The following is a 57,671-nucleotide window of genomic DNA, read 5'->3' as shown; positions in this document are numbered from 1 at the left end:
CAGGAAAAAAATCTTTTCCGGGCACCGGATATATGGAATTTCCCGTCACCTCCTCTTTAGCGGAAGAAGGAAGCCAGCTACTCCCTGCAGCGTTTGTTTATTTACCACAGGCATGTCATCGGCCATCAGCTTCCTGTTCCCTTGAATACGGTTTTCCATTCATTTCCACGGCACAGAATGAGGGCCAATAAGGGGGATTTTAAATGTACATTCCAGGGAAGGCTTCTTCAGAGGATGTGTGACGCCAATTGTCCTTGTTCCAAACACGGACGAACGTTAGATTTTCCGCGCCGTATGACCAGAGCATCCAGAATAGAACGCCTTGATTATCTGAAAGACCAGTTGCGCAACAGGGTCGTCATCCTGGATGGCGCCATGGGCACCAATATCCAGAAGTTCAGGCTGGAGGAGGAGGATTACCGTGGAGAACGTTTTGCGGATGCGGCCCGCTACCCCAACGACCTGAAGAATAATAACGATCTGCTGGTGCTGACCAGGCCGGAAATCATTCTGGATATTCACCGCCGCTTTCTGGATACGGGTCGCGCGGATATTCTGGAAACCTGCACTTTCGGCGCTACCAGCATCGGCCAGCATGATTACTTCTGGCACCGTCCGGAAGAAGGGCGCCGCAAGGACCAGGAGTATTTCCAGGAGGTGGTGGATTCCCCTGAATTGAAGGCCCTGGTCCGGGATTTGAACATGGCAGCTTCCGCACTGGCCCGCCAGGCATGTGACGAAGCGGAAGCGTCAGACGGCAGGCCGCGCTTTGTGGCCGGCTCCATCGGTCCCATGCCCGTTACCTGCTCCCTGTCCCCGGACGTGAACGATCCCGGCTTCCGGGCCGTGAATTTCCGCCAGCTGAGGCAAGCCTACCGCGACCAGGTTCTGGCCCTGCTGGAAGGAGGAGTGGACATGCTGCTGGTGGAGACGATTTTCGACACGCTGAACGCCAAGGCGGCCCTGTTCGCCATTGAAGAGATTTTTGAGGAACAGCCGGAGGCCGCCGTTCCGGTCATGGTGTCCGTAACGCTGACGGACAAGGCCGGACGCACGCTGTCCGGCCAGACGATTGAAGCGTTCTGGAATTCCATTCGTCACGTCCGCCCTTTTTCCGTGGGCATCAATTGCGCCCTGGGGCCGGACCTGATGCGCTCCTTTGCGGAGGAGCTTTCCGGCCTGGCGGATTGCTACGTGTCCATTTACGCGAATGCCGGGCTTCCCAATCCTCTCAGCCCCACCGGCTACGACCTTCTTCCGGAGGACATGGCCCGGTTCATGAAGGAGTATGCCTCCCTGGGCCTGCTGAATATCGTAGGCGGCTGCTGCGGGACCACTCCGGAGCATATCGGCGCCATTGCTGCAGCCATGGAAGGGGAGCCTCCGCGCATTCCGGCTTCCCAGGAGCCCGCGCTGCGCCTGTCCGGATATGAAGCGTACAATCATACGCGGGAGAAGAATACCCTTTTTGTGGGGGAACGCTGCAATGTGGCGGGTTCCCCCAAATTTGCGCGCCTGATTCGTGAAGGGAATTATGAGGAAGCAGTATCCATTGCCCGCCAGCAGGTGGAGAATGGAGCCGTGGTGCTGGATTTCTGTTTTGACGACGGCCTGATCGACGGCCCCGAGGCCATGGTCCGCTTTCTTAATCTCGTTTCCGCGGAGCCGGATATTGCCCGTGTTCCCTTCATGGTGGATTCCTCCAAATGGGAAGTATTGGAGGCCGGCCTGCAATGCATGCAGGGCAAGGGAATCGTGAATTCCATTTCACTGAAGGAGGGGGAAGAGGAGTTCCTGAAGAAAGCGGCTCTGATTAAAAAGTACGGCGCTGCTGCCGTGGTGATGGCTTTTGACGAACAGGGGCAGGCTTCCAATTACGACGACCGCGTCCGCATCGCCAAACGTGCCTATGACCTGCTGGTGGAGCGGGTGCAGTTCCCGCCGGAGGATATCATTTTTGACCCGAACGTGCTGACCGTCGGCACCGGCATTGCGGAACACGCCAATTACGCGCTGGATTTCTTCAAGGCAGCAGGCTGGATTTCCCGGAACCTTCCCCACACCCACATTTCCGGCGGCATTTCCAATGTCTCCTTTGCCTTCCGCGGCAATAATCCGGTGCGGGAGGCCATGCATTCCGCCTTCCTGTACCACGCCACGCGGCAGGGGCTGGACATGTGCATCGTGAATGCCGGGATGCTGGAGGTGTACGATAATATTCCCAAGGACAGGCTGGAGCTGATTGAAGACGTTCTGCTGAACCGGAATCCGGACGCTACGGAACGCCTGACGGATTACGCTGAAAAACTGGCCGCGGAGAAGACGGAAGACGGAAAGGAAAAGAAGCCCGTGCTGGCCTGGCGGGAGCAGGACGTCGCCAAACGCCTGGAGTATTCCCTCATCAAGGGCATTACCGAGTTCGTGGATGCGGATACGGCGGAGGCGTTCCGGGAGCTGGGCTCTCCGCTGAACGTGATCGAAGGCCCGTTGATGGACGGCATGAAAGTCGTCGGGCAATTGTTCGGGGACGGCAAGATGTTCCTGCCCCAGGTGGTGAAGAGCGCCCGCGTGATGAAGCAGGCCGTGGCATGGCTCACCCCGTACATTGAAGCGGACAGCAAGGGTTCCTCCAAGACGGGAAAAGCCGTGATCGCCACCGTGAAGGGGGACGTGCATGACATCGGCAAGAATATCGTGGGCGTGGTGCTGGGCTGCAACGGCTTTGAGATGATTGACCTGGGCGTGATGGTTCATTGCGATACCATTCTGGACCGGGCGGAAGCGGAACAGGCGGACCTGGTGATGCTTTCCGGCCTGATTACCCCTTCCCTGGAGGAGATGTCCCACGTGGCCGCGGAGATGGAGCGCCGGGGGATGACCATTCCCCTGATGGTGGGGGGAGCCACCACGTCCGCCCTGCACACGGCCCTGAAAATCGCCCCCCATTACAAGGGCGTCGTGGTTCATACGGTGGACGCCTCACAGGTGGTGCCCGCTGCCGCCTCCCTGGTGAGCGAGAAGAAAGATTCCTACATTGCCGCCGTGAAGGCACGGCAGGAGGAGTTGCGCAACAGGCATGAAAACAAGCCCGTCCGCGACCTCCTACCCCTGAAGGAAGCCAGGGAATTGCGCTGGAAGGGAGCGGAGGGCGGTTATCTTCCCCCCGTGCCCGCACGCCTGGGACCGGTTTCCATCGGCAGCCTGCACAGCTCCGTCAGCTGCGGCTGCTGCAGTGACGACCCGCGCTATTACGTGACCGTTCAGGAGCTGATTGAGCATATTGACTGGACGCCCTTTTTCCACGCCTGGGAATTGCACGGTTCCTGGAACCGCGCCAGCCAGGAGTTCCGGACGAAGGACCCTTCCAAGGCGGAGGCGGCCGCGGCCCTGTACCAGGACGCACGCGACCTGCTGGACCAGGCCGTGAAGGAGAACCGCTACCAGGCCCGCGGCGTCATCGGCATTTTCCCGGCCAATTCCACGGCCAGCCATGACGACATCACCGTCTGGACGGATGAGTCCAGAAACGTTCCGCAGGCCATCCTGCTGACCCAGCGCCAGCAGTTGAACAAGCAGGGAAAGACCCGGCTGGCGCTGGCGGATTTCATCGCTCCCGAGGGGGTGAAGGATTATGTGGGGGCCATGGCCGTCAGCATCCACGGGTCCAGGCGCTGGGCGAAGGAATGGGAAGCCAGGAATGATTCCTACCGCGCCCTGCTGGTCAGCTCCCTGGCGGACCGCCTGGTGGAGGCTTTCGCTTCCATCGCCCATGGCAAGCTGCGCCTTTTGTGGAATATTCCGGAAGAGTCAGGGGTGCGCCCCGCCTGCGGCTACCCCAGCCAGCCGGACCACCAGGAGAAGGAAACCGTGTTCGGCCTGCTCCATGCCCGGGAGGAAGCGGGCATGAACCTGACGGAGACCTGGATGATGCAGCCCGTTTCCTCCGTCTGCGCCCTCGTGTTCTCCCACCCGGAAAGCACCTATTTTTCCGTGGGCGTCACCGGGGAGGACCAGCAGAAGGATTACGCCGCCAGAAGACAGGCCGCCCATTCCTGACTTTCCCGTTTTTATTCCGCCTTTCCCCTTTATGCAGCATACCGACCAAATACAGGCCCTTTCAGAGTTCCTGCTGGAGTACGCCACCACGCTTATGGGCGCAGGGGTGCACACCAACCGCGCCGTGCGCAATATTTCCCGCATTGCCGCCGCGTACGGGTATAGCGCGGATATGACCATTTTCCAGCGCAATATCACCATGAGCCTGATCTGCAAGGATGACGAGACGCTGCGCCGCACCTCCGTCCGGAAGCTGAAGCCCCTGGCGTTCAACTTGAACCTGATCCAGCAACTCAGCGAATTGAGCTGGCTCCCGGTGGACAACAACGTCAGCATTGCGGAGATGGAGCAGGCGTTCCGCTCCATCGTGCGCACCAAGAGGTTTTCCCGCTGGACGGACCTGCTTCTGGTCAGCGTGGGCAACGCCGCCTTCTGCCGCCTGTTCAACGGGGACCTGTGGGCCATGCTGACCGTGTTCGCCGCCACCCTGCTGGGCTTCCTGGTAAAACAGCAGCTTTCCCGGTTGAAGTACAATCCGCTGGGCGTCATTATCCTTTCCGCCTTCGCCGCTTCCATGGCGGCCGCGTGCGCCGTCATCTTCCAGCTCGGCTCCACGCCTCAGATCGCCCTGGCCACCAGCGTCCTGTTCCTGGTTCCCGGCGTTCAGATGATCAATTCCATCATGGACCTGATGCACGGCCACATCCTGATGGGCATCTCACGCGGCGTCCATTCCATCATGATGATTTCCTGCATCACCATCGGCCTTTCCGCAACCATGCTCATCGTGGGGGTAAACAGCTTATGAGTCCGGATTTTCTTTCCTCCATCCTCCTGGACGGCCTGATGGCCGCCATCGCCGCCACGGGGTTTGCCGTCATCTCCAATCCACCCAAGCGCGCCATTGCCGTTTCCGCCCTGCTGGCGGCCATCGGCCACGCCTTCCGGTTTTACATGCTGCATTCCTGGTCCATTGACATTTCCAGCGCTACCTTTATCGCCGCCTTCACCATAGGCATGCTGGGCGTCATGACGGCCAAGCTGGTGAAGTGCCCGGCGGAGATTTTCGCCTTCCCCTCCCTGCTGCCGATGATTCCGGGCGTGTACGCCTACAAGACCATCCTGGCCCTGATGCAGTTCATGCAGGAGAACCAGGACACGGCCACCATGAACCGGCTGATTGTAGAGATTTGCAAGAACGGCATCACGGCGTTCTTCATCATCTTCTCCCTAGTGATCGGAGTAGCCATTCCCATGCTGATGTTCAAACGGTTGAGCTATACCCGCATCATCAAGCCGGAACATTGACCGCCAAACGCCGAACCGGGGCATTTTTCTCTTGCCAGACTACGCCCCGTATGGTTTACTACGCCCCGCAACGGCAGGAATGCCAGTGCAAGACAGCCCCATAGTGTAATTGGTAACACACCTGATTTTGGTTCAGTATTTCTAGGTTCGAGTCCTGGTGGGGCTGCCAATCCAACCCTCTCTTCAAGGAGGGTTTTTTGCTGCCTTTTTCCGGCGCCGTTTCCCTGCCCGATTTCGCCAGCAGTGAGATTTCCCCCGGCCCCAGTGAATTGCCGGCCTGCGGCACGGCGGTTGTCCTGGCGGAACCTTCGTGAACCTGCAGCGCACCAGGGATGCCACCGCAGGCGTAAGGAAGCCGTCCTTCCCGCATGTTCATTCACGGCCGTGCGCCGGGAATAAGGGTTCCGGCCCCTTTAGACTCCGGACGGCACAAAGAAAGAGAGAAATTCCCCGCCGCTGTACTGCGGAAAATGTTTTAAATACGCTAGCCAGGAAACCAGACAAGCCTGGCGGACAGAAAGGATAGCTTGAAGCGCTCAGGAGGAATTAATCAAGCTTCCATTCCCAGGCAACGGCAGAATGAACATGGCGGGATATGATATTCCCCCCACTCCGTTTATTTCTGCAGAATACAGAAGGATTTCCCCCTTACAAAATTTGGAACAGAAAACGGAACGGGCACTTCCGGAGATTATCCGGAGGAGCCAGGGGAACGGAGTAACGGCCACCCTTTCCACTTTCCCCCGTTTCCACGCCTTCCGGACGAGGGCCACGTGGCATTTCCAGACGGTAAAAGCTCTTGCGTTACAGGGATTTTTTTGCATAATCCCCCGGCAGGAATGACGGAAAAACCTATACAACTTGGGCTTGCCGGGCTGGGAACGGTTGGTTCCGGCGTTTATGAAACGCTGTGCCGCAACCACTCCCTTCTGGAAGCCCGGAGCAAGATTCCTTTCAGAATCAAGCGCATCGCCGTGCGCAATCTGGAAAAACCCAGGGAAACCGCCGTTCCCCAGGAGTTGCTGACGGACGACTGGCAGGACTTGGTGAATGACCCGGAAATAGACATCGTCATCGAACTGATCGGCGGCACGCGCCAGGCTTACGAGCTGGTGACGCTGGCCCTCCGCGCCGGGAAACCCGTCGTCACGGGAAACAAGGCTCTTCTGGCGGAGTACGGCGCGGAGATTTTCAAGCTTTCCGCGGAAATGGGCACGCCCATTTATTTTGAAGCTTCCGCCGGAGGCGGCATCCCCATCATCCAGAGCCTGCAGAATTCCCTGATCTGCAACCATATCAATTCCATTGTCGGCATCATCAACGGAACGTCCAATTACATCCTCTCCGCCATGGGAGAACACGGGGCCGATTACGCGGACGCCCTGGTCCAGGCCCAGAAGCTGGGCTTTGCGGAAGAAGATCCCTCCCTGGACGTCAACGGCTGGGACGCCGCCCACAAGGCCCTCATCCTGGCGATGCTGGCGTACGGAACCACTATTTCCCCTGACAAGATTTACGTCAGCGGCATTGAGAACATCACCAGCCGGGATTTCGAGTTCGCCAGGAAGCTGGGGTATACCATCAAGCTCCTCGTCGTCATCCGCTACCATGAAGGGCAGGAAGACGCCCTGGAACTGCGCGTCCAGCCCTGCTTTGTCCATGACTGGCATATCCTGGCCTCCGTGAACGGCGTATTCAACGCCATTTCCGTCAACGGAGACATTGTAGGGGAAACGCTGTTTTACGGCCGCGGAGCGGGCAAAAATCCCACAGCCTCCGCCGTCATCAGCGACGTGATCACCGCCATGCGTGAAAGCCGCTATCCTGAATACCATACGGGGTTCAATCCGTATGCCAAGTCCTGCGGAATCATGCACATCAATGATACGGTCACCCCGTATTACGTCCGCTTCCAGGTGGCGGACCAGCCCGGCGTCATTGCGGAGATAGCCCGCATTCTGGCCACCTTCGGCATCGGCATATCCGCCACCTCCTCCGCTCCCAGCCATATCGCTGAAGACGGAGCCCAGTGGAACGACCTCGTTTTCATCCTCCATTCCTGCCCGTGGGGCCAGCTTCAGAAGGCCCTGGAGGAAATTGCCCGCATTTCCTGCGTGGCGGCGGAACCCCGCGTACTCCGCATCGAACACCTTCTTCCTCAATCCTAACCTACATCATCATCCTGTTACATGGCTCTTATCGTTCAAAAATTCGGGGGCAGCTCCGTCGGCACCATTGACCGCATCCGCAATGTGGCGCGCCGCATCCATGACACCGCCAAAGACGGCAACCAGGTGGTCGCCGTCGTTTCCGCCATGAGCGGGGTGACGGACAAGCTGATCGGCCTGGCCAAAGAGTTGTCCGAATCCCCTTGCGAACGCGAACTTGACGTGCTGATGGCCACCGGAGAGCAGCAGTCCATCGCCCTGCTCTGCATGGCCCTGCACGAGCTGGGGGAAAAAGCCATGTCCTTCACGGGAGCGCAGGCGGGCATCACGACCTTCGGCAGCCATACGCGTGGCCGCATCCACAGCATCAACCCCACGCTGATGAACAAGTACCTGCTGGAAGGCAACATCCTCATCTGCGCCGGCTTCCAGGGAGCCACGGAAGAAGGAATGGTCCAGACGCTGGGCCGCGGGGGGTCCGACCTTTCCGCCATCGCCATCGCGGCCGCGCTGAAAGCGGACGTGTGCCAGATTTTTACAGATGTGGACGGCGTGTACACCTGTGATCCCCGCGTGGTGAAAGACGCCAAGAAGATACAAACCCTTTCATATGACGAGATGCTGGAGATGGCCTCCAACGGTTCCAAGGTGATGCAGTCGCGCTCCGTGGAATTCGCCAAAAAATTCGGCGTCGTCTTTGAAGTTCGCAACTCCATGAACACCAACCCCGGTACAATCGTGCAAGAAGAAACTCCCTCCATGGAAGCCGTCGTCATCCGCGGCATTTCCATTGACCGCAACCAGGCCCGCGTTACCATTACCGGCATTCCGGACCAGATTGGCTACACGGCCCAGATACTGGGCGCCCTGGCAGAAGCGGAAATTAACCTGGACATGATTCTGGCCAATACCGCTCATGACGGCTACGTCCGCCAGTCTTTCACCATGCCCTCCAACGAACTGGGCCGCGCCCAGGCTGCCCTCAAGCCGGTCATGGCCGCCCTGGGTTCCACCGTGAAGGTGGAAACGGAAGCGGGTCTTGCCAAGCTTTCCCTGGTAGGCATCGGCATGCGCTCCCACTCCGGCGTGGGAGCTACCGCGTTCAAGGCCCTGGCGGACGCCAACATCAAGACCGGCATGATTTCCACCTCGGAGATCAAGATTGCCGTGATGGTGGACGAGTCAGACATTGAGGAAGCGGCCCGGGTGGTGCACAGGGCGTTCAACCTGGGCGTCTAACACTTCCCCCTTTTTTCAGGCCCGGTTCACGGAAACGTGAACCGGTTTTTTCATGTATTTCCCCCCCTGTCCGGGACAGGGAGGGGAATGCTGAAATACAAAAAAAGGCCTGCTTCCTGAAAGGAACCGGACGGGGAGATGAAACATGCCCGGGCAACAAGGAAGGGCCTGCCGGAAAGAGGGAAAGAAAAAAGAGTAAGGCGTTACTTGCCGGAAGAGGGCCGGAAGCGGGCGGCCTCCGATTCTGCAGTGATCCTGGCGGGTTCGATATGAAGGAGTTTCCTTATAGCTTGGCCCCGATCGCTCTCCGTCATCGGGAAGTAAATGACGTCGTCTCCCAGATCATAGGAATCCAGGCCCGGGATACTGTCCGCCGGAGCAAAAGATTCCGGCGTGTCCGGCAGTTTTTTTACCTCCTTGGAGGAGGCAAGGGTATAATACATATAATTACCGGAATACAGTTCCGTTTTAGGGGAGCTGCCCGGTTCCGGTTTGGAGAAGCTGACCGCAGAGTGTTTATGGGCAGCCCAGCTCCACTGGATCAAAGCCTCCACAGGAATGTCCCCCCGGAGGGATTGGACGACGCGGGCGTAGTACGTTATCTCCTGGTCCGTTTCTACCGTCTTATAAATAATAACCGCCAGGAGAATGTCGCTTCTCCGCAGGTACATGGCCGGGCTGTAAAGAGAAGCATCCGCGGCCACTTCAGCCTGCGTGGGAAAGGGGGGGGGAGATGGCGCCGCGCTGGCCGATACGGGTATCAGTCCGGAAAACAAACAACAAAAGAGTGGTGTTTTATCCATAGAAATGGGTAGATTACTTTCTTTTCCATTATGTTCAAAAACGGAGCGAATGCTTTTAAAGCATTCGCTCCGTAAAAAAGAAGTTGATGAATTATTCAGCGTCTTTCAATGTCGCCCGGTTGATTAACCAAATGGGGCCAGTCAGGAAACTGCCAATGGAGATGTTGTCTCCCGGACACATTCCTGCGTGACCCTTTCCGGCAAACACAATAATGTCGCCTGGCTGCGGGCTGCAATAGCCTGTATCCTGGCCGTCGGCATAGTCCGGGTCGCCCAGGAGCTTTTGCACATAAGCGGCCATGTCCCTTGCACGGATGATCACGTGGGTTTTACCTCCCAGCGCATCGGCGTTCGCCTCGGCTCCGATGGGCATAGCCCCGGCTTCGTTCTTCAAGTCCTTTCCGAAGGAACTCAGCGCGATACTCATGCGCAGGGCGCAGCTGTTATAATAGCTGCGCAATTGCTCAGGTACATTATCCTCAATTTCCTTCAGGTGAGCCTGATAGAGCCACCCCCCGATGTAGGACCAAACCTGTCCGGGATTGGGCATGGTGACATAATCCACCACATTGTAGCATTTCAGCAGTTTTTGGGCATCCTCCGTCTTCCAAAGATTGACGGGGGCATCAATTTCCCAAAGTTCCAGGTCAGCCCCATCCATTTGAGGAACGAATTCTTCCGCATTGGGATAGGGGGCAATGGCATCCGGAACCTTCAGGTTCTCATGATGGAGCTTGACGTAATGGTAACCTTGCTTGAGTTCCTTCTTGCCCTCTGCCTTCTTGGATGAGTTGCCGTCCTTGAGTTCCACCACTTTCTGGTTGTCTATTTCCAGGTAGCCGTTGTCGTCCATCTGAATGGTAAAGGCATATTCCTTGTCAAAGGGGATACGGATGTATCCTTCCCAGTCATGGACGCCGATTTCTTCCGTCTTGTGCCAGACGATTTTGGGAGCGTCTTTTTTCTTCACCTTGTAACGAGGATTATTTTCAGCGTCGAGCGGGTGAAATGGTATAGTTGATATAGCCATAGTGTTTATGTTTTCAATTCATTTATTGTTGAATGAACTGGTCATTCAGTCCATGGTCACCTTGAAAGATTTCCCTCTCCCCATCAACACGTTCAACGCGTATTCGGCAGACAGGAAAAGGGCCGAAACGACGCAGGAATCAGGTGAAAATAAAGGGCATCAAAAATACAAGCATTGATGGCCAATAATTAAACATTCCAATCTCTCCGTCCCGGGAGGAAATAAATGCGCCTTCCGCCTGCACATTCCGGAATTTTGCCAAACCGTCTCCAATACGAAATATAAGAGGCGCCTCCAGAAGGAATATACCTCTCCGGACTATTGACGAGTGTTCATCTACAGGGAATTGGTCATTTTTCCCTGTAACCATGCAGAGGCCGCAAAGGAAATTCCTTTACTGCACCCGTATGGTCTGTTCAATCAGTTCGTTCAGGCGGGGGGCGGAAACGCCGCCGACCATTTCCTTCAGCTTCATGCCTTCCAGATACAGGACCGTTAGCGGAACGGCTTCCAGCCCGTACTTGCGGGCCACGTCCGGATAAGCGTCTGCGTCAATCAGCACGGCGAACGCCTTGCCGTCCTGCGCCGCGGCGTAGGACTTGACCGCCTGCACGTAGTCCGTGGCCGGGCGGCTCCAAGGGGCATAAAAGACAATCAGCACCTTGCGGCCGGAGAGTTCCGTGAGCTGCCGCATGTCCTCCCCCTTGTAGTCCATCCACACGGGGGCCTTCTTTTTAGGCTCCGCGGGGGGGAGAACTTTTTTGGGAGGGTCAAACGTTCTTTCCAGGGGGCGCGGAGCGGGCTTCTTCTCCGCGTAGCGGGCGCGCCGTTCGCTGGAATCGTCGCATCCGGTCAGGCCGGCCATCAGCAGGCCGCTGACCAATATGAACAAGCCCTGTTTCATTCCGCAGGCAAGTATGCCCGGGGAAGGCGAATTTGCAAGACTGAAACCCGTCCCGCTTTTCGCGTTGCCCCCGCCCCCCCTTCTCTGTTATGGTAGCCGTTGCATGAACGGCGTCCCTCCACTGGAATTTGCAGGGGTTTCCCACTGGGCGGCTTTGGCCGTTCTTCTGGCGGCGGGAGTTTGCATCATGGAACTGGGGCAGTCCTACAAGAAAACCGTCAGGAACCGCACCACGTTCTGGCTGGGAGTCGCCTGCCTGTTCAGCCTGGTTCCGGACCTGGCCGCCATGCTGGCGGATGAACCGGAAAAGAGCTGGACGTGGATGCTTCCCCTGCATTTCTGCTCCGTCATGCAGGTGCTCTGCGCCCTGAGCCTGTGGATTCCCTCCCGCCTGCTGCGCTCCGTGGTGTACTACTGCGTGCTGTGCGCCACCTTGCAGGGGCTGCTCACCCCATCCGTGGCCCACGATTTCCCGTCGTGGACGTACTTCGCCTTTTTCCTGTCCCACGGCGTAACGGTCATCACGGCCCTTTACCTGCCGCTGGCCCTGGAATGGAAGCCGGCGCGGTGGGATTTCCTGTGGGCCCTTCTGCTGGCGAACGTATATCTGGCCGCCGTCCACCCCGTCAACATGCTTCTGGAAACCAATTACGGGTTCACCGTGGCTACGCCTGCGGGCGGCTCCGTGCTGGACCTGTTCGGGCCGTGGCCCTGGTACCTGCTGTGGATGCAGATTCCGGCGCTCGTGCTGATGTACCTGCTCACGCTTCCCTTCCGCCATTATCCCAGGGGACGCACGGGCAGTTCCCTGTTCCATCATTGAGAAAGGCCCCACCATCCGCGCCAGGCTGTTCATGCCGGAACTACTGCGAAAGAGGAAAGGCGCGGACTCCCGATTCCGGGCAAGAAGGGCCGGAACGAGCCTTTTATTGGACAATAGGCTTGAGGATGCCGATGTAGGTGTCCGACGTTCCGGTTCCGCGATAGATGGAATCTATCCTGATCTTGATGGTGTGCACAGGCTGCCTGTAGTACGGCGGCACGACGATCTGGGGCGTCCAGTCATCCCGCAACGTGGCGTCAAAGGTGTAATTCCCGTTCAGCGTTACCTGGATGACTTTGGGGCGGCTGAACATGGAATAGGCTATGTTCGGATGCCGCCGCGCTTCCGTATCCCTTTCCGGATTGGTCACCGGGGAAATGCCGGTTTCCAGCATGATGCCCAGCAGCCGTCCCGGATTCTTGAGCTTGATTTCCAGGGTTTCCCCCTGCCCGTCTCCGGAAACGCCTTCCGCCCAATAGCCGGTGCCGTTCTTCAGGTTATCCGGGGAGCACGGCGCGCCGTAGGGGTCCTTCTCCAGAGTAGAGCTGGCCGTCACATCATACTGGTCCGTCAGGGTTCCCTTTTCACCGCGGATGGTGACCTGGCCGTCCTTGTCCAGCACCCAGCCGGGGCCGGGCGTCAGCACTACGGAGGAAGCATAGGGCCTGCCGTCCGCTCCCAGCAGGGACCAGGTATAAACGCCTTTGGGCGTAGTCACAATGGATTTGGCATCTGCGGACGGGTCCAGCTTGACGGATTGGTTGGTCATCTCCGAGCTGTATACATTCACGACCGCCCTGGGGGTGCCTCCCGTCCAGGTCATCACCGGAGAGGCGAGCAGCGTCAGACGGGGTTCCCCCATGTTGACCTTCGGTTCCGGCGTAATGGCAATATCCTGCGTATAAGGCACGGAAAACTGGAAGGTAAGCACATGAGTACCCGCCTTGTTGGGAACCTGGGCCACCAGCCAGTGGGTGATTCCGGCAACGGGGGACATGGTGGGAGCGTCCGCCTGAAGATGCCGCCCTTCCACCAGGGAGGAATCACATTTCAAATCGTCCACGGACGTCACGACGTCCTGCACCGCCTTCGTAAAAGGCAGGTTGCGTATGGGCTCCGGCTTTGCGGCATTGGCCTGTTCATCCGGCGGATCATACTGGAACGGCACGCCCACGGAGATGGTCTTGCCCTTGACGCCTTTGGGGATGTCCAGCGCGCAGGTGTAAATCAGAAAGGCCTGGTGCTGTTTCAGGGACACGGTAACGTCCAGGGCGTTCAGCCGGATTTCGTCCGCCTGCGTCAAATCCATGGGGACCGGCAAGCCGGGCGCCGGAGCAATGCATTGAAGGGAGACGTTCCGCGACCGGGGCTGCGGGGCCTTTTCTGCGGCGCTCTGTTCCTTATGCTGAGGGTCTGCGGCCAGGACCGGCATGCAGCACACGGCGCCGGTCAACCAGATCAGGGTAGCCAATCTCATGGCCGTTAAAATAACGCCTTGCAGCACGTTCATCAAGGCTCATTTGAGGCAGATGGAAAAGCCTTTTCCTCCTCATGCTTCCCGCCTTAAAAAACAAGGGAGAAGCCATTTTTTAATCCGTAAAATCCGTAGCAGGCAGGCATTCGTTTCAAGCCCAGGAATGTTGTCCCATGTTTTTTAAAAGGGCTTGTTGAGAGTTTTCCGGAACGACTTTTTGCCGGATGGGTGAAGAGCGGCGCCCTTATGAAGGGGAGCAGAAGGAGGCCGCTCCCAACCGGATAGAAAACCGGCATGGACATCAGATGCTTTACCATGTTATTAATCAACAAAATTCATTCACTGGTAATAATCAACAGGAATTTTTACATAACAGGAAATACACGCTGCAATATCCATCCATCCGGCCCCTTAACGCCTTCTTATTGCCGGGGGTTTCCCATGAAAAAGCCCCCTCCGGGAGAGGCGAATAACGTTCTGCAGGAAGGCGCCCGTCAAGCAAAAAAAATGGAGTGTCAGGCAGACAAAAAAAATTCACGCAAGACAGGAGCAAAATTTCTCGGAAACCGGGATAAAGCACAACATGTGGGATACAGAAAAAAAGACTGTACAATATTTCCTTTTCATCGCGATTATTTTTCAGTAGATAATGCAAACGCTACGCGCCGCCCCAACCCCGCGACGGAGCGCTGCCTCACGGGATTTCTCCCAAACGCTTTCTACTTCGCAAGCCATGACTATAGACAACTCGCAAACCATACTCAAACTGCGTACAGGACAGGAAATCATCCTCCCTCAGAGGAAGGACCTTCTGGGCGGTCTGAAATTCACCAGAAGATTTTCCCACAACGAAGTCCATCCCTATGATGAAGTGGACTGGACCCGCCGCGACGTCCGCATCATGGATTGGAAGACCGGCAAGACCATTTACGAGCGCCTGGGCCTGGAAGCGCCCGCGCACTGGGATGACAACGCCGTCAAGATCACGGCGGACAAGTACCTTTTCGGCAGTGAACCGGGGTCCCTGGAATATGAAGACAGCTTCCGCAATATTTACGACCGCATTTCCAACACCTACACCGTATGGGGCTGGGAGGAAGGCTACTTCGCCACGCTGGAGGACGCGGAGATTTTCAACGAGGAAATCAAGGCCATGCTGGTGCAGCAGATTTGGGCTCCCAACTCTCCCGTATGGTTCAACATCGGCCACTGGGAACAGTGGCGCTGGGGCCGCCCGGACCTGCGGGAAAGCTATACCGGCCACGGCAACAAGGCCTACCACACCAAGGGCACCAAGAACAACCTGAAGACCTTCACGGTCCAGTCCACGTATGAATATCCCCAGTGCTCCGCCTGCTTCCTGACGGAAGTGGGGGACAGCATGGAGGACATCCTGGATCACCTGACCACGGAAGGCCGCATTTTCGCGTCCGGTTCCGGCGTGGGCATCAACCTTTCCACCCTCCGTTCCTCCAGGGAGCCCATCAGCGGCAAGGGCCGCTCCTCCGGCCCCATTTCCTTTGACCGCGGCTGGGACCGCATGGCCGGAGCCATCAAGTCCGGAGGCAAGACGCGCCGCGCGGCCCGCATGGTGCTGATGTTCAGCGACCACCCGGACATTTTCGAGTTCATCAGCACGAAGAACCGCCAGGAAGACATCGCCAAGGTGATCCTGCGCGAGCATAACGTGCATGTGGAGCTGAAGCAGATTGCGGAAACCAAGCTGGTGGCGGGAACCCCGGCGGAAAAAGCCGCCGCGCGCCTCATTCTTTCCCTGCCCCTGGCTACCCGGAACAGCTTTGACCCGCACATGGACGCCCTGCTGTACGGGGAAACGCTTTCCCACCAGAACGCGAACCATTCCGTCTCCCTGAAAGGCGACTTCTGGCAGGCCCTCGCCAACAACGGCAATACCTACACGCGCTGGGTCACGAACCCGGCCCACATTGAACAGACCTTCCGGGCCCAGGAACTGCTGGAAGCCATGGCGAAGTCCATCTGGGACAACGGGGAGCCCGGCGTGCACAACAATGACGTGATCAACCTCTGGAACCCCGTCAAGTCCATCGGCTCCATCACTACCTCCAACCCCTGCTCCGAGTACGTCTTCCTGAACAATACGAGCTGCAACCTTTCCTCCTTCAACGCCTACCGCTTCCTGACGAAGGATGAGGACGGCAAGCCCGTCTTCGACGCGGACGCCCTGACCCATGCCGCGCGCCTGGCGATGGTCTGCGCGGACCTGAACGTGGAACGCGGCGGCTTCCCGATTGAAGAAATCGCGGAAGGCACCTACAAGTACCGCACCACGGGCATCGGCTTCGCCAACGTGGGCGGCTCCCTGATGGCGCTGGGCGTTCCGTACGATTCCGACGAAGGCCGCTGGATTGCCTCCCAGCTTTGCAGCGCCCTGACGGCGGCCTGCTGGACGGCGTCCGCGGAGATGGGCGCGGAGCTGGGTTCCTACGTGGAATACCCCGCCAGCAAGAAGGACCTGCTGGCCGTGCTGCGCCTGCATAACGCGGCCCAGAAGCTGGCGACCGCCCTGCCCGCCCAGAAGGATTCCAAGACTTTGGACGACCTGATTGAGAACATCATCGCCAACGCCGGCGGAGTGCTGCCGGAAGCGCAGGGGCTGACCGCCTCCTACGCCCTGCACGCCTATCTCAAGAGCTTCAAGGCTCCCACCCTGATGAACAAGGAGCGCATCGCCCCCGCCGCCAAGCTGGCGGAAGCCGCCTCCGGGATGTGGGCCAAGGTCGCCAAGGCTACGGCGCACCGCAACGCCTTCGTTTCCGTGATGGCCCCCACGGGCACCATCTCCGCCCCGCTGGGCTGTTATGATGAAGGCACCACCTCCATTGAACCGGATTACACGCTGGTGAAATGGAAGCAGCTTGCGGGCGGAGGCTCCCTGAAAATGTTCAACCGCCTGGCCCTGGAAGGCCTGCGCTCCCTGGGCTATGCGGAAGACTTCGTCAATGAAGCCGCCCTGGAAGTGGCCGGCCTGGACGGCCTGATTTCCGCGTTCCAGGGGAATATGGACGCCGTCGTGAACCAGCTCATCGTGGACCCCTGCAACGACCAGGCCGGACCCGTGCGCCTCGCGTGGCGCCGCCTGCTCTCCGGCACGGAATCCCGCAGTGAAATCCAGGAAAAGGTGGCCTATATCAGCAACCCGGCCAACATGTCCGTGCTGACGGCGGATGAACTGACCGTCATCAATGGCTCCGCCCACATTGAGTCCATCCCGTGGCTGGACAAGAAGGATCTTCCGGTCTTTGACTGCGCCGCCACCAACGGCAACGGCATCCGCGCCATCTCCCCCGCCGGCCACGTGCTGATGCTGGGCGCCCTCCAGCCCTTCATTTCCGGGGCGTGCTCCAAGACGGTGAACATGCCCGTCTCCGCCACCGTGCAGGAAGTCTACGATTCCCTCATCATGTCCCATGACCTGGGCGTGAAGTGCATCGCCATCTTCCGCGCCGGCTCCAAGGCGAACGCCGTTTACGTGGTGGACACGCCAGAAACCCGCATGTTCAAGGCCAACCATGTATGGGAACAGCTGGTGAACGCCGGAACGGAAGCCATTGACGAAATTATTGCGGAAGCGTCCAAGCCGCGCCAGCGCAAGCTGCCCGGCCGCCGCCTGGGCCAGACCGTGAAGTTCTCCGTGGGCGGCCAGCTCACGGGCTACCTGACGGTGGGCGTGTATGCGGACGGTACCTGCGGGGAAGTCTTCGGCCGCCTGGGCCAAGTGGGCTCCTTCGCCTCCGGCATGTTTGAAGCCTATTGCAAATTGCTCTCCACGGCCCTCCAGTTCGGCGTGCCGCTCAAGGAAGTGGTCAAGGGCTTCCGCAATTACTCCTTTGAGCCCTCCGGCTTCTGCCGCGTGGGGGACGATACGGAGGCGGATACCTGCACGGAAATCCGTTCCTGCGCCTCCGTGGTGGACCTGATCGCCAAGATTCTGGCGTGGCTCTTCCCGGAAAGCAACGGCTACCGCCTGCGGGACGTGTTCTCCATCCCGAGCGTCAGCCTGCCCGGCCAGGCTCCGGACACCACGGTGAGCGTGCTGCCCCCCCGCATCATCACCGCCCCGGTGCACCTTGAAACCCCGGCGCTGCCGGAGGTTCCCGCCGCCGGCAAGGCGCCGGAAGGCACCATGCTTAACGGCGCTTCCCTGTGCCCGCAGTGCCATTCCCTGGCCTACGTGCAGGACGGCAAGTGCAAGTCCTGCCGCTCCTGCGGGTATAAGGATGGCGGCTGCGGGGAATAAGCGGATTATTCCCGTACCTGTTATTTCAAGGCGGAACCCGGCCAGCTTCCGGGTTCCGCCTTGCTGATGCTTTCCCCAGCTCCAATCCATCAGAATCAATCAAATGGCTATGTGGAACCCATGGCGCGGATGCCACCGGTACAGCGCCGGGTGCAAATTCTGTTATATTCATCAAGCCGACAGACGGAGGGGAATGAATACGGACGAGATCGTGAAAACAGACAATTTTCATGCCCCCGTGCTGAAGAATAAAAAGGGAGATTACAGAATGAAACCCGGCCAGACCGTGTATCTGGGCTTCTCCACGGATTTTCTCATCCGGGAGGCGGACCCATGGCGCGGCGAATGCTGGGATATGATCCGGGAACGCCGGGACCTGAACTTTATTTTCCTGACCAAAAGAATTGAACGGTTCATGGAATGCATCCCCGGTGACTGGGCGGACGGCTATGACAACGTCACCATAGGCTGCACGGTGGAAAACCAGGACAGGGCGGACTTCAGGCTCCCCATCTTCAACAAGCTTCCCATCAAGCATAAAAACATCATTTGCCAGCCGCTTCTTGAGCAGGTGGACCTGGCCCCGTATTTGAACCAGATTGAACTGGTCGTCGCAGGCGGAGAATCCAACAGCTGCGCCAGGCCCCTGAATTATGAATGGATCTTATCCATCCGGGAACAATGCATCCGGAGCAAGGTTCATTTTGAATTCAGGCAATGCGGGACAAACTTCATCAAAGACGGGAAAATGTACCGTCTTCACGTCAGGCAGCTATGCAGCCAGGCGAAGAAAGCCGGGATCAACTGCTGACCTCCCGTCCGGCGTGCGGCAGAAAAAAGCGCCTCCCCCACGCGTTCCGGACTATGAGGCAAAAAACCACCCGGAAGAAGGAATGATAGGCGTTTGCCTTGAAATCCGGCGTAATTTCATTCATAGTACAGCGTGAGCGCCTGAGCCCGTTCCTCTATCTTTCCATGAAACCCTACTACACCCTGGCCGATCTTCTGGATGAAGAACATCCGTTTGATGCCGGAGAATCCGTTCCCGCCAGACTGGCCGTGATCGGCTTCCCCATCGCCCATTCCAAATCTCCCGCCATGCAGCAGGCCGCTCTGGATGCCGCGGGCATCCGTGCGCGCTACATCCGCATCCAGGCTTCTCCGGAAGAGTTTGCGGACGTGGTGCGCCTGCTCCGGGAAAAAGGATTCCTGGGAGCCAACGTCACGGTGCCCCACAAGCAGGCCGCCTGCTCCCTGTGCCATGATACGGACGCCCTCTCCCGCGCTACGGGTTCCGTCAATACGCTCGTCTTTCAAAAGGACGGCTCCGTTTCCGGCTTCAATACGGACGGTCCGGGCTTTGGACGCGCCATCCGGGAAGAATTTTCCGTGGACCTGCGCGATTTGAAGGTGGTGCTTCTGGGCGCCTGCGGCGGGGCCGGGCTGGCCCTGGCCTACACCTGCGCCATGCAGCACTGCGAGCGGCTGACGCTGGCAGGCAGGTCAGAAGAAAAGCTCCAGGCCCTTAAGGACAAACTGAGTTCCTTTTTCATTGACGAACACAGGCTGGAAGGACCATCCGACCGTCTGGCGGCCCACCTGAACAACACGCCGCGGTTCAATTCCGCCGTGGCGGAAGCGGACCTGATCGTCAACGCCACGTCCCTGGGCCTGAAACCTACGGACCCGTCCCCCGTGCCGTCCGCCCTGCTTTCCGCCCACCACCTGGTGTATGATTTACAGACGCATGACGACGCTTTCCAGATGGAAGCCCGCTTCCAGGGAGCCAGGGTCTCCAACGGCCTCTCCATGCTGATTCACCAGGGGGCCCTTTCCTTTGAACGCTGGTTCGGCATCAAGCCGGACATTTCCGTCATGCGCCAAGCCCTTGAACAAAAGCATGCCTGACACCAAACCCGATTTTGACATCCGGGCTTTCCGGAACGCGCTGGTGGAGTGGTTCCGGCGGGAGGGGAAGGATTACCCGTGGCGCCGGACCACGGACCCATGGCACATCCTGGTTTCCGAGCTGATGCTGCAGCAGACCACCATTCCCACCGTTCTGGGAAGGTATGAACGGTGGATGCGCCAGTTCCCCACTCCCGGGCACCTGGCCTCCGTGGACGAACAGACGGCCCTGCGCTCCTGGGAGGGGCTGGGGTATTACCGCCGCGTGCGTTCCCTCCAGGCCATCGCCAGGGAGATTGTCCACGAATTCGGCGGAGAGTTCCCGGACAACCCGGAAGGGCTGAAACGCCTGCCGGGCATCGGCCCGTATACGTCTGGGGCCCTGCTTTCCTTCGCCTTCAACAAGGCCGCCCCCATCGTAGACGCCAATGTGGCGCGCGTGCTGGCCCGCATTGACAATTATTCCGTGCCTGTGGATTCCACGGAAGGGTTGAAGTACCTGTGGACCCGCGCGGAAAATCTGGTGGATCCGGAACATGCCCGCGAATTCAATTCAGCCATCATGGAATTGGGGCAGACCTACTGCAGGATCAGCGCGCCGGACTGCCTGCTCTGCCCCGTCCGCTCCTTCTGCTCCGCGGAGCAGCCGGAAATGCTGCCTGTCAAGAATCCCAAGCCGGAAATTACCCGGGTGGAACACCACGACGTTCTCTACCTCCGCGGTAAATCCATCCTGCTGGCAAGATGCCCGGAAGGGAAGCGCCACGCCGGCATGTACCGTTTCCCCCAGCGGGAGGACGACCACACCCTTTCCCTGCCCCATGTGCTGAAACAGACCTACAGCGTCACCCGCTACAAGGTGACCCGCTACATCCACCATGTGGCGGAATCCCCGGCTTTTCTGGAGGGGGAGGAACTGGTTCCTCTGGACAAGGTGCACGAGCTGCCCATGGCCTCCCCGGACCGCAAGGCCCTGAATTCCCCCATTCTAGGCAAACTGCTGGACCAAATCAGATGAATCCCAGACTGACACCGGAACTGGTTCTTTCCGCCTACTGCCAGGGGTGTTTTCCCATGGCGGACCCGGAAACGGGAGAAATTTCCTTTTACGAACCGGATCCCCGCGCCCTGATTCCGCTGGACGAACGCTTCCACATCCCTCACGGTCTCAAGCGCGTCCTGAATAAAAAACCTTTTGAACTCCGGATGGATACCGCTTTTCCGGATGTGGTCCATGCCTGCGCCCGGACGGACGAACCGGAGGAACAATGGATAGACGGGCAGATTGAGGAAGTGTACGGCAGGCTTCACGAGATGGGCTTTGCCCACAGCGTGGAGTGCTGGGATGAGGAAGGATTGCAGGGGGGCCTTTACGGGGTCTCCCTGGGGAAGGCGTTCTTCGGGGAGAGCATGTTTCACCGGAAAACGGATGCCAGCAAGATTGCCCTGGTAGCCCTGGTTCAGTACCTGCGGGCCCACCAGTTCCTTTTTCTGGATACGCAGTGGACTACGCCGCATTTGCTGAAGTTCGGCACGTACGAGGTTCCGGCGGGGGAATACCGGAAGCTGCTGAAGAGGGCGCTGGAGGGGTGAGGAGAAAATTTGGAGTTTATTTATTTTAATGGACAAAATGGGAATAAATGAACAGGATGAACTCCATGGACGGAATGTCTCATGGATTTATTCCCAAGCATGGAGGATACCGGAATCTGGTGGTATACCGGGTTGCGGAGATCATTTATGATTTCACGTTCCGGTTCTGCAATAAATACGTGAAAAATCAAGGCCGGACTTATGACCAGATGGTTCAGGCAGCCCGTTCCGGCATGCAGAATATCGCGGAAGGGAGCGTGGATTCAGGAGTCAGCAAAGCGTCTGAATTGAAACTGACGGGAATTGCCAAGGGAAGCCTTCAGGAACTAAAGGAAGACTACCTTTCCTATCTGCGCCAGCGGGGATTGGAACAGTGGGAAAACAACAGTCTTTACGCGCAAGAGCTGATCAGGGCCAGGTTTTCTTCCGCACAGGAAGTTATCCGGTGGGTGGGCAAGCACAGGAATTTCCGCCCGGACCATTTTGGAGCAAATACAGCCGTTATCCTCATTAACGTAGCCCTTGGCCTGCTTGCTAAATTGATTCAAGCCCAGGAAAAGGATTTCATGCAGAACGGCGGCATCCGTGAACGCATGACCCGCGCACGGCTGGAACAGCGCAAACACAGAGGCAAATAATCTTCTTATTTAATATTTTGGTCCACTCCGTCCATCAAGTCCCTTTAGTCCATCCCTCCCCCGTCTCCACAAAAAAGCCCGTGGTTCCGGAGAACCACGGGCTGTCTATTAACCCTTAACAAAAAAGGCTTACGCCTGTTCCAAAGCTGCCTGGGCGGCGGCCAGACGGGCGGTCGGGACGCGGTAGGGGGAGCAGCTCACGTAGGTCAGGCCCAGCGTGTTGCAGAACTTGACGGAAGCAGGGTCGCCGCCGTGTTCGCCGCAGATGCCCAGCTTGATGTCCGGACGGGTGGAGCGGCCGAGTTCCACGGCAATCTTCATCAGCTTGCCGACGCCTTCCTGGTCGATGGAGGCGAAGACGTTCTTCTTGATGATTTCCAGTTCCTGGTACTGCGGCAGGAAGGAGCCGGAGTCGTCGCGGCTCATGCCCAGGCCCGTCTGGGTCAGGTCATTGGTGCCGAAGGAGAAGAACTGGGCGGTTTCCGCGATTTCGTCAGCCGTGACGGCGGCGCGCGGGATTTCAATCATGGTGCCGACGAGGTAGTCCACCTTGGCGCCCTTTTCTTCAAATACCTGCTTGGCCACCTTGTCAATGATGGCTTTCTGGATGTCCAGCTCCTTCTTGAAAGCCACCAGGGGAACCATGATTTCAGGCACCACGGCGAAGCCTTCTTCCTGGGAGACTTCCACAGCGGCTTCAAAGATGGCGCGGGCCTGCATTTCCGTGATTTCCGGATAGGCAATGCCGAGGCGGCAGCCGCGGTGGCCGAGCATCGGGTTGAACTCGTGGAGTTCAGCCACGCGGCGCATGATGACTTCCACGGGCATGCAGATTTTCTGAGCCAGGTCAAGCTGCTGTTCCTTCGTCTGGGGAAGGAATTCGTGCAGGGGCGGGTCCAGCAGGCGAATGGTGCCCGGCAGGCCCTTGAGCGCCTTGAAGATGCCCTTGAAGTCGCCCTTCTGGTAGGGAAGGAGCTTGGAAACGGCGGCCACGCGGTCGCTCTTCTTGGTGGAAAGGATCATTTCACGGACGAAGTCGATCCGATCCCCTTCAAAGAACATGTGCTCCGTGCGGCAGAGGCCGATACCGGTAGCGCCGAAGGCGATGGCGGTTTCCGTCTGCTTGGGGGAGTCCGCATTGGTGCGCACTTTCATCTTCGTGCAGTCGTCGCACCACTGCATGAGCCTGGCGAAGTTCTGGTAGGTGCGGCTGTCTTCCGGCTTCATGGTCTTGGAGATCAGCACCTGGATGATTTCAGAGGGGGAGGTTTCCACCTTGCCGGCGTACACCAGGCCGCTCGTTCCGTCGATGGACATGTAGTCGCCTTCATTGAAGGTCATGCCTCCAACGGTGACGGTGCGGTTGTTGTAGTCCACGATGACTTCATCAGCGCCGCAGACGCAGACCTTGCCCATCTGGCGGGCAACGAGGGCCGCGTGGGAGGAAACGCCGCCGCGGGCGGTCAGGATGCCTTCAGCAGCAATCATGCCGCGCAGGTCTTCCGGAGAGGTTTCCAGACGGACCAGGAGCACTTTTTCACCGTTGTCCGCAGCTTCCACGCAGCGTTCCGCATTCAGGTAGATGCGGCCGGTGGCAGCGCCGGGGCCGGCGGGAAGGCCGCGGGTGAGCATCTTGGCCTGCTTGATGGCTTCACGGTCAAAGATGGGGGTCAGCAGCTGGTCCACCTGGTCCGCGGGGATGCGGCGCACGGCGGTTTTCCAGTCGATCAGGCCCTGCTCCACCATTTCACAGGCGATGCGGAAAGCGGCCACGCCGGTGCGCTTGCCGTTGCGGGTCTGGAGCATGTACACGGTGCGGTCCTGAATGGTGAATTCAAAGTCCTGCATGTCGTGGAAGTGGTTTTCCAGCACTTCGCGGATGCGCATCAGTTCATTGAAGGCGGCGGGCATCACGTCGTGAAGGGCCGCTACGGGAGCAGGCGTACGCACGCCGGCCACCACGTCTTCACCCTGGGCGTTCATCAGGAATTCACCGTAAAATTCGTTTTCCCCGGAGGCGGGGTTGCGGGTGAACGCCACGCCGGAACCGGATTCTTCACCCGTGTTGCCGAACACCATGGCCTGCACGTTGACGGCGGTGCCCCATTCGGACGGGATGCCGTATTTCTGGCGGTAAACGATGGCGCGGTCATTGTTCCAGGAACCGAACACGGCGCCGATGGCGCCCTGAAGCTGTTCCCAGGGGCATTCCGGGAATTCATGGCCGGTGCGTTCCAGCACCAGCGCCTTGAAGCGGGAGACCAGTTCCTTCAGGTCATCCGCGGAGAGCTTGGTGTCTTCCACGTCCGCGTTGCCGTAGCGTTCTTCCTTGATGGCGGCGATGGCGGCTTCAAAGGGTTCGTGGTCTTCATCCGGGTTCTTCTGCACGCCCAGCACCACGTCGCCGTACATCTGGACAAAGCGGCGGTAGCAGTCCCATGCGAAGCGGGGGTTGCCGGTGGCCTTTACCATGGCTTCCACGGATTTTTCATTCAGGCCGAGGTTTAGAATCGTGTCCATCATGCCGGGCATGGATTCGCGGGCGCCGGAACGTACGGCTACCAGCATGGGCATGGCTTCCGTATCGCCGAACTTGCGTCCCAGGATCTGTTCCATCCTGGCAATGCCTTCCTTGATCTGCGCGTCAAGCTGGGCGGGATAGGTGCAGCCGTGATCGTAGTAGTAAGTGCAGACCTCCGTGGTGATGGTGAATCCGGGAGGAACAGGAAGGCCAATGCGGGCCATTTCCGCAAGGTTGGCGCCCTTGCCGCCCAGAAGATTTTTCATGCTGCCATTGCCGTCGGCGGACCCTCCGCCGAAGGAATAGACGAATTTGTCAGTAGATGCGCTGCATGCGCAGGAATTGGTGGACATATCGATTGTTGTAGTCGAATTAATGATTCTGCCCAAACATCAACCACAGGAGCCAACAAAAGACCCGATAGCGAGTTAGGGTCGAGTAAGGATGCCCGCCGCCCCTCGCTTTGTCAACTCGAAATTGTACGGAAAACGGAAATGTTTTTTATGTTTTTTAGGGAAAAATATCTTCCGCTTTTTCTCCCCGTCTCCGTGCTCCCGGCTGCATTTTTCAAAGCGATTCCCGGAAGGAGGAATCCGGCTCGTAATAAAGGATATCTACGGGACATTCCACATAAATGGTGCCGCCCGTCCAACGGAGTAATGGAAGAATGATCCCCGGGATTCTATAGTTCCGGGTGCGGGCTACCGTCATTTTACCCTTGATCCGCACATTGGGAGGTTCCGAAATATAACAGATATCCTGAATTTGCTTCCTTGTCACCCGGTCGATGTCCAGGATTGCGCGGCCCGTAAAATGGTAGGATACATCCGTGGAAAAAACCAGAATATTGGAACTGAAGTTGCTGTACCCGGCCTTGCGGCATGCTTCCTCCCCCGCCCTCTGCAATTCTTGCGAGGCTGTGGAGGACAAAACGTTGGAAAGGCCTTTTATGTTCACAGGGCTTTCCTGGGTAATGGAGCAGGAGGAAAGAACCAGCAAGGAGCTTCCCGCCAGAAGAATAGGTTTCATGATTTTGAGAGAGAATATTAAATTAATCCGAGTTTTTCGGAACGTATAAGTCTCCGCCTGAAGTTGGGGTTCTTCAAGACAGCTTTAAGGATTCACGAGGACGCCGGCAGCGGCGGCAGTCCTTGTAAATAAAAAGCGGACGCTTATCAACCAGATAAGCGTCCGCCGGAAGGAATATGTTTTTTATTTTTACGCCTTGCAGAAGGTGTCTTCATCCGCGCAGGCGGCCTGGACCCACTTGACGGAGGAATCACTGGAGGCGATATGCACCAGGCAGTGGTACACGGCTTCCTGGTCCGCATCCAGCCGGGCAGCTACCTGGGCGGCGGTTTCCGGGGTGGAGCCAAGGGCCGCCCTTACTTTCCCCAGCAGGGCCAGGAAGGTCCCCGCGGCCTTTTTGCCGGCCTCCACGCCGGGTTGGTGGTAGGCGTTGATGTTCACGAGGGAGGCATAGAAGGAGACGGCGCGCTCAAACAGGGCGATCAGCATGCCGAGCGTTTTGGCGTTCACTTCCGGAATGGAGATGGTGATGGAGGAACGGCCGGATTCCGCCAGCGCCTGGCGGGTGCCGCGCAGGAAGCCCTGGAGGAAGTCTCCGCAGGTGGCGCCCGCTTCCACTTCCACCGCGTCCGCGGAACATTCCCGCACTTCGATAAAGGTGGCGAAGAAGTTGTTCACGCCGTCGCGGAGCTGCTGCACATAGGCGTGCTGGTCCGTGGAGCCCTTGTTGCCGTATACGGAGATGCCCTGGCAGACTTCGTTGCCATCCAGGTCCAGCCGTTTGCCGAGGGATTCCATAATGAGCTGCTGAAGGTATTTGGAGAAGAGCACCAGGGCATCCTTGTAGGGGAGAACCACCATGTCCTTTTCCCCCTTGCCGTTGGTGGCCTTGTACCAGGCCAGCGCCAGCTTCATGGCGGCGTTGCATTTCACGCAGTCCTGGCGGGTCTTTTCATCCATCAGGCGCGCGCCTTCCAGCAGTTCATCCACGTCCACGCCCTGAAGCACGGCGGGAACCAGGCCGACCACGGACATGACGGACGTGCGGCCGCCCACCCAGTCTTCCATCGGGAAGCGCTTGAGCCAGCCTTCCGCTTCAGCCGTTTTGTCCAGTTTGGAGCCCACCCCCGTGACGGCAACCGCCTGGGGCGCGAATTCCAGTCCGTTCTTCCTGAAGAAGTCCTGGGCCACCAGCATGCCGTTGCGGGTTTCCGGCGTGCCGCCGGATTTGGAGATGACGACGACGAGCGTTTCTTCCAGCGGCAGGGATTCCAGCACTCTGTACATGCCATCCGGGTCCGTGTTATCCAGGAAGAACATATCCAGCCCAGCGGCCGGGATGGCGTCCGCCACCAGTTCCGGGCCAAGGGCGGAACCGCCGATGCCGATGACGAGGGCGGCGGAGTATTGTTCCGCGCGGGGAGGCGTGATTTTGCCGTCCAGAACATCCTGGCCAAAGGCCTTGACGTCCGCCAGAGGTCCATCAATGGCGGCTTTCAGTTCCGGCGTGGGAGCCAGTGCGGAGTTGCGCAGCCAGTAGTGGCCCACCATGCGTTTTTCATCCGGGTTGGCAATGGCGCCGGATTCCAGCGCCTTCATGTCGGCGAATGCCCTGTCTATCCGCCCCTGCATGGAGGACAGGAAGGCGTCGTCCAGAGGAAGTTTGGAAAAGTCAAGGGAGATGCCCAGTTCAGGGTAGCGAACGAGTTGTTGTGCGTATAGGCTCATGATAGTAATGGATTGGAAAAAGAGTTACTGGAGTTTTTTCAGGATGCTTTTGGCCTGCACGTCATCCTGGTCCGCCGCTTTCTGGAACCATTCCCGGGCCTTGGCCATATCCTTGGGCAGTCCAAAGCCGGTCTGGTACATCACGCCCAGGTTGTATTGCTCAGAGGCATAGCCTTCCGCCGCCGCCCGGTGGCGTATGCGGGATTGTTCCCGGGCTTCCGCGGCGGACAGGCCCAGGGCCCGCGCCGCATCCGGCCACGTGGCTCCGAATTTGGAGGCGGAGGGGGCATAGCCGGCAGCTCCGGCCTTGCGGTGCATTTCGTCCGCTTTTTTCTTGTCCCGCTTCACGCCGTATTTGCCCAGATCATACAGGAACGCCATGCCCCAGTAGCCGCGGGGGCTGCCCAGTTCCGCCGCCTGCTGGAAGCATTCAAAAGCGTCCTCATATTTTTTCGAGCCCATAGCGCGCACGGCATCGGAGATGTGGAGCTCGGCTTCCTTCAAGCCGGGGAATTCAGGGATGGCGGCCCATTCCCTTTTCAGTTCATCCCGGTCCCTTTTGGAGGCGGGGGGCATGCCGGACGGCCCGGAAAAACGGAAGAGGGGGAAATACCCTTCCATGGCTCCCATGTTGCCCAGGCCGGACATCAGGAAGACGCCGGGGGATACCCTCCACATGTGCATGTACTGGATGCGGCCTTCCTGAAGGGATTCCTTGGCCACCCATTCCGGCATGTTCGCCGGTTCCCCGAATTTTTCCGTCAGGCCCACCAGAAGAGCCTTGTAGGCGGATTTCAATTTGGTTTCATACTCGGAACCGCGGCATTTGCTCCGGGAGTAGAAGACAACGGCCCTCAAGCCGCCGGAGGGGTCATAGTCAAAGTTCAGGGAAAAGGTCTGGCCGCCGATGGACTGTTTGGTCTTAAATACGCCGTTGAGGCCGGTGCGTGAAAGGAGGGCGTCCGTGGGCGGCCCTTCAAGCTGCTTGCTCTGCCTCAGGGTTTTCAGCACCTGGTCCTTGTCCATTCCCACCTCCAGGTTTTCATAGAGGGCGGCAAGCAGAGGGGCGCACGTAAGCGCGAAGAGTCCCACAACATAGGCTAGTTTTTTCATAGAAAAAGTAATTGGGCGGTTTCCTACCAGACCGGGAGGGCTTTCAAAAGGATAAAATGCGTCAGCGGAGGTGAGGAAAATTTTTCATAAAATATTCATTTCCAATCTATCCACAATCTTTTCAGATAATCCTCTCCGGTGAAGTCCGGAGGCATGGGATCATGGGTCAGCCGGAAGCCGGGAAGAGCCTCCGCCACCATCCTGCGGAAGTCCTCATGGCTCAGCTTGCGGCAGTTGCTGGTGCACAGCATCCAGCCGCCGGGTTCCAGGCATTCGCGCGCCTGGGCCACCAGTTCCCCGTAGTGGGATTCCACCCGGAACACCCGTCCCCGGTCATCCCGGGAGAACGTGGGCGGGTCCAGAATAATGCCGTGGAAGGAGCGGCCCTGCCTGGCGAACCGTTCCAGCCAGCGGCACACGTCCCCCTTGCAGAAGTACTGGGTAGAGGGATCAATGCCGTTCAGGCTGAAGTTTTCCCTGGCCCAGTCCAGGCAGGGCTGCGCCAGGTCCAGCGTGGTCGTCTGAGCCCCTCCCAGGGCGGCATATACGGAAAAGGCCCCGGTATAGGCGAAGGTGTTCAGCACCCTCATGCCGGGTCTGCTCCGTTCCCTCACCTGGCGGCGGTGGTCGCGCTGGTCCAGAAAGATTCCCTGGGAATAACCGGTGGACATGTCTATTTTGAAACGCACGCCCTGCTCCGTCACCGTAAATTGCAGGGGGAGTTCCGGTCCGGCTATTTGCACGGGCGCTTCTTTCTGGTTCTGTTCCAGCTTTTTGTGGAATACGGGCATGCCCAGTTCACGAAGTTCGCGTTCCAAATCCGTGGGGATGGGGCAGTCCCGCGTGGAGACCAGAACACGGTCCCCCATTTGGTCCACAAATACGCCCAGGCGCCCGTCCCCTTCCCCGTCAATCACGCGGAAGATGTCGGTATGGGCGGGAATCAATCCCTTTTTGCAGTCCAGGCAATGGCGGTAGGTGCGGCTCACGGCGGGACGAGACTACGGAATTTGACCGCAAGGGGCAATGCAAAAGCAAGAAAAGGGGGGTTTTGGACCAGAGGGTTCTGTGGAGGCAGTGTTGTTCCATTGCCGCGGAAATGGACTTCATGGACTTCATGGACAAAGTAAAGATTAAGTCCATTCTGTCCATCAGGTCCATTTACTGCCATTCCGGATGAAAGCTCCCTATGGAGAGAGTCCGGGGAGCTCACAAAAAAGGGAGCCGGATCCCGTGATCCGGCTCCCTGATGATTGAGGCTGTTTTTCCAACGAGGGCCTTAGTCGGCGTATTGTTCGTTGAGGGCTTCCATGATTTCCTTGGAGGCTTCCGGGATGTTGGTGCCCGGGCCAAAGATGGCCACCGCACCGTGTTCCCTCAGGAAGTCATAGTCCTGGGCGGGGATGACGCCGCCGCAGAAGACCAGGATGTCCGGACGGCCCTGCTTGGCGAGTTCCTCCACCAGGGCGGGCAGCAGCACCTTGTGGCCGGCGGCCAGGGAGCTCATGCCGATCATGTGCACGTCGTTTTCAATCGCCATTTTGGCGGTTTCTTCCGGCGTCTGGAAGAGCGGGCCTACGTCCACGTCAAAGCCGAGGTCGGCATAGGCGGAGGAGACCACCTTGGCGCCGCGGTCGTGGCCGTCCTGGCCCATCTTGGCGACGAGGATGCGGGGACGGCGCCCCGTGCGTTCGGCGAAGTCGTCCGTCATTTTGCGGACTTCCTCCACCAGCGGATCTTGACCATAGGTTTGAGCGTACACGCCGGTAATGAGTTTGATTGGTGCTTTGTGGCGCCCGAAGTGTTTTTCCAGGGCGGAGGAGATTTCACCCAGGGAGGCGCGGGCCTTGGCCGCCTTGATGGCAAGGTCAAGGAGGTTGCCTTCCCCCGTGCGGGCGCATTCGGACAGGGCTTCCAGCGCAGCTTCGCACGCGGCGGAGTCACGTTCCGCGCGCAGCTTCTGCAGGCGGGCGATCTGGGCGTCCCGGACGGTGGTGTTGTCCACTTCCAGAATGTCCATCTTGGCTTCCTGTTCCAGACGGTATTTGTTGACGCCGATGATGGGCTCCTTGCCGGAGTCAATGGCGGCCTGGCGGCGCGCCGCGGCTTCTTCAATGCGCATCTTGGGCAGCCCGGTTTCAATGGCCTTGGCCATGCCGCCGAGTTTTTCCACTTCCTGAAGGTGGGCCCAGCCCTTGCGGATGAGCTCATTGGTCAGGTATTCCACGTAGTAGGAGCCGCCCCACGGGTCGATCACCTTGCAGATGGTGGTTTCATCCTGAAGATGGAGCTGGGTGTTGCGGGCGATGCGGGCGGAGAAGTCCGTCGGCAGGGCGATCGCTTCGTCCAGGGAGTTCGTGTGCAGGGACTGCGTGTGGCCGCAGGCGGCGGCCAGGGCTTCAATGCAGGTGCGGGTCACGTTGTTGAACGGGTCCTGCTCCGTGAGGGACCAGCCGGAAGTCTGGGAGTGCGTGCGCAGGGCCAGGGATTTCGGGTTCTTGGGGTTGAACTGCTTGATGAGCTTGGCCCACAGCACGCGGGCGGCGCGCATTTTGGCCACTTCCATGAAGTAGTTCTTGCCCTGGGCCCAGAAGAAGGAGAGGCGCGGGGCAAAGGCGTCAATGTCAATGCCGGCCTTGATCCCGGTGCGCACGTATTCCAGGCCGTCCGCAAGCGTGTACGCCATTTCCAGGTCCGCCGTAGCGCCGGCTTCCTGCATGTGGTAGCCGGAGATGGAAATGGAGTTGAATTTGGGCATGTACTTGGAGGTGAACTCAAAGATGTCCGCAATGATCTTCATGGAGGGATCAGGCGGATAGATGTAGGTGTTGCGCACCATGTATTCCTTGAGAATGTCGTTCTGGATCGTGCCGGAGAGCTGGTCCAGCGTGCAGCCCTGTTCCTGGGCGGCCACGATGTAGAAGGCCAGCACGGGCAGCACGGCGCCGTTCATGGTCATGGAAACGGACATTTTGTCCAGCGGAATGCCCTTGAAGAGGATTTCCATGTCCAGGATGGAGTCCACGGCCACGCCGGCCTTGCCCACGTCACCCACCACGCGGGGGTGGTCGGAGTCATAGCCGCGGTGCGTCGCCAGGTCAAAGGCGATGGAGAGGCCCTTCTGGCCCGCCGCCAGGTTGCGGCGGTAGAAGGCGTTGGATTCCTCCGCCGTGGAGAAGCCGGCATACTGGCGCACGGTCCAGGGACGAGCCACGTACATGGTGGCATACGGTCCGCGGAGGTTGGGGGCCACACCGGCCGTGAAGTCCAAGTGCAGGCAGTCGTCGTACACGCTTTCCGAGTAGGTGGGCGGCACGGGAATCTGTTCATTGGTCATCCAGGTTTCCGTTCCGGAAGGCGTGGCCGGGGCGCCGGCCTTGATTTCAGGATAGGAGGCGGATGCAAAATCAGGAATATTGCTCATTGAATGAAATAGGTTGGTGGTTGTTAGAGGCCGATCTTGTTCTGGATAGCTTCAACGGTGTTGTAGCAGTTGGCCTTGACGTGGATGAAGATATCCACGCCGGCTTCCTTGAACGCTTCCACATGGTCGGCCGGATAACCGGCGAGGGCCACCATCATGTCCGGCTTGATTTCCTTGAGCGCCTTGCAGAAGGCGGGAACGATTTCCGGATAGGTGTCGTCCGTGGAGCAGATCACGCACACGGCGCAACCGCTTTCCGCAGCCGCCCTGGCCGCGTCTTCCGGGGTCTGGAAGCCGGACGGGTAAACCACGTCCAGGCCGCCGGCGCGCAGGAAGTCGCGGGAGAAGTCCGCACGGGCCTTGTGCTGGCGCAGCGGGCCCATGTTCGCGAAGAATACCATCGGGCGGGAGCCTTTTTCCTCCACCCAGGCATCGGCCTTGGCAAGCAGGGATTCAAAGCGTTCCGCCAGGCGGCGCTTCGGCAGGGCTTCCATTTCCAGCGGTTCGCCGCACTTGCAGTCGGCGCCGGCCACGAGAGCCTTGTTGATAAGGCAGGTGGAGAAGCCTTCACTGGCGGCCTTGCAGGCGGAGTCCACGCTCATTTCCACTTCCGGGAGCTGCACGTCCGCATTTTTGCAGCAGCCGTGTCCCTTGGGAGCGGCGCAGGCGGCGCCTTCCGGCGTTTCCAGCTTTTTCTCCGCCAGGTTGACGTACTGGTTGACACCCACGATGGACTGGCGGCGCTGGTCCGCCAGTTCATAGCGCTTGGCGGCGGTGGCGTTTACCTTCTTCTGGATGGAGCCGGCCTTGAGGGCCTTGATGATGCCGCCTTCCTTTTCAATGCCCTGGAAGACGTCCCAGATTTTCCGGGAGGCTTCGTCCGTCAGGTTTTCCAGGTACCAGGAACCGCCGGCGGGGTCCACTACCTTGTCCAGGTTGCATTCGCCCAGCAGAATCAGCGGGCAGTTGCGGGCGATGCGGCGGGAGAATTCGTCTGGCATGCGCACGGCCGCGTCAAAGGGCAGCACGTCAATGCTGTCTACGCCGCCCATGATGGCGGAGAAGGCCTGGGCGGAGCCGCGCAGAAGGTTGACCCACGGGTCCACCTTGGAAAGGGTCCAGAAGGAGGTGCGGGCATGAAGCTTGATTTTGGCAGCTTCCTCACTGCCGCCGCATTCCTTCACGATGATGGCCCAGAGTTCGCGCAGGGCGCGGATTTTGGCGATTTCCAGGAACAGGTTGGCTCCAATGGAGACCGTAAAGCGCATGTGCGCGGCAGCTTCATTCACGGAGATGCCGCGTTCCTCCATGGCGCGCAGGTAGGCCACAGCGGTAGAGAGCATGGAGCCCACTTCTTCAAAGGAGGAAGCGCCGGAGTCCGCATAAGGCAGTCCGCTGACGCCGATGGTCTGGAAGGCGGGAGCGTTGGCGACGGCCCATTTGGTCATCACCGCCATCTGGTCATAGTAGGCGCAGATGCCCTTTCCCCCGCAGAGGGAGCCCTTCATCACGGCCTTGCCCACCGGGTCGTACAGAACGCCGCCCTTGAGGTCCGCCGTGTTGAATCCGGCCGCCTTGTACGTGTTCAGGAACATGGAGAAGGTGCCCAGACCACAGGAGCCGGGCGTGATGTACACGGGCAGCTTGTCAAGCTGCACACCTTTGAGAGCGGTATCCCAGTCGGCCTGCTTGCGCAGCTTCAAGCCGCACTTGCAGTTGAGCTGGACGTTCACGGCAGTGAGGCCGCGGTCCAGATCGTGCAGAAGCTTGCCGTTGAAATCTTCCGGAGTGGAGGCGGGAATGCTCTGGGCAATTTCGCAGGGCTTTTCCATATAGCCCAGGGCGCGCGTTCCGCGGCGGTACGGGAATTGCCCGGCAGGCGCCACCGGAGCGTGTTCATCCCATTTGTTATAGATGGGATGCAGAGTGATTCCCTCCACAAGCTTGGTAAAAAGCTTCTTGTCAAAGTCAGCCCCTTTCAAGGCAGCGACGGCTGCCTCACGCCATTCGGCGTATGTGGCTGGTGCGAATTCTCCGAAGTCAACCTCCGGAGCCGTTGTTTTGTTTCCCTGTTGCATGGCGAAGTCAATGGGTAAGGCCTAATATGTTGGTTTTTAGTCATGCGCAAACCAGGCCAGATTTAAAGCGCAGGGTTATTTTAGGAAATCAAACTATAAAGTCCAGCGAGAAAAACACTCCAAGCCCAATGAACGCGAATTTGCCACATCACGCGCGGCGAGCTTGCAAAAACGATGTAAATAGCGTAAATACCGGGATTAAGCATGCCCCCTTCAACTACCGTCAAACTTCCTGCCCAGCTGATCAGGCAGCTTCACTCCTTCCGCCGCCGCCTCAGAACGGTTAAGATGCTGGAAGCCGTATGCCTTGCAGGCATTGCCGTGATCCTTTCCTACGTTCTTCTGTACCTCTCCGACAGATTGTGGGAAACGCCCTCCGCCGTGGGCTGGATTCTTTTTTTCACCGCCATGGCCGGCCTGGCGGTGTTTATCCCGTGGTGGAGCTTCCGGTGGGTGTGGCAGAGGCGCACGGAGGCCCAATTGGCGCGCCTGATTTCCCGGACGGATGCGGCGCTGGGGGACCGGCTCCTGGGCGTCATCGAACTGGATTCCGAAAAGTACGGGCGCCAGTACAGTTCTGAAAAATTGAAAGCGGCCGCCATGGAACAGGTGGCCCGCGAAGTGTCCGCGCGGGATCTGACGGTGAATATCCCCAGGCCCAGCCACAAGAAATTGTTCGTCCTGCTGGCCATCCTGGCCTTATGCACGGCAGGCGTATGCCTGGTGAGCCCGGAAGCGGCGGGGAACGCCCTGGAACGCTGGCTCCAACCGTTCGATCCTCCGGAACGCTATACGTTCACCCAGCTGGACCCTACGCCGGATTCCCTGGTCATTCCCCTGGGGGAAAGCTACCTGTATGAGCTCAAACTGGCGAACGCCACCAAGTCCCGCCCGCAGACGGCGGAGTATTTCTTCCGCAACAGGGTGCGCCAGCAGGCCCCCCTGACGGACGACGCGTATAAAATCCACATTCCACCCATGCAGCAGGCGGACAGGCTGGAGTTTTTCGCGGGAGACGTCGTGCGGCGGCTGAAAATCATTCCGAAGGCCCGCCCCTCCCTGCTGGGCGCTACGGCCACCGTGGCCTACCCCGCCTATATGGCGCGCCCCGACGGGCAGGAGGCCATGCGCGCAGGCGTCATTTCCGCCCCGGAAGGCTCCACGCTGACGTTGAAGGTGACTGCCTCCCAGAACCTGGCATCCGCGGCGGACGCGCAGGGTAAGCCGCTCCGCGTGGAAGGGAGCAGCGTTGTCATTCCGGATATCCGCCTGGAAAAAGACCCCAGGGAAATAGAACTCACCTGGACGGACAGCGACGGCCTTGCGACCTCCCAGCCTGTGCGGATACGCCTGGAACCCATTGAGGACAAGCAGCCTTCCATTTACCTGAGAGGAGGGGAGAATGACCGCTACGTGCTGGAAGACACCAGCATTGAATTGGAGGTGGAGGCGGCGGACGATTTCGGCCTCCGGGAAATGGGGGTGGAATGGCAGGGGGAAAAATCTTTTTACGACGATGAGGAAGAGAACGCCGCCTCTCCGGACCCGGCCAAGGCAGGCAAGCCCGTTCCCGGCCTGCGCGGGGAAAAGGTTCTGGCGGACGGCCATCCCACCCAGGCCAGCCTGAAAGGGACGTACCTGTTCCAGGCCAGGGCGCTGAAATTGTCCCCCCAGCGCGTCGTCGTGCGCGGGTTCACGCAGGATTACAAGCCCGGGGGAAAACGCGTTTATTCGGAACCCATGATCATCTTCGTCCTTTCCAAATCAGAGCATGCCCAGATGATCCGCAATGAACTGGAACGCATCACCAGCGAGCTGGAGGGGATGATCCGCCGCATGGACGCCATGACGGACGAGGCGAAACGCCTGAAAGGAATGGAAGGCAGTGAATTGAAAAAGGCGGAGTCCCAGGAACGCCTGCACGCCCTGGCGGATGAAGAACAGACCAACAGGCGCGAATTGAGCGACCTGCTCAACCGCTCGGAGGACCTGTTCAAGGAGGCCTCCCGCAACCCCCAGATAGACCCCTCCGGCATGAAGGAGTTCATGAAGGGCATCTCCATGCTCAAGCCCATTCCCAACGGCCCCATGAAGAAGGCGCAGAAGCAGTTCCGGGATTCCGCCTCCGAGAACCGCTCCGAACAGGAGAGCCGGAAGGACCTGGACGACGGGGAGAGCTCCCATTCGGACGCCACCCAGGCGCTTAAAGACGCCATGAACCAGCTTTCCAAGTCCGCGCAGGACATGGAGGCCAGCACCTTCGTGGCGCGGCTCAAGCAGGCCGCCGCCAAGGAGGATTCCATCGCGAACGCGCTTGCCGGCCAGATCAATATCATTGTGGGCATGACCATGGATGAACTTGACCCCTCCACCAAACGGGAGATGGAAACCATCGCCACCCTTCAAAACGCCTCCACGCAGGACATCGGCTGGATTCTGGAAGACCTCAGCTATTACAAGTCCCGCACCGGGGAACGCATTTACAGCGACCTGTACAACCAGATGAACGCCTTCTCCCTCCGCGAAAAGCTGGACTTGGTGCACGGCAACATCCTGAACGCGATTACGGCCCGCTCCATTGACGAATCCCGCCTGTATGCCTCCACCCTGCGCCACTGGGCCAAGCTGATAGACGATTACAAGAAGAGCCGCGGCGGCGGCGGAGGCGGAAGCGGCGGTGGCGACCAGGCCTCCATTTCCGACGCCGAGTTCGAGTTCATGCTGAAAATCATCCGCATGATCCAGCAGGAACAGGACATCCGCATGCGCACCCGCGCCGCCGAGCAGGAACACCGCAAAACCCTTACTGCGCCAGCCCCATGAATACCGTGAACCTTTCCGCCCTGATTCTGGCAGTTTCCCTGCCCTGCGCCGCCGCTCCGGAGCCCGCTCCGGAATATTCCGCCAAGCACAAGGAAACGGCCTCCAAGCTGGCCGGACAACAGGACGAACTCCAGGCGGACACCTCCGACCTGATCCTGGGAGAAACCAACGAGAATGTGGTGGATCTGCTGAAAAAGTGCCGCCATGCCATGAATGACGCCGTGGACCTGCTGGAGGTTTACAATACGGGCGGCCAGACGCTGGCCGCCCAGTCGGACGTGATTGAGCTGATCTACCAGGCCGCCAAGGCCAAGATGACCGGAGCCGGCGGACAACCCAAGCCCGGAGGACAGGCCCTGATGGACATGCTGCGCCAGCTACTGGGCATGGACAACGATTCCCAGTCTGCGGAACAGCAGGACGGGGAGGGAGAAGGCGAAGGAGAAGGACAGAACGGCTCCCAGAAAGGCAAGGGAAACAATCCCGGACACGGAGCGGACGGAAAATCCAACATGGCCTCCACCCAGGAGAAGGGCGTTTCCAATCCGGACATGGCTACGGAAACGCGCTCCGTTCCCAAATCCACCGGCATGTCCGCGGACGACATGCCCTCCGAATTCCGCAAGGCGCTGGACGCCTACAACAAAACCCTTCAGAAGTAAACATGCACGCCCGCCGGGCGGCTCCCGCCCGTGAATGAACAATAACTCCCTTTCCCCCATGAAAAAGGCCCTCATCCTTCTTACCGTTCTTCTCTGCTGCATGGCGGCCGCGCCGCAGAACGCCGCTGCCCAATCCTCCATGAGAACGTCTTCCCCCGTGCCGCCCCAGGTGGAGCTGATGTACGTGAAGGGACTCCGTTACCTCCAGAACGCCCAGAAGACGGACGGCACCTATGATGGCACCTACGGGCAGGAGCCCGGCATCATCGGCTTCTGCCTCATGTCCGTGCTGGCCCACGGGGACGACCCGAACACGGGGCCGTACGCCACCATGGTGCGCCGCTGCGTGAATTACATCCTTTCCAAGCAGAACAGGGGATCCGGCTACATTGGGGATTCCATGTACAACCACGGTTTCGCCACGCTGGCGCTGGCGGAGGCCTACGGCATGGTGAGGGACGACCGCATAGGCCCCGCCCTCCGGAAGGCCGTGGCCCTGACGCTGACCGCCCAGAAGAAGAACAAGACGGGAGGCTGGCGCTATTCCCCGGAGTCCACGGATGCGGACAGCACGGTGACCGGCTGCCAGATCGTCTCCCTGTTCGCGGCGCGCAACGCGGGCATTCCCGTGCCGGACGAGGCCTTTGAACGCGGCCTCAAGTATATGGCTTCCTGCCGTGACAAGAAGGGCGCCTACGGCTATACCGGCCCGGCGGGCCCCCGCGTCACCCTCACCGCCATCGGCTCCCTGACGCTGTCCCTGGCACGCCTCAAGACGGACCCGTCCTTCAAGGATTCCCTGGCCTACCTGAAAAAGAACCTGAATTACCGGGATTCCTCCTACCCGTTCTATTTTGAGTATTACATGTCCCAGGCCCTGTTCCATGCGGACCAGGAGGTATGGAAGGAATGGAATTACAAGAACATGCGCTACCTGGGCGCCTCCCAGGCACCCAACGGTTCCTGGCTCTCAGACCATTCCGCAGCGTATTCCACCTCCGCGGCCCTGCTTTCCCTGGCGCTCAATTACAGATTTTTACCCATCTATGAACAATAGAATCCGTCTTTCCCTCCTGCTGGCTCCGGCCTGCCTGCTGACCGCCTGGGCCAATTCCGTCGTGGACGTGGTCACGGACAGCAATTACCGCCTCCGCGGGGAAATCGTCTCCTACGGCAAACAGGGCATCGTCATCAAGCACCCGGCCATGCGCCAGAACGCGGTCATCCTCCCGTCGGAAATCCGCGCGCTTTATTTCACAGGCACCTCCTCCCCGGACCTGCGAGCCAGGGACAAGATTTTCATGGCCACGGGGCACCGGGACATCATCCCGTGCAACATCATCTCCATCACGCAGGACAAGGTGCAGTACCGGGACATGCTGGGCAACGAGCGTTCCATCCCCCGCGACCAGGTGGCCGGCTTCCGGCTGGATACGCTCCAGGAAAAGGGCTTCTGGCAGGAACCCCTGATTTTCGACAACAGCTGGGTTTATTCCGGCAACCGGGAGGACGATTACCGCACCCAGTCCGGAAGAAAACTGATGAACGCCCTGAAACCGAAAATCCAGGGAGACAAGTACCAGTACCGGCTGGGCAACAGCGACTACCCCACCTGGATTCCCCTGTACAAGAACATCGGCCTGGATCCTTCCTCCTTCACCTTCCGCACCACCATGACGATGGACGGCAACAACGACCGCGCCGGCATTGTCTTCTGCTTCGGAGGGAACGAGAACATTCCCTTCCGGTCCAATTCCGGCAGCAGCCTGAACAGGCTCATGCTCAGCATCGCTCCCGGCAAATGCACCCTTCTCCGGGAACAGAAGTCCGGCATCATCGTGCTGGGGGAAGTGGACATCCCCACCCCTACCCTGACGGAAGGCGTGGATATCAGGCTGACGGCCTCCCGGCAGGGAGAGAACGAGCAGGTTTACGAGCTGCTGGTGGGAGACCTGCCGCCCAAGCTGATGACGGACCCCAGCCCCCCGGAACAACCGTTGCAGGGGGACGCCTTCGGCCTCCAGATGGAAGGGCACGTCTCCCTGACCATCAGCAGGCTGGCCCTTTCCTCCATCACCCTGAGCGCCAAATCCGTGACCAAGAATGGAAATGCCGCAACGGACCTTGTCCTGACGAAGGAGGAGGACGCCATTCCCGGTTCCATCAGCGGCTACAACAGCAGGAATAAGACGCTGACTCTTTCCACGGACAAGGAATATCCGGGCATTCCCCGGGAGCTTTCCATCCCCGCCAAGTATCTGGATACCGTCTTTTTCGCGGAACAGAACAAGAAGGACGATTCCCGCTCTGCGGCATGCCACAGCATTCTGATGAAGGACGGCTCCCGCCTGCACGGCAACATCCTGAGCATGGATTCCCTGAGAATCATCCTGCGGCATCCGCAGCTCGGGCAGATTTCCCTGCCCCTGAAAAACATCACCCGCGTGGAGTTTCTGAATTCCGCACAGCCATCCCGCTCCACCCCCTGATATATCCGCCATGAAACAAGCAATAACGCTTTTCCTGGGCGCCTGCATCCTGCTGGCCGCCGCCCTTCCGCCCGCCGCACGGGCGGAAGGGGTCATTACGCTTAAATCCGGGGAAAAACTGCCGGGCAGCCCGGACACGCTGGACAGCCCGTACCTGAAAGTCCGCTCCAGCATTCTTTCCAAACCCGTGGATGTCAACCTGGAGGAGCTTGACGAGCTGGTTTCTTCCCGTCCGCTGGAGATACCGGAGCAGTTTTCCGTCATCAGGCTCGCCAACGGGGACGAGTTTTACGGCACCCTGAAGGTGCTGGATACGGAGAGCCTTCAACTGCAAACCGCGTGGGGCGGCCTGCTTCCCGTCAACAGGAAGTACGTGCGGCACATCGGGTTCGACTCCCAGAAAGCCTACCTGCGCAACGCGACGGAATCCCTCCAGGGCTGGAAGTCCTCCGCCAACAGCATGCTCCCGGAATGCCGCAACGGGTACTGGATCATGCGCGGCTCCAACAATACGGAACTGCAAACCTCCTTCCCCATGCCGTCCCGCCTCCATGTACAGTTTTCCCTTTACCATACCAATACGTTCCGGATCAATCTCTCCCTCTGGCAGGACTCCAATTCCGGAAGCAGCATTGACCTGGGCCTCTCCCTGGAAAAGGCGGAGCTCTCCAAGAACAGTTCCGGCCAGTACCGGACGCTGGGGAGGGTGAAAAGGAACACGGAACGGAACTGGTATGCCGACAAGAGCGTCAAGCGTTCCGACGTTCATTTTTACGCCGACCCGGAAAAAGGCAATTACTACCTGTACGTCAACGGAGAACAGGTTGGCCGGTGGGAAGAGGTCAAGGACATGGACAATATCTTTGAGAATGAAAGCGGGGACGATGAGGAAGAAGACAGGGAAGCCTCCAAAAAGCATGAATTCAAACCGGGCAACACTCTTGCCGTGAGCGGTTACGACGGCTTGAACATGGCCGTGTTCAACCTGAACGTGTTTGACTGGAACGGCGCCCTCCCCCACCTGGCGGAGGAACAGGACATCATTTCCAAGTACGACACGGACGCCCCCAGGGACAAGGCCCTGCTGGTGAACGGAGACGTGCTCCGGGGAGCCATTTCCCTCCAGGAAAACGGCTCCATCCGCATCAAGTCGGACCACTATGACGTGACCATCCCCACCGCCAAGGTGCGCGCCCTGGACCAGAAAAGCCAGGAGGAGAAGAAACTGCCGGAGGACGGCGCGGACACCCGCGTTTTCCTGACGGACCAGAGCATCCTTTCACTGAACCTGGAGACCCTCAGGGACGGCTTCATGGAAGGGCGTTCCGCAGCGCTGGGAAAAGTCAGAATCCCGCTGAAATCCATCCGGAAAGTCCAGTTCAACCTGCAAAGCCCGGAGCTCCGGAAGCAGAGGGAAACGCCGTTCCGGAACAGGTAAAGGCGCGCCGCACGCGTTTTAGCCAATCCGGTTCCCGGGAGCGTTTAAGAGCGCATGCGTCAATGCTCCTCCATTTCCTCCGCCCGCCGCACGGCGCTTTTCACCGCCTGAATCCAGGCATTGCGGAATCCGCATTCGTCCAACGCGTTCAGGGCGGCAATCGTGGTGCCTCCGGGGGAAGTCACCTCATCCCGGAGCGCCATGGGATGCTTCCCGGTCTGTTCCAGCATGAGGGCGGAGCCCCGCATGGTTTCCACGGCCATTTCCAGGGCGGTTTTCCTGGGCAGTCCCATGGCTACGCCGGCGTCCGAAAGAGCGTCCAGCACCGTAAACATGTAGGCGGGCCCGCTGCCGGAAATGGCGGAAACAGCGTTCATCCTGGCTTCCTCCACCTTGTAGACGGAGCCGCAGCCGGAGAGCAGCCGCCGGGCCGCCTCCTCATCTTCATCCGTCACGGCGGCTCCCGTGCTGTAGGCGATGACCCCGGCCAGCACCATGCACGGGGTATTGGGCATGGCGCGCACGATGCGCGTTCCGTCGCTGGCGCAGGCTTCCATGTCATCCAGGGAGATGGCGGCAGCGATGGAGATCAACAGCGGCAGCTCCTCCCCCCGTTCGGAAAGGGAGGAAATGAGGGAAAGTACGCCGTGCGGCTTAACGGCCAGAATCAGGGCCTCCACAGCGTCCGCCGCATCCGCCTCCGTGGCCGCTTCATGCACGCCGGGGTATTCCTGCTGAAGGGCCTGCACGTTTTCATGGTGGTGGTCGTACACCCAGACTTCCTCCGGGGACACCGCTCCGGCTTTCAGCATGCCGCGCAGGAGGGCGCCGCCCATTTTTCCCAGTCCAATGATACCTGTTTTCATGGTTGATGATTTTCTTGCGGTCAAAAATATAAACGGTTTATAGAAAATAAAGATATTAATTACAACCTGTGAAAGTGAAAGATAAACTTTTGCACCTGTTTCCTCCAGCTTTCAGTGGCAAATTATTCGTAAAAATTGTAAACGGTTACGCTCCAGTCTATTCCGCCTGATTTACTTTGCAGAAGCAGCCTTCCACATGGTCGTTCACAAAGCCGGCCGCCTGGAAAAAAGCGTAGCACATCGTTGAACCGAAGAATTTGAAGCCTCTCTTTTTCATGTCTTTGCTCATGGCGTCAGATTCGGGAGATGTGGCGGGGATTTGGCCTAGGGTCTTGAAATTGTTAACAACAGGCTGACGGCCGGGGAAGAATGAAAGGGCATACTGGTAGAAACTGCCGAATTCTTTCTGAACAACCATAAACAGTTTCGCGTTATTGACTGTGCTATTGATTTTCAAACGGTTTTTGACGATTCCATCAAATTGCATCAACCGGTCGATGTCTTCCGGCGTCATTTGCGCTACTTTCTCCACATCAAAGCCATGGAAGGCTTCCCGGTATCCTTCGCGTTTCCGGAGGATAGTAATCCAGGCCAAGCCTGCCTGGGCGCTTTCAAGCACCAGAAATTCAAACAAGGTTTTGTCGTCGGTAACGGGTTTGCCCCATTCTTCGTCATGGTATTTTATATATAGTTCGTCTGTTCCGGCCCAACCGCAACGTGCATTGATGATGTCTTCCATACTTTTCCAGGTTAAAATTCCTTTTTCCTGAACAGCCATGCGGCCAGCGTCATGTGAAAGACGAAGTACCCCAGCGTAATCAGGGCCAGACTGCCGAACAGGGAAAGGGGAATGGTCTGCCCGTTCAGGGCGGAATCCGTTACGGAATAAATCTGGAAATTCGGAAAGATGAGGGCAAACAGCCTGCTGCCCGCCATTTCCCACCAGGAGATGCCTCCCGTTCCGGAGCCCACCCACAGGGAGAGCGCCTGCGTCTGGAACAGCCCCGCCAGATAGACCATGAACGTCAGCAGCGCGCTGATGATGGTTCCGTTCGTCATGCAGGACATCAGCAGCGTGAGGGAGGAGAGGACCACGAATTCGCACATCATGACGCCCAGGCCCGTCTGCACGTTCCAGGTAGCGCCCTGGAGGCGGATTCTGTCCAGGTACGGCTGCATTTCCTCCACCGTATAGCGGCCTTTCAGGGAGGCGATCTGCTCCGCCACCACCGTATCCGTCCGCAGCCACAGCACCAGCGTCATCACAGCGTCCATCAGCAGCACGGCGATCAGGGTGAGGGCCAGCACCCCCAGCACCTTCCCCATCAGGTAGTCGATGCGAGGAACCGGCTTGCACAGGATGGTGTACAGGATGCGGTCTTCCGCGTCCTTGGGGATAATAAGGGCCGTGGCCGCCACGCAGAAAAAGAGGCCGAACACCCGCATGGCGCCGTAAGCGGAGTTTTTCAGCAGAACGAGTTCATTGATTCCCCCGGTTTCCGGCCCCAGCACCGCGCTCAGGCGGAAGGAGCTCAGGGCCAGCAGAGCCACGGCAAAGAGGCCCAGAAAGAGAAACACCTTCATCCGCACGAGCTGCGTGAAGGTGGTACCGGCGATTACGGCCATGCGCCTGGGCGAAGGTATATAACCGGAGGTAATCCATGCCATGCGGACCATCTTGCCGTATTCCGGAACAAATAAAAGAGCTTTTTATTTCATGTGCTGAACTCCTTCCGCCTTGAAGAAGCTTCCCTCCCGTGTTCTCATGGGGCGCGTATGAGTCTACGATCCCAGTTGGAAGAATTGCTTCCGGAACTTTTGCCTTCCGACCCGGCCCAGGCCATCAAGGGGACCGAACTCATCCGCCTGGTGCGCCTGAGGCTGGGTGAGGAGTATTCAGACGCCTCCCTGCGCTACCATTTCTCCTTCATGGCCTCCGAGCCGGACTCGGAAATCGCCAAGGTGGAGCGCGGCCAGGGCTATTACAGGCGCGTTCGGGACCGGGACGGCAAACCGGCGGCCAGGGGGCTGCTGCCCCTGTTTCTGGGGGAAAACGAACCGGACGCGCTGAACTGCCGCGCCAAGGCGCTGGCCCTGGCCGTGCGCCAGTATGATACCACGGGCCGCGGGGTTTTCGTGTTCAGCACCAGTGAAACGGGAACCTCATGGGTGAAGCCGGACCTGGCCGTCGTGGAATGGCCGGATGGGGAATGGGAGGGGAACGCGCTGGTCTTCGACCAAAGCGCGCTCCAGCGCCGCCGCATGATCGGAGCGCCCATGATGGGCATCCGCAGCGTCTGCGTGGCCCGCATGCCCGGAGGAGAAGACGGCAGGAGGGAGTTTTTCAGGACCCTGGCCACGTCCCGCTGGGCGCAGTGCGGGGAACTGGTCATCGTGGGGAAACTTCCGGATGATTCCGAATGCGCCGCCCTGCGCGGACTGGCCGCCGAATTCGGCGTAGGCGTCGTGTGCCTGGAAATTGCAGACGAACGCCTGTGCGAACTGCCGGGGGCGGAAGAGATTTTCAAGGCAGGGGACGAGGAATGCGCCGCCCTGCTGGCGGAGCTGACGCCCGTGCGCCTGGCTTCCAGCCGCCTGAAGGCGCTGGAGGCCGATACCGGGGAAACCCTGGGCGGGGAATTCGGCGCCCTGTTCGACTGGCTGGCCGCCTGCCTGGAACGCGGCAGCGTGGAGGAATACGAATTCCGGGTTTCCTGTTATTGAATACGGCAGAGAGATTCTTGACAGAACTTGCGTATTGAATTAAAGATTTTCCCGGCCCCAACCCGCCCTCCCCCCTGACATGGAACAAGAAACCCTGGTTTACCCGCTTGCGAACAATACCGTTCTGCAAGACAAGTATACGATATTGAATGTGCTGAACGCCGGAGGCTTCGGCATTACGTACCTGGCGCTGGACAATCCCCATTCCCGGTACGTCGTCATCAAGGAATGCATGCCGGACGCCTACGCCTTCCGGGACATGGAAACCGGCTTCGTCCACCCGCGGGACGAACAGGCCGCCGTCAACTTCGCCCAGAGCATTTCCAACTCCCGGCAGGAGGCTTCCGTTCTGGCCCAGCTCAACCACCCCGGCATCGTGCAGGTGTTCGACATGTTTGACGCCAACGGCACCTGCTATTACGTTATGGAAAACATCCAGGGGCAGACCCTGTTCGACCTGATGACCACCATGCACGCCACCGGACAGAGCATGGACCCGGCACGGGCCACGGACCTTCTGTTCCGCCTGCTGGACATCCTGCACTACCTTCACGCCATGGGGGTTTACCATTGCGACATCAAGCCGGGAAACATCTTCATCCAGCCGGACGGCACGCCCAAGCTGATCGACTTCGGCGCCGTGCGCACCAAGACCCTCCAGCACCAGGGCCTCGTCCAGATCACTCCCGGCTACACGCCGCCGGAATTCTACCCCGGACGCCGGAGCGAAATCGGCCCCTGGTGCGACATGTACGAGCTGGGCGCCACGTTCTACGAATTGCTTACGGGCCAGGTCCCCCACCCGGCGGACCAGCGTTCCGTGGTGGACCGCAACCCGAAGGTGACCAGTTACGCGGCCCTGCGGAAGACATACCCCATGAACTTCCTTTCCGGGATTGACAAGGCCCTGTCTCCGGATGAACGCAGCCGCTTCCATTCCGCCAAAGCATGGAACGATTACATCAACGCCATGGCGGCCGCAGGAACCCTGCAAGCCGGAGGAGTGGCGCGGAAAGCCCTGCCCAAGGCCAGAAAGAAATCTTCCGCAGGCACCGCCTTCGTCATCATCCTTCTCATCGCGGCGGCGGCCGTCTGGATATGCTGGAAGCAGGGCCTGCTTCAATTTTAAATCCTATCCTGACTTTTTATTGTCAAAAACAATAAAAATCGCCTCTGTTATTACAGAAAAAGGGTGATTCCTTCGCCGGGGCAAATGTTATACATTCACTATTGATGAAATTTTATATTGATCAATGCATCATTTTTTCTTAGCCTTTGCCTTCTCATAATGACTATGTTTTCTCGTCCAATATGTTACACCAATAGTAATCGAATTACTATACAATATGTCTGCAAGATTCTCATTCTATTTGTTCTATGGTCGACAGCTGGGGCAGAAGATGCTGAAAACGAAGAAATAGAAGGTCTTAAAATTGTATCGAAGACGGAACTTCATTCCGCAAAATTCAATATGGGAATCAGCAAGGATTCCAAAGAAGATGACCTAAAACGCCAAACCATTGGAGTAGGAGAAACAATCACCATTAGTTTGGAAGCGAAACCAGCCTTGATGGGAGACCCTAAAAAACTGGAATGGATCGTCACGGATGAAGAAGGTGTATTGATTCTTCCTGAAAAAATGAAAGGAATCACATCTTTTGATGCTCAAGCTAAACCAACAGCAGAAAAAAACGGACAGGTTACGGTTACAGTAAAAACAGAAGGGGGATTAGTATCCAAACCATATTCTCTTAAGATTGTCATCCCTGAGGGAGCAAAGGTACAAAAACTCAAGGAAGGCCAGGATACTCCTCCTCAAATTCAGGAACAAATGCCGGGAGTTCCCTTTGCTTCAGCCTGGATGATTATCCAATTAACCATTCATCCTCTTGACGTAAATTTCTCAAAAATGAAAATCAAGGAAATAGACGAAGGATATGTCAATCCCCAGCATAATAAAAACAATCGTCCACCACATAACCCCAATCCCAAGCCCGTGGAAATTCAGCAGACTAACCAGTTTAAGGACGAAATAGCTCTTGATTTGCCGATCACCAAAGATCAATTAAACATTCTGGATAAGGAAAACCCGATGACATGGGGACACAAATGCTGGTTCAGGTTAGTGTCGGCACAATCAAACGGTAATGATCCAGAGTTATGTGCGGGCGTCGCACGTGGTATTATGAATTGCAGTATTTCCAAAACAAATAAGGATATTACAATAGAAATTGATAAATTCCACTCTGAGAAAAATCCGGTTAAGGTACAAAAAACAACCCCTATTCCGAATAATTTAAATAACTGATCATGAAAAGTATTTTTTTCATTTTGCTTGCTCTGGGTATGACCGAACCGATAAACGCCAATCTCGTCAAGATCAAGACCGTTCATCCTGTTCCCGTTAATCCAGAGCCTGCCAAGCTCAATCCTGTCAAGCTTGATCCATCCCTAAAGCCACCATCATCCTTAAAAAATCTTCCTCCGCGCCCTGAAGAATTCAAAGAATTTGAAAAACTACTCGGCCAGGGCGATATGAAGAGTTTCTATAATACGGCTGAGAAATTATACAGAAAAATCGGTTGTATAAATGAGACTTCCGCCAGTAAAGAAATGATTTCATATCAATTATGGCTCTTCTACTATTTGGGAGCAGCTCCTATTGGTTATCAAGACCTGAGCCATCCTTCTAAGGAAAATATTTCTCCTTTCATCGGTTCCAAAAACGATATTCTACTAAAGCATTGGGTATTTGATTCTATGCTTTTCCTAGATCATTCAAAGATCGCATCAAAACTTGATATTCGAGAAAGGGAGATAAATCTTCTTACTGCATCCTATGCTTCAGCTTATATTAAGCAGTTCCGTTCCGTAGCCAATAACGGATTCAGCGATACATTCCCAACGGAAGACGAGATATTCGGGAAAGAATATATCCGAGGACAGTTTGAAGCACGCAGACGTTACAGTGACATGTATGTCACTGCCCAAAACCGCCAGTTAAGTGCAAAATCTAATCTGGAACGCATGGAAAAACTCTGGATGACAATTCTTATAAAGCATTTTTCCAACAGCAAAGCGGATATTCTTAAATTCATCCGCATGGCAGGGTACCGGGACGGGGAAATGGTAGATCTGTTTGACAGGACGGTGGGCCGCGGCCCAAAGACAGACTTCATCTACAAGGGATTCCGTAAAAACGACTTGCGCTAACACTTCTTTTATCAAAAAACGGAAAATATTTTTTAAAATTATTTTTCTTTAGAAAAACAAGGCCGGACGCGTGGATCCGGCCTTGTTTTTTATTCCAGTAGATCGTGAGATTTTTTTACAGGCTTTCCCCGAAGTCCCGGCGGTACTTGGCGGCCAGCTTTTCAGGCCAGTCGCTCTTGGCGCGGAGCTTGCCCATGAAGAAGCGCAGGACGGGCGGTTCCTCCACAAATTCCAGGCCGCCGATCAGGTCGCGGTTGTCGTAGAGCCACTTCATGCGGTCCGCCACGTATTTGACCTGGGACAGCGTGAAGACCCGGCGCGGGAAGGCCAGGCGGAGCAGTTCCACATCCGCCAGAATGTCGTTGCCATTTTCGTCGCGGACGCTGGAGAGCGTGCCGCGTTCCATCCCGCGCACGCCGGAGGCGATGAAGAAGGCCGCCGCCAGGGCCCCGGCAGGATAGTCCTCCTGCGGAATATGGGGCAGGAAGCGCCCGGCGTCAATATGGGCGCCCAGGCCGCCCGCGGGGGTCACGCAGGGAATGCCCATGTCCACCATCTGGCCGATGAAGTATTCAATGAAGGAGGGGCTCTGGGAAATCACGGTCAGGTCCGTGGTTTCATACAGGCCCACGGCCATGGCTTCAATTTCACGCACGGAGATGCCGCCGTAGGTCAGGAAGCCTTCAAACAGGGGAACCAGGTGCTCCATTTTCTTGGCGATGGAGCGGTCGTTCGTGCAGATGCCGCCGCCGCGGGAGGAGGAAACCTTGCGGGCGGAGAAGTATACCAGGTCCGCCAGGCCGCACATGGTTTTCAGGATGTCAGCGCAGGAGGAGTCCTTGAACTCGTCTTCACGCATCTTGATGAAGTAGGCGTTTTCCCCGATCAGGGAGGCGTCCAGCACCAGCATGATGCCGAATTCGTCGCAAATGCCGCGGATTTCACGCATGTTGGCAATGGAGAAAGGCTGGCCGCCGATTAAATTGGTGGAGGCTTCCATGCGCACGAAGGGAATTTTGTCCGCCCCGTGACGGGCGATGCAGTCCCGTAGCTTGCCGGGGTCCAGATTGCCCTTGAAGGGATTGGTGCTGACCGGATTGACGGCTTCATCCGCCACCAGTTCCTCAATCTTGCCGCCGTTCAGGTCAATATGGGCGTGCGTGGTGGTGAAATGGTAGTTCATGGGAACCACGTCCCCGGGCTTCACGAAGGTGCGGGCGATGATGTTTTCACAGGCGCGGCCCTGGTGGGCGGGAAGCAGGTATTCCTTGCCGAAGACGTCCCATACGGCCTGCTTCAGGCGGTCAAAGCTCTGGGAACCGGCATAGGCGTCGTCCGCACGGAACATGGCGGCGATCTGGTTGTCGCTCATGGCGTTGACGCCGGAATCCGTCAGCATGTCCAGGTAAACGTCGTTCGTGCTGAGCTGGAAGGTATTGAACCCGGCTTCCCGCGCGGCTTCCAGACGGCGTTCCACGGGAACGAGATGCAACTTCTGCACCACGCGGACTTTATGCAGTTCCAGGGGAATTTGCTCCCCATTGTAAAATTTGACAACGTTGGATGGTTCTGAATTCATAAAATAAAAGGTGAATAAAAGTGTAGCAGAATGAGTCCTTTCCGCAACATAAAAGACACCCCGCTTCTTTTTCTCCCCTTCCGGAAAGGCAGGAATGCCGCTGGCAGGAAAAATGTGGAACTTACGGGAGGAAACCTCTAGCGTGAACTCCTATGAAAGAACACTGGAAATTGATTCAACAGCATCTGGGACTGGATGCGGACGGCATCCCCGGTCCCCGGACGGCGCAAGCCCTGATGGAAAAACTGGGCATCCGCCAGCCGGAACATTCCTGGCCCAGCCAGGAGGAAGTGCGCTCCGGGAAGTCCGTCTTCGGCCGCGCGGGGGATGAAAGCAACATGACCAGCATCCGGCTGCCATATATCATGCGGCTGGCATGGGAGAGGAACACGACCGTTTCCACCATGCGCTGCCACAAGCTGGTGGCGGAACCGCTCCTCCGCATTTTCCGGGCCACCCTGGACCATTACGGCATGGAGAAGATACGGGAACTGGGGCTGGACCTGTACGGAGGCTGCTTCAACAACCGCTCCATCATCGGCGGGAAGGCCACGTCCATGCATGCCTGGGGCATTGCCGTGGACATGGACCCGGACAGGAACGGCCTGAACATCCCTGCACCGAAAGCGGTACTGTCCGGACCGGAGTACGCGGCCTTCTGGCAGTTCGTGGAGGCGGAGGGGGCCGTATCCCTGGGACGCGCACGCGATTACGACTGGATGCACTTCCAGTTCGCTACTCTTTGACCGGAGCGGACGGGTCCGTGCGCCAGCCCTCCTCCCAGCGGCGGCGGAGGGCTGCCCAGTCCAGCCCTTCCCCGCCATGCCCCAGGAAGGAGCGTTTTTTCAGTTCACGGAAGTTTTCTCCGGGCAGATGGAGCAGCTCCCCCCGGTCATAGGCGTCCTGGTCGCACATGCCGTTGAAGAGGGGCGTCCACTGCCAGCGGCGCACGCCCAGGTAGTTCTTGAACGTATCCACCAGCTCCGTCGTGCAGTTGGCGGTGACGGTGTTGTAGTAACGCGGGCGTTCGTGGAGGCTATTGATTTTTTCCGCAAAGCCCAGGAAGGCTTTTTTCAGGTTTTCCCTGCCGATGTTGATGCGGTACAGGTACATGTCCTCCTTCCGGTAGCTGGTGCGCAGGCCGAACAGGTCTTCCTCGTCCGCCAGAATGTAAATCACGTTAAATTGCTTGTAGAGGCCCGGAATGGTCCCCTGCTCCACCCCTTCCGGCAGGCGCGTTTCCACGGAGAGGGCCAGATGCCTTCCGTCCTCAAAGCCGAAGGAGAGCATGGTATGGGCCACAAATTCCATGCCGTCCCAGTGGCTCACGGCGAAGTCCAGCGTGGACAGCTTGTCCAGGTCAAAGCGGCGCGTCACGTAGCGCGCGTCGAAGTCCCGCTCCGTCCGGTAGACGAAGCTGCGCACGTCTTTCACCACGATTTCATTCCCGTTGATTTCCACGGCGGGCAGGCGGCTCCAGGACGGCTGCCACTCCTTACCGTTCGTCGCAGGAATGCACAGGTAGTACGCCAGCAGCAGGGCCAGCACACCCCAGGAGGCGCGCCAGAATACGGGCCGCTTCCTGCGGAAAACAAAAGCGCAGGCCATGGCGGCTACGTAAAGCCATACCAGAACGGCGCCGCCCCATACATTGTAAAATACCACGCCCGCCGCCCATACGGAGAGGCCGAACCACGCCGCAAACATCAGGACGCGGGCGGCTATCAGGCCCGCATGGCGCAGGGAAGGCAGGTGCATGGAAGATGAAAAAAGAGGCCGCGCGCTCCGGTTCATGAAACGCGCGGCCCGTGATGGGGGTTATCTGAAGGAAAGGCCCTTTACCTTGTCCGCCAGGGCTTTCAGCACGCGCTGGTGCGCGGCGTCCACTTCCGCAGCCGTGAGGGTCTTGGCCGGATCCCTGTACAGGAAGGTGTAGGCAATGGATTTGCGGTCCGCCGGGAGCTTTTCACCGGAGGGGTCCGTGAATACGTCAAAGCAGGAGTAGCTGACAAGCAGTTTTTCCCGTGCGGCTTCAATGGCCTTCACGATGTCCGCATTGGGCGTGGAAAGGGGCAGTTCCATGGCCGCATCACGGGAGGAGCCGGGGAACTGGGGCAGTTCCGCGGCCTTCACGGGAGCGGTGAGGATTTCCTGCATCTTGCGGAGGTCCAGTTCCGCCACGTACACGGGCTGGTCCAGGCCCAGCTCCCGGCAGCGCGCCAGGGACAGGCGGGCGAAGTAGCCGCAGGCCTTCCCGTCAAGCTGCACGTCCGCCCCCAGGGCGGCCTGTTCGCGCGGTTTGGCGGGGGTCAGCGTAAAGCGGTGGCCCGGAGCCAGCGCTTCCATGACGGCCAGCAGGTCTTCAAAGGAGGCCTGTTCCGGCCTGGGGTCCGCCCAGGAGCGCGCCGTGCGGTCCCCGGAAAGCAGGATGCCCAGCGTATCCGTTTCAATGTCCCTGCCCTTGCCGCCGCCCGTATTGCGGAAGACGCGGCCAAGCTCAAAGAAGCGCAGGCCGGAGACGCCCTGGTTGCTGTTGCGCACGGCGGCGGCAATCAGGCCGGGCGTGTGCGCGGGGCGCAGCACGGAGTGGTCCTCGCTGAGCGGCAGGGACACGCGGATGAGGTCGCCGTCCTGCAGGGGGCGCAGGGGCAGCGCGTCCTTCACCTGGGCGATGGCGCCGTCAGCGGCTTCAGAGGCGATGAGCTTGATGGTCTGGGTTTCATAGAACCCCAGGGACGCCAGCTTGCGGCGCAGGCCCATCTGGAAGTTGTAGGCCACGTCTACGGGGGATTCCGTGACGAAGGGGCCGGAGAAGCGGGACGGGATGCCGTCCAGCCCGAAGACGCGGACGATTTCCTCCAGCAAGTCGCAGGGGCGCGTAAGGTCCAGGCGGTGGGGGGGGATCAGCCAGCATTCCGGGGCGTCCGGAACCTGCATCAGGCCCAGCGCCGCCAGGATGCGCGCGCCTTCCTCGTGGGAAATGGAACCGCCGGACATCTGGTCCAGAGCCTTCCAGGGAAGCTTCACGAAGCCCAGTTCATTGGTCACCGTGGCTCCCTTCCCCTGCTTCAGGGAAGCGAACGCGGAAACGGGGCCGTCCGGCTCCCCGCAGGAAGGCATGCAGGCATGGGCCGGATTCGCCACGGGGGCGCCGGCCACATACGTTTGGGAGGCCGTGCCGCCCGCCAGCTGGAGAATCAGTTCCACGGCCCGCACGGAACCGCGCAACACGTTCCAGGCGGAGGTGCCGCGTTCAAAGCGGTAGGAGGAGTCGGAGGACAGGGCCAGCCTGCGGGACGTGGCGCGCACGGAGGAGGGCTTGAACCAGGCGGATTCCAGAATAATGTCCGTAGTGGCGTCCGTCACGCCGCTTTCCTCCCCGCCCATCACGCCGCCGATGGCGAGCGCCTTGCCGGACTGGTCCGCGACGACCAGGTCCGTGCAGTTGAGGGTGTATTCCTGCCCGTCCAGGGCCTTGAAGGTTTCCCCTTCATAGGCGGTGCGGGTGATGATGCCGCCCTGCACCTTCGCCGCGTCAAACGCGTGGAGGGGCGTGCCCAGTTCATGCAGGACGTAGTTGGTGACATCCACGATGTTGTTGATGGGGCGCAGGCCGATGGCCACCAGGCGTTCCTTCAGCCATTCCGGACTTTCCTGCACCTTCACGCCGCTGATTTTCACGGCGGTGTAGTACGGGTTCAGGTCCGGCTGGTCCAGCCGCACGAAGTCCCCGGCGGGTTCCAGCTCCACCCCGGCGTCATCAATGGAAACGGGCCTGTACTCCCGTCCGGAGATGGCGGCCAGTTCATACGCCATGCCGTTGTGGGAAAGCAGGTCCGGACGGTTGGGCGTCACTTCCACTTCCACCATCGTATCCGCCTTGACGACCTGGGAGATCGGCGTGCCGGGTTCCAGCTCCTGCGGAAGAATCCAGAGGCCGTGCTCCTTGTCGGGCAGCCCCAGTTCGGAAGCGGAGCAGAGCATGCCGCGGGATTCCACCCCGCGCAGCTTGCCCACCTTGATTTCAAAGTTGCCGGGCAGCACCGCTCCCGGCAGGGCGCAGGGCACCTTGTCCCCCACCTTGTAGTTCTGCGCGCCGCACACAATCTGGTGCAGCGTGCCGTCGCCCACGTCCACCTGGCAGACCTTCAGGCGGTCCGCCTGGGGATGCTGTTCCGCGGCAGCCACGCGGGCCACCACCACGTACGGGGAGTCCACGCCCTGCTGGCGGATGTCTTCCACTTCAATGCCGGCAAAGGTCAGCATGTCCGACATTTCGTCCACGCTCAGTCCGGCCAGGTCAATATACTGGGAAAGCCAGTTAAGGGAAATTTTCATATCTGGGTAAGGTAAAAATTATTGGAATTGGGCAAGGAAGCGCACGTCGTTCTCAATCAGGGCGCGGATGTCCCGGATGCCCCAGCGGATCATGGCCAGGCGGTCCAGGCCGATGCCGAAGGCAAATCCGGTCAGCCCCGTGTAGCGGACCTGCACGCCGGGTTCCAGCCCCAGTTCGCGGTCCACGGCTTCAAAGACGTTCGGGTCCACCATGCCGCAGCCGGCGATCTCCACCCAGCGCGGTTCCTGGCCGTCCACCTTCAGCTTCACGTCAATTTCAAAGCTGGGTTCCGTGAACGGGAAGAAATGGGGGCGGAAGCGCACCTCCGTATCGGAACCGAAGAGGGCGCGCAGGAAGTATTCCAGCGTCCCTTTCAGGTCGCCTACGGAAACGTCCGTGTCCACATACAGGCCTTCCAGCTGGTTGAAGGCGGAAAGGTGCGTGGCGTCAATCTCGTCACGGCGGTAGGCGGAGCCGGGGGAAATCACGCGCACGGGGGGCGTCTGCTTCTCCATGGAGCGTATTTGCACGGTGGAGGTGTGCGTACGCAGCAGCTTGCCGGAATCAAAGTAAAACGTGTCCTTCTCATTGCGGGCCGGATGGTCCTCCGGCGTGTTCAGCGCGTCAAAGCAGTGGAACTCGTCCTCAATCTCCGGGCCGTCCGCCAGGGCAAAACCCATGTGGCGCAGAATGCGGATGGCTTCATCCCGCACGATCGTGAGGGGATGCAGGCCGCCCTGCGGCAGGGAGCGGGCCGGAAGCGTCAGGTCAACGCCGGCCACGGCGGCCTTGTCCGCCTGGGCCTGCACTTCCTCCAGCTTGGCGTCCAGCGCTTCCGTAATAGCCTTGCGGGCCTCGTTAAGCAACTGGCCGACGGCGGGCTTTTCCTCCCTGGGAACGTCCTTCATGCCCGTCTGGGCCATGGTCAGTTCCCCTTTTTTGCCAAGGATGGCTACGCGCGCGTCTTCCACGCCGCGCCTGTCAGACACCTGGGCAATGCGCGCCAGGGCATCCCGTTGAATGCGTACAATCTCTTCCTTCATAAAATTTGACGGGCAAGAGCTTACCCGTCCCCCCCGCCAGCGTCAAGCCCTTCGGACGGCGGCCCTTCTCCAAAAAACAAAAGGCAGGAAGTGGAAAGAAGAAGGGGAAAACCACCATCTCCCTCCATCTAACCGCTAATTCTTAACATCTAACATCTCCCTGAACATATCAAACATACCCCGGCTGGGCGGACATGCGGCCGGAAATCATGCCGAGCACGCAGAAAAAGGTATAAACCAGGCAGAACGGCAGGAAGGAACCGCCCTGGTGGAGGAAGGAGGTGAACAGCAGGCTCAGGGCGGCGCCCATGGTGAAGCCGATGCCCTGGGACATGCCGGAAAGCCTGATCGCCTCCGACGGGGTTCTGGCCCGTTCCACCATCAGCGCCATTCCGCGGCTGAAAACGGTTCCCGTCGCCAGGCCGAACAGAATGGCCATCCAGACAGCCCAGTCCAGCGGAAGATACAGGATGCCCCAGCAGGAAAGAGCCGCCAGGGCCATGGCCATCACGATGAGAAGGCCCCGGCCCCCCGTGGCTTTTTCCAGAGCATGCGCGGAGAGCGTGGCGGGAAGCTGGGCAAACATGGCTACGGAAAGGATGAAACCTGCGTCCACGTAGCTCATGCCGCGCTGCCTCAGGAAGATGGGAATCCAGGTGTAAAAGAAATAGGCTGCCCCCACCCGGCTCAAATAAAAGATGGTGACCTGCCATGCCTTGCTGCTGCGCAGCAGGTTGCGGCCGGAAGAATCCGGATCGCGCTGGAACACTCCTACCGGATGCTTGAGGAAGTACGCGCCCCACACCAGCATTCCCAGCAGGATGGGAATAATCCATATTCCCAGCCCAAAGCGCCAGCCGCCCAGCATGTTGGAGATGGGAACGGACAGGCCGGAGGCCACCGCGCTCCCCACGCCTATCATGGCGCTGTAAATGCCCATCATGGCGGAGGCGTGGTCCGGGAACTGGTGCTTGATCAGTCCGGGAATGGCCGCTCCGGCAATCCCCATGCCCAGCCCCATCAGGACCATGCCGCCGTACAGGCCCGCCACGCCGTCCCAGCTGCGCCAGAAAATACCGGCCACGGCCAGAAGCTGGAACCAGAAAATGATCTTCCACGGCGTCAGCCAGCGCGCCACGCGCGGAGAAATGGGCGCGGCCACGCCCAGCACAAACACGGGCAGCAGGGCAAACAGCCCTGAATTTTCAAGGGAAAGGCCCATATCCTTTTCAATCGTTCCCAACAGCGGGTCCGGAGAGTCAAATCCGGTCCGCAGATTGAAACAAATGATCAAAAAGGCCACAAGCAGCAGCATCTTTCCCTTCATGCTTCCGGAAGTTCCTGCCTTATCCATCCCATGTTATACAGCCGTTCCCCCGCCCCCGTTCAAAAGTAAAAAACTTTTCCGGCTGTACGCGGCAGGGGGCCCGGGAAACGGTTTGCGCGGCTGGACGGAATGCGAAGCATGAACCCCGCAGAATGAGGGAAGCCGAACGTGGAACAAATCACCCTTTTGACCCCGGCACCGCAGCCATCAGGAAAGGCAGAGGAAGACATGTTCCCGCAGCTTGAACGAAACAGGCCGCCTGGGAATGAAGGCCTCCCGGCCTTCGGGAATCCATCCTGGGAGCGCAGCAAGCCAAGCTCTGGAAAGGCAGCCATTTATATCTCTCCTTTTCCAGTTTTTCCACTCACATCTAAAAAAACACCATCATATTAAAAAAGAATGTCTTACGGCTTGTCTGCATTTTATATTCCTATAGGAATATTTGGAATTAAACTAAATTCCCTTGACGATGAATATTTTCAGTATTACAAGCGGATATGCCTACTACATGCCCGTCCCCTGAAAAATGCCTCCGATACGCCGAGACCGTCCAATGGTTCGGCATCAATTTTCTGAGAGTGGCCGTCTTCATCGTCTTTGCCTGGATTGGCGGCCTCAAGGCCTTCCAGTATGAAGCGGACGGCATTGTTCCCTTCGTAGCCAACAGCCCGATGATGAGTTTCTTCTACGACAAGAAGGCTCCCGAATACAAGCAGCACATGAATAAGGAGGGAGCCGTGGTGTCGGCCAATATCGCATGGCACAAGGAAAACAACACCTACGGCTTTGCCTACGGGCTGGGAATCCTGATCGTCTCCATCGGCACGCTCGTACTGCTGGGCCTCTTTTTCCCGAAGGTGGGCCTCATCGGCGACTGCCTGCTCATCATCATGACCGCCGGAACCTTGTCCTTCCTGATAACCACCCCGGAAACGTGGGTGCCCGACCTGGGCGGACCCAACCACGGCTTCCCCTATCTGTCCGGGGCGGGACGCCTCGTCATCAAGGATATCGCCATGATGGCCGGAGGCTTCATCCTGCTGGGCACGGAT

43 protein-coding genes and 1 tRNA gene (1 of these 44 only partly in view) are annotated in these 57,671 nt (G+C 58.7%); 24 read left to right on the top strand and 20 right to left on the bottom strand.

Features of this window, described 5'->3' with window-relative positions; translation table 11 throughout:
* The first annotated feature begins 294 nt into the window (after nucleotides 1-294).
* From metH to HJW02_RS02020, 6 genes are all read left to right on the top strand, one after another.
* On the top strand, nucleotides 295-4,056 hold the full coding sequence (metH, locus tag HJW02_RS02045) for a methionine synthase (RefSeq protein WP_156340785.1): 3,762 nt from the start codon (nucleotides 295-297) through the stop codon (nucleotides 4,054-4,056).
* 31 nt (nucleotides 4,057-4,087) lie between these two features.
* Nucleotides 4,088-4,864, top strand: a complete 777-nt coding sequence (locus HJW02_RS02040) for a threonine/serine exporter family protein (RefSeq protein ID WP_022398239.1) — start codon at nucleotides 4,088-4,090, stop codon at nucleotides 4,862-4,864.
* Complete coding sequence (locus tag HJW02_RS02035; protein ID WP_022398238.1) at nucleotides 4,861-5,364, top strand: threonine/serine exporter family protein; 504 nt, start codon at nucleotides 4,861-4,863, stop codon at nucleotides 5,362-5,364. The genes HJW02_RS02040 and HJW02_RS02035 overlap by 4 nt, the downstream gene beginning before the upstream one ends.
* Before the next feature lie 94 nt (nucleotides 5,365-5,458).
* Nucleotides 5,459-5,533, top strand: a tRNA-Gln gene (locus HJW02_RS02030).
* 670 nt (nucleotides 5,534-6,203) lie between these two features.
* Entirely contained in the window at nucleotides 6,204-7,532 is a 1,329-nt protein-coding gene (locus tag HJW02_RS02025; RefSeq protein ID WP_022398237.1) for a homoserine dehydrogenase, read from the top strand.
* Nucleotides 7,533-7,553: 21 nt separating this feature from the next.
* Nucleotides 7,554-8,771 (top strand): aspartate kinase, encoded by a 1,218-nt coding sequence (locus HJW02_RS02020; protein WP_022398236.1) that lies wholly within the window; start codon nucleotides 7,554-7,556, stop codon nucleotides 8,769-8,771.
* A gap of 203 nt (nucleotides 8,772-8,974) precedes the next feature.
* Here HJW02_RS02020 and HJW02_RS02015 read toward each other — a convergent pair whose 3' ends face one another.
* The 3 genes from HJW02_RS02015 to HJW02_RS02005 all read right to left on the bottom strand — a co-directional run bounded on the left by HJW02_RS02015 (nucleotide 8,975) and on the right by HJW02_RS02005 (nucleotide 11,508).
* Nucleotides 8,975-9,574 carry a hypothetical protein gene (locus HJW02_RS02015; protein ID WP_102722290.1) on the bottom strand — a complete coding sequence of 200 codons (600 nt, stop codon included), beginning with the start codon at nucleotides 9,572-9,574 and terminating at the stop codon, nucleotides 8,975-8,977.
* 91 nt (nucleotides 9,575-9,665) lie between these two features.
* Nucleotides 9,666-10,544, bottom strand: coding sequence for a T6SS effector amidase Tae4 family protein (locus tag HJW02_RS02010; RefSeq protein ID WP_240454317.1), 879 nt, complete (start codon nucleotides 10,542-10,544; stop codon nucleotides 9,666-9,668).
* A gap of 454 nt (nucleotides 10,545-10,998) precedes the next feature.
* Nucleotides 10,999-11,508, bottom strand: a complete 510-nt coding sequence (locus HJW02_RS02005) for a thioredoxin domain-containing protein (RefSeq protein ID WP_022398232.1) — start codon at nucleotides 11,506-11,508, stop codon at nucleotides 10,999-11,001.
* 103 nt (nucleotides 11,509-11,611) lie between these two features.
* Between HJW02_RS02005 and HJW02_RS02000 the strand changes: the two genes are divergently transcribed.
* Complete coding sequence (locus tag HJW02_RS02000) at nucleotides 11,612-12,331, top strand: TIGR02206 family membrane protein (protein ID WP_022398231.1); 720 nt, start codon at nucleotides 11,612-11,614, stop codon at nucleotides 12,329-12,331.
* 103 nt (nucleotides 12,332-12,434) lie between these two features.
* Here HJW02_RS02000 and HJW02_RS01995 read toward each other — a convergent pair whose 3' ends face one another.
* On the bottom strand, nucleotides 12,435-13,808 hold the full coding sequence (locus HJW02_RS01995; RefSeq protein ID WP_146018200.1) for a hypothetical protein: 1,374 nt from the start codon (nucleotides 13,806-13,808) through the stop codon (nucleotides 12,435-12,437).
* An 86-nt stretch (nucleotides 13,809-13,894) separates the two neighbouring features.
* Entirely contained in the window at nucleotides 13,895-14,122 is a 228-nt protein-coding gene (locus HJW02_RS01990; RefSeq protein WP_146018201.1) for a hypothetical protein, read from the bottom strand.
* A gap of 416 nt (nucleotides 14,123-14,538) precedes the next feature.
* Here HJW02_RS01990 and HJW02_RS01985 point away from each other — a divergent pair, with 416 nt between their 5' ends.
* The 6 genes from HJW02_RS01985 to HJW02_RS01960 all read left to right on the top strand — a co-directional run bounded on the left by HJW02_RS01985 (nucleotide 14,539) and on the right by HJW02_RS01960 (nucleotide 22,223).
* A complete protein-coding gene (locus tag HJW02_RS01985; RefSeq protein ID WP_102722294.1) occupies nucleotides 14,539-18,084 on the top strand; it encodes an adenosylcobalamin-dependent ribonucleoside-diphosphate reductase in 3,546 nt (1,181 codons plus the stop codon).
* Between the two features lie 103 nt (nucleotides 18,085-18,187).
* Nucleotides 18,188-18,895, top strand: coding sequence for a DUF5131 family protein (locus HJW02_RS01980; protein ID WP_102722295.1), 708 nt, complete (start codon nucleotides 18,188-18,190; stop codon nucleotides 18,893-18,895).
* Nucleotides 18,896-19,059: 164 nt separating this feature from the next.
* Complete coding sequence (locus HJW02_RS01975; protein WP_102728820.1) at nucleotides 19,060-19,992, top strand: shikimate dehydrogenase; 933 nt, start codon at nucleotides 19,060-19,062, stop codon at nucleotides 19,990-19,992.
* Nucleotides 19,985-21,010, top strand: a complete 1,026-nt coding sequence (locus HJW02_RS01970) for an A/G-specific adenine glycosylase (RefSeq protein ID WP_102722297.1) — start codon at nucleotides 19,985-19,987, stop codon at nucleotides 21,008-21,010. The genes HJW02_RS01975 and HJW02_RS01970 overlap by 8 nt, the downstream gene beginning before the upstream one ends.
* The gene (gene aat / locus HJW02_RS01965; protein ID WP_022398223.1) at nucleotides 21,007-21,585 is read left to right on the top strand and encodes a leucyl/phenylalanyl-tRNA--protein transferase; all 579 of its coding nucleotides are present in this window, start codon (nucleotides 21,007-21,009) and stop codon (nucleotides 21,583-21,585) included. Before HJW02_RS01970 ends, aat begins: the two co-directional genes overlap by 4 nt.
* 74 nt (nucleotides 21,586-21,659) lie before the next feature.
* A complete protein-coding gene (locus tag HJW02_RS01960; RefSeq protein WP_205597331.1) occupies nucleotides 21,660-22,223 on the top strand; it encodes a four helix bundle suffix domain-containing protein in 564 nt (187 codons plus the stop codon).
* A 129-nt stretch (nucleotides 22,224-22,352) separates the two neighbouring features.
* Here the strand turns inward: HJW02_RS01960 and ppdK are convergent, their stop codons facing one another.
* The 7 genes from ppdK to HJW02_RS01925 form a co-directional block, all read right to left on the bottom strand.
* On the bottom strand, nucleotides 22,353-25,097 hold the full coding sequence (gene ppdK, locus HJW02_RS01955) for a pyruvate, phosphate dikinase (RefSeq protein ID WP_102722298.1): 2,745 nt from the start codon (nucleotides 25,095-25,097) through the stop codon (nucleotides 22,353-22,355).
* A 214-nt stretch (nucleotides 25,098-25,311) separates the two neighbouring features.
* The gene (locus HJW02_RS01950) at nucleotides 25,312-25,773 is read right to left on the bottom strand and encodes a hypothetical protein (protein ID WP_102722299.1); all 462 of its coding nucleotides are present in this window, start codon (nucleotides 25,771-25,773) and stop codon (nucleotides 25,312-25,314) included.
* A 189-nt stretch (nucleotides 25,774-25,962) separates the two neighbouring features.
* Nucleotides 25,963-27,501 carry a glucose-6-phosphate isomerase gene (locus tag HJW02_RS01945; RefSeq protein ID WP_102722300.1) on the bottom strand — a complete coding sequence of 513 codons (1,539 nt, stop codon included), beginning with the start codon at nucleotides 27,499-27,501 and terminating at the stop codon, nucleotides 25,963-25,965.
* Between the two features lie 24 nt (nucleotides 27,502-27,525).
* Nucleotides 27,526-28,614, bottom strand: a complete 1,089-nt coding sequence (locus HJW02_RS13990; protein WP_102722301.1) for a tetratricopeptide repeat protein — start codon at nucleotides 28,612-28,614, stop codon at nucleotides 27,526-27,528.
* Between the two features lie 95 nt (nucleotides 28,615-28,709).
* The gene (locus tag HJW02_RS01935) at nucleotides 28,710-29,603 is read right to left on the bottom strand and encodes a class I SAM-dependent methyltransferase (RefSeq protein ID WP_102722302.1); all 894 of its coding nucleotides are present in this window, start codon (nucleotides 29,601-29,603) and stop codon (nucleotides 28,710-28,712) included.
* A gap of 290 nt (nucleotides 29,604-29,893) precedes the next feature.
* Nucleotides 29,894-32,038, bottom strand: coding sequence for a methylmalonyl-CoA mutase (gene scpA / locus HJW02_RS01930; RefSeq protein ID WP_102722303.1), 2,145 nt, complete (start codon nucleotides 32,036-32,038; stop codon nucleotides 29,894-29,896).
* A gap of 23 nt (nucleotides 32,039-32,061) precedes the next feature.
* On the bottom strand, nucleotides 32,062-34,116 hold the full coding sequence (locus HJW02_RS01925) for a methylmalonyl-CoA mutase family protein (protein WP_102722304.1): 2,055 nt from the start codon (nucleotides 34,114-34,116) through the stop codon (nucleotides 32,062-32,064).
* 204 nt (nucleotides 34,117-34,320) lie between these two features.
* On the opposite strand from HJW02_RS01925, the gene HJW02_RS01920 reads away from it, so the two are divergent.
* Genes HJW02_RS01920 through HJW02_RS01900 form a run of 5 tightly spaced genes read left to right on the top strand, consistent with a single transcriptional unit; the run spans nucleotide 34,321 to nucleotide 41,528 of the window.
* Nucleotides 34,321-36,939 carry a hypothetical protein gene (locus HJW02_RS01920; RefSeq protein WP_102722305.1) on the top strand — a complete coding sequence of 873 codons (2,619 nt, stop codon included), beginning with the start codon at nucleotides 34,321-34,323 and terminating at the stop codon, nucleotides 36,937-36,939.
* On the top strand, nucleotides 36,936-37,601 hold the full coding sequence (locus HJW02_RS01915) for a hypothetical protein (protein ID WP_022396073.1): 666 nt from the start codon (nucleotides 36,936-36,938) through the stop codon (nucleotides 37,599-37,601). Before HJW02_RS01920 ends, HJW02_RS01915 begins: the two co-directional genes overlap by 4 nt.
* 34 nt (nucleotides 37,602-37,635) lie before the next feature.
* Nucleotides 37,636-38,658, top strand: coding sequence for a prenyltransferase/squalene oxidase repeat-containing protein (locus tag HJW02_RS01910; RefSeq protein ID WP_240454316.1), 1,023 nt, complete (start codon nucleotides 37,636-37,638; stop codon nucleotides 38,656-38,658).
* Nucleotides 38,648-40,090 carry a hypothetical protein gene (locus HJW02_RS01905; RefSeq protein WP_102722306.1) on the top strand — a complete coding sequence of 481 codons (1,443 nt, stop codon included), beginning with the start codon at nucleotides 38,648-38,650 and terminating at the stop codon, nucleotides 40,088-40,090. Before HJW02_RS01910 ends, HJW02_RS01905 begins: the two co-directional genes overlap by 11 nt.
* A gap of 10 nt (nucleotides 40,091-40,100) precedes the next feature.
* The gene (locus HJW02_RS01900) at nucleotides 40,101-41,528 is read left to right on the top strand and encodes a hypothetical protein (RefSeq protein WP_102722307.1); all 1,428 of its coding nucleotides are present in this window, start codon (nucleotides 40,101-40,103) and stop codon (nucleotides 41,526-41,528) included.
* Nucleotides 41,529-41,587: 59 nt separating this feature from the next.
* On the opposite strand, the gene proC is transcribed toward HJW02_RS01900, so the two are convergent.
* The 3 genes from proC to HJW02_RS01885 all read right to left on the bottom strand — a co-directional run bounded on the left by proC (nucleotide 41,588) and on the right by HJW02_RS01885 (nucleotide 44,020).
* Nucleotides 41,588-42,394 (bottom strand): pyrroline-5-carboxylate reductase, encoded by an 807-nt coding sequence (gene proC, locus HJW02_RS01895; protein WP_102722308.1) that lies wholly within the window; start codon nucleotides 42,392-42,394, stop codon nucleotides 41,588-41,590.
* Between the two features lie 157 nt (nucleotides 42,395-42,551).
* Nucleotides 42,552-43,133, bottom strand: coding sequence for a DNA-3-methyladenine glycosylase I (locus HJW02_RS01890; RefSeq protein WP_102722309.1), 582 nt, complete (start codon nucleotides 43,131-43,133; stop codon nucleotides 42,552-42,554).
* An 11-nt stretch (nucleotides 43,134-43,144) separates the two neighbouring features.
* Nucleotides 43,145-44,020 (bottom strand): hypothetical protein, encoded by an 876-nt coding sequence (locus HJW02_RS01885; RefSeq protein WP_146017775.1) that lies wholly within the window; start codon nucleotides 44,018-44,020, stop codon nucleotides 43,145-43,147.
* Nucleotides 44,021-44,170: 150 nt separating this feature from the next.
* Here HJW02_RS01885 and HJW02_RS01880 point away from each other — a divergent pair, with 150 nt between their 5' ends.
* The 4 genes from HJW02_RS01880 to HJW02_RS01865 all read left to right on the top strand — a co-directional run bounded on the left by HJW02_RS01880 (nucleotide 44,171) and on the right by HJW02_RS01865 (nucleotide 48,331).
* The gene (locus HJW02_RS01880) at nucleotides 44,171-45,118 is read left to right on the top strand and encodes a hypothetical protein (RefSeq protein ID WP_146018203.1); all 948 of its coding nucleotides are present in this window, start codon (nucleotides 44,171-44,173) and stop codon (nucleotides 45,116-45,118) included.
* Between the two features lie 79 nt (nucleotides 45,119-45,197).
* Entirely contained in the window at nucleotides 45,198-46,247 is a 1,050-nt protein-coding gene (locus HJW02_RS01875) for a serine/threonine-protein kinase (protein WP_102722311.1), read from the top strand.
* 159 nt (nucleotides 46,248-46,406) lie between these two features.
* Nucleotides 46,407-47,426 (top strand): hypothetical protein, encoded by a 1,020-nt coding sequence (locus tag HJW02_RS01870; RefSeq protein ID WP_102733160.1) that lies wholly within the window; start codon nucleotides 46,407-46,409, stop codon nucleotides 47,424-47,426.
* Nucleotides 47,427-47,428: 2 nt separating this feature from the next.
* The gene (locus tag HJW02_RS01865) at nucleotides 47,429-48,331 is read left to right on the top strand and encodes a hypothetical protein (RefSeq protein ID WP_102733161.1); all 903 of its coding nucleotides are present in this window, start codon (nucleotides 47,429-47,431) and stop codon (nucleotides 48,329-48,331) included.
* Nucleotides 48,332-48,446: 115 nt separating this feature from the next.
* On the opposite strand, the gene HJW02_RS01860 is transcribed toward HJW02_RS01865, so the two are convergent.
* Nucleotides 48,447-49,910: a tryptophanase gene (locus HJW02_RS01860; protein ID WP_102722314.1), complete on the bottom strand. Its 1,464-nt coding sequence runs from the start codon at nucleotides 49,908-49,910 to the stop codon at nucleotides 48,447-48,449.
* 152 nt (nucleotides 49,911-50,062) lie between these two features.
* Between HJW02_RS01860 and HJW02_RS01855 the strand changes: the two genes are divergently transcribed.
* Nucleotides 50,063-50,656 (top strand): M15 family metallopeptidase, encoded by a 594-nt coding sequence (locus HJW02_RS01855; RefSeq protein WP_102722315.1) that lies wholly within the window; start codon nucleotides 50,063-50,065, stop codon nucleotides 50,654-50,656.
* Here the strand turns inward: HJW02_RS01855 and HJW02_RS01850 are convergent.
* The 4 genes from HJW02_RS01850 to HJW02_RS01835 form a co-directional block, all read right to left on the bottom strand.
* Nucleotides 50,646-51,668, bottom strand: coding sequence for a DUF4105 domain-containing protein (locus HJW02_RS01850; RefSeq protein WP_180971030.1), 1,023 nt, complete (start codon nucleotides 51,666-51,668; stop codon nucleotides 50,646-50,648). The genes HJW02_RS01855 and HJW02_RS01850 overlap by 11 nt on opposite strands.
* Before the next feature lie 60 nt (nucleotides 51,669-51,728).
* On the bottom strand, nucleotides 51,729-54,248 hold the full coding sequence (gene pheT / locus HJW02_RS01845) for a phenylalanine--tRNA ligase subunit beta (RefSeq protein ID WP_102722317.1): 2,520 nt from the start codon (nucleotides 54,246-54,248) through the stop codon (nucleotides 51,729-51,731).
* An 18-nt stretch (nucleotides 54,249-54,266) separates the two neighbouring features.
* Complete coding sequence (locus HJW02_RS01840; RefSeq protein ID WP_102722318.1) at nucleotides 54,267-55,292, bottom strand: phenylalanine--tRNA ligase subunit alpha; 1,026 nt, start codon at nucleotides 55,290-55,292, stop codon at nucleotides 54,267-54,269.
* Between the two features lie 169 nt (nucleotides 55,293-55,461).
* Nucleotides 55,462-56,619 carry an MFS transporter gene (locus tag HJW02_RS01835; RefSeq protein ID WP_022396058.1) on the bottom strand — a complete coding sequence of 386 codons (1,158 nt, stop codon included), beginning with the start codon at nucleotides 56,617-56,619 and terminating at the stop codon, nucleotides 55,462-55,464.
* A 497-nt stretch (nucleotides 56,620-57,116) separates the two neighbouring features.
* Here HJW02_RS01835 and HJW02_RS01830 point away from each other — a divergent pair, with 497 nt between their 5' ends.
* Nucleotides 57,117-57,671, top strand: partial view of a DUF417 family protein gene (locus HJW02_RS01830; RefSeq protein WP_102722320.1) — the 5' portion only. Its footprint extends 66 nt past the window's final position; 555 of the gene's 621 nt are visible here — the first part of the coding sequence; its start codon is at nucleotides 57,117-57,119; its stop codon lies beyond the right edge, outside the window.

Source organism: Akkermansia sp. GGCC_0220 (assembly GCF_017566105.1).
Classification (GTDB): Bacteria; Verrucomicrobiota; Verrucomicrobiia; order Verrucomicrobiales; family Akkermansiaceae; genus Akkermansia; species Akkermansia massiliensis.
The sequence above is the reverse complement of the archived record's forward strand: the minus strand, read 5'-3'. Positions and strand labels throughout refer to the sequence as shown.

What these genes read in the sequence shown, in the direction of transcription:
- HJW02_RS01970 (WP_102722297.1), top strand. Translation starts at nt 19,985, where the DNA reads ATGCCTGACACCAAACCCGATTTTGACATCCGGGCTTTCCGGAACGCG.
- HJW02_RS02015 (WP_102722290.1), bottom strand. Translation starts at nt 9,574, where the DNA reads ATGGATAAAACACCACTCTTTTGTTGTTTGTTTTCCGGACTGATACCC.
- HJW02_RS01890 (WP_102722309.1), bottom strand. Translation starts at nt 43,133, where the DNA reads ATGGAAGACATCATCAATGCACGTTGCGGTTGGGCCGGAACAGACGAA.
- HJW02_RS02035 (WP_022398238.1), top strand. Translation starts at nt 4,861, where the DNA reads ATGAGTCCGGATTTTCTTTCCTCCATCCTCCTGGACGGCCTGATGGCC.
- HJW02_RS01975 (WP_102728820.1), top strand. Translation starts at nt 19,060, where the DNA reads ATGAAACCCTACTACACCCTGGCCGATCTTCTGGATGAAGAACATCCG.
- HJW02_RS01920 (WP_102722305.1), top strand. Translation starts at nt 34,321, where the DNA reads ATGCCCCCTTCAACTACCGTCAAACTTCCTGCCCAGCTGATCAGGCAG.
- ppdK (WP_102722298.1), bottom strand. Translation starts at nt 25,097, where the DNA reads ATGTCCACCAATTCCTGCGCATGCAGCGCATCTACTGACAAATTCGTC.
- HJW02_RS01865 (WP_102733161.1), top strand. Translation starts at nt 47,429, where the DNA reads ATGAAAAGTATTTTTTTCATTTTGCTTGCTCTGGGTATGACCGAACCG.
- HJW02_RS01875 (WP_102722311.1), top strand. Translation starts at nt 45,198, where the DNA reads ATGGAACAAGAAACCCTGGTTTACCCGCTTGCGAACAATACCGTTCTG.
- HJW02_RS01860 (WP_102722314.1), bottom strand. Translation starts at nt 49,910, where the DNA reads ATGAATTCAGAACCATCCAACGTTGTCAAATTTTACAATGGGGAGCAA.
- HJW02_RS01985 (WP_102722294.1), top strand. Translation starts at nt 14,539, where the DNA reads ATGACTATAGACAACTCGCAAACCATACTCAAACTGCGTACAGGACAG.
- metH (WP_156340785.1), top strand. Translation starts at nt 295, where the DNA reads ATGACCAGAGCATCCAGAATAGAACGCCTTGATTATCTGAAAGACCAG.
- HJW02_RS02020 (WP_022398236.1), top strand. Translation starts at nt 7,554, where the DNA reads ATGGCTCTTATCGTTCAAAAATTCGGGGGCAGCTCCGTCGGCACCATT.
- HJW02_RS01945 (WP_102722300.1), bottom strand. Translation starts at nt 27,501, where the DNA reads ATGAGCCTATACGCACAACAACTCGTTCGCTACCCTGAACTGGGCATC.
- HJW02_RS02000 (WP_022398231.1), top strand. Translation starts at nt 11,612, where the DNA reads ATGAACGGCGTCCCTCCACTGGAATTTGCAGGGGTTTCCCACTGGGCG.
- HJW02_RS01850 (WP_180971030.1), bottom strand. Translation starts at nt 51,668, where the DNA reads ATGCACCTGCCTTCCCTGCGCCATGCGGGCCTGATAGCCGCCCGCGTC.
- HJW02_RS01835 (WP_022396058.1), bottom strand. Translation starts at nt 56,619, where the DNA reads ATGAAGGGAAAGATGCTGCTGCTTGTGGCCTTTTTGATCATTTGTTTC.
- HJW02_RS01885 (WP_146017775.1), bottom strand. Translation starts at nt 44,020, where the DNA reads ATGGCCGTAATCGCCGGTACCACCTTCACGCAGCTCGTGCGGATGAAG.
- HJW02_RS13990 (WP_102722301.1), bottom strand. Translation starts at nt 28,614, where the DNA reads ATGAAAAAACTAGCCTATGTTGTGGGACTCTTCGCGCTTACGTGCGCC.
- proC (WP_102722308.1), bottom strand. Translation starts at nt 42,394, where the DNA reads ATGAAAACAGGTATCATTGGACTGGGAAAAATGGGCGGCGCCCTCCTG.
- aat (WP_022398223.1), top strand. Translation starts at nt 21,007, where the DNA reads ATGAATCCCAGACTGACACCGGAACTGGTTCTTTCCGCCTACTGCCAG.
- HJW02_RS02025 (WP_022398237.1), top strand. Translation starts at nt 6,204, where the DNA reads ATGACGGAAAAACCTATACAACTTGGGCTTGCCGGGCTGGGAACGGTT.
- HJW02_RS01880 (WP_146018203.1), top strand. Translation starts at nt 44,171, where the DNA reads ATGAGTCTACGATCCCAGTTGGAAGAATTGCTTCCGGAACTTTTGCCT.
- HJW02_RS01980 (WP_102722295.1), top strand. Translation starts at nt 18,188, where the DNA reads ATGGCTATGTGGAACCCATGGCGCGGATGCCACCGGTACAGCGCCGGG.
- HJW02_RS01915 (WP_022396073.1), top strand. Translation starts at nt 36,936, where the DNA reads ATGAATACCGTGAACCTTTCCGCCCTGATTCTGGCAGTTTCCCTGCCC.
- HJW02_RS01995 (WP_146018200.1), bottom strand. Translation starts at nt 13,808, where the DNA reads ATGAGATTGGCTACCCTGATCTGGTTGACCGGCGCCGTGTGCTGCATG.
- pheT (WP_102722317.1), bottom strand. Translation starts at nt 54,248, where the DNA reads ATGAAAATTTCCCTTAACTGGCTTTCCCAGTATATTGACCTGGCCGGA.
- HJW02_RS01990 (WP_146018201.1), bottom strand. Translation starts at nt 14,122, where the DNA reads ATGGTAAAGCATCTGATGTCCATGCCGGTTTTCTATCCGGTTGGGAGC.
- HJW02_RS02005 (WP_022398232.1), bottom strand. Translation starts at nt 11,508, where the DNA reads ATGAAACAGGGCTTGTTCATATTGGTCAGCGGCCTGCTGATGGCCGGC.
- scpA (WP_102722303.1), bottom strand. Translation starts at nt 32,038, where the DNA reads ATGAGCAATATTCCTGATTTTGCATCCGCCTCCTATCCTGAAATCAAG.
- HJW02_RS02040 (WP_022398239.1), top strand. Translation starts at nt 4,088, where the DNA reads ATGCAGCATACCGACCAAATACAGGCCCTTTCAGAGTTCCTGCTGGAG.
- HJW02_RS01855 (WP_102722315.1), top strand. Translation starts at nt 50,063, where the DNA reads ATGAAAGAACACTGGAAATTGATTCAACAGCATCTGGGACTGGATGCG.
- HJW02_RS01840 (WP_102722318.1), bottom strand. Translation starts at nt 55,292, where the DNA reads ATGAAGGAAGAGATTGTACGCATTCAACGGGATGCCCTGGCGCGCATT.
- HJW02_RS01905 (WP_102722306.1), top strand. Translation starts at nt 38,648, where the DNA reads ATGAACAATAGAATCCGTCTTTCCCTCCTGCTGGCTCCGGCCTGCCTG.
- HJW02_RS01870 (WP_102733160.1), top strand. Translation starts at nt 46,407, where the DNA reads ATGACTATGTTTTCTCGTCCAATATGTTACACCAATAGTAATCGAATT.
- HJW02_RS01950 (WP_102722299.1), bottom strand. Translation starts at nt 25,773, where the DNA reads ATGAAACCTATTCTTCTGGCGGGAAGCTCCTTGCTGGTTCTTTCCTCC.
- HJW02_RS01960 (WP_205597331.1), top strand. Translation starts at nt 21,660, where the DNA reads ATGTCTCATGGATTTATTCCCAAGCATGGAGGATACCGGAATCTGGTG.
- HJW02_RS01900 (WP_102722307.1), top strand. Translation starts at nt 40,101, where the DNA reads ATGAAACAAGCAATAACGCTTTTCCTGGGCGCCTGCATCCTGCTGGCC.
- HJW02_RS01925 (WP_102722304.1), bottom strand. Translation starts at nt 34,116, where the DNA reads ATGCAACAGGGAAACAAAACAACGGCTCCGGAGGTTGACTTCGGAGAA.
- HJW02_RS01910 (WP_240454316.1), top strand. Translation starts at nt 37,636, where the DNA reads ATGAACAATAACTCCCTTTCCCCCATGAAAAAGGCCCTCATCCTTCTT.